This is a genomic window from Roseospira navarrensis, from assembly GCF_009601025.1.
GTDB classification, from domain to species: Bacteria; Pseudomonadota; Alphaproteobacteria; order Rhodospirillales; family Rhodospirillaceae; genus Rhodospira; species Rhodospira navarrensis.
The window spans coordinates 1-50,471 of record NZ_WIVE01000031.1 but is presented as its reverse complement, the minus strand read 5'-3'; the positions used below and the strand labels follow the sequence as shown (position 1 = coordinate 50,471).

The 50,471-nt window shown below is 70.7% G+C and carries 45 protein-coding genes, 1 tRNA gene and 1 pseudogene; 19 read left to right on the top strand and 28 right to left on the bottom strand.

What is annotated here, in order from left to right:
• Positions 1-285 precede the first annotated feature (285 nt).
• From GHC57_RS11000 to GHC57_RS10975, 7 genes are all read right to left on the bottom strand, one after another.
• The gene (locus GHC57_RS11000; protein ID WP_153344120.1) at positions 286-1,032 is read right to left on the bottom strand and encodes a GntR family transcriptional regulator; all 747 of its coding nucleotides are present in this window, start codon (positions 1,030-1,032) and stop codon (positions 286-288) included.
• A gap of 89 nt (positions 1,033-1,121) precedes the next feature.
• Positions 1,122-2,618, bottom strand: coding sequence for a tripartite tricarboxylate transporter permease (locus tag GHC57_RS10995; RefSeq protein ID WP_153344118.1), 1,497 nt, complete (start codon positions 2,616-2,618; stop codon positions 1,122-1,124).
• Positions 2,619-2,780: 162 nt separating this feature from the next.
• On the bottom strand, positions 2,781-3,248 hold the full coding sequence (locus tag GHC57_RS10990) for a tripartite tricarboxylate transporter TctB family protein (RefSeq protein WP_153344117.1): 468 nt from the start codon (positions 3,246-3,248) through the stop codon (positions 2,781-2,783).
• Entirely contained in the window at positions 3,245-3,670 is a 426-nt protein-coding gene (locus GHC57_RS20260; protein WP_211369176.1) for a tripartite tricarboxylate transporter substrate-binding protein, read from the bottom strand. Before GHC57_RS20260 ends, GHC57_RS10990 begins: the two co-directional genes overlap by 4 nt.
• A complete protein-coding gene (locus GHC57_RS20255) occupies positions 3,577-4,266 on the bottom strand; it encodes a tripartite tricarboxylate transporter substrate-binding protein (RefSeq protein WP_211369175.1) in 690 nt (229 codons plus the stop codon). Before GHC57_RS20255 ends, GHC57_RS20260 begins: the two co-directional genes overlap by 94 nt.
• Positions 4,267-4,360: 94 nt before the next feature.
• The gene (gene cobW, locus GHC57_RS10980) at positions 4,361-5,446 is read right to left on the bottom strand and encodes a cobalamin biosynthesis protein CobW (RefSeq protein WP_153344115.1); all 1,086 of its coding nucleotides are present in this window, start codon (positions 5,444-5,446) and stop codon (positions 4,361-4,363) included.
• 195 nt (positions 5,447-5,641) lie between these two features.
• A tRNA-Thr gene (locus GHC57_RS10975) sits at positions 5,642-5,716 on the bottom strand.
• Between the two features lie 205 nt (positions 5,717-5,921).
• Here GHC57_RS10975 and GHC57_RS10970 point away from each other — a divergent pair.
• Both GHC57_RS10970 and GHC57_RS10965 read left to right on the top strand, forming a co-directional pair.
• Positions 5,922-7,688, top strand: a complete 1,767-nt coding sequence (locus tag GHC57_RS10970; protein ID WP_153344113.1) for a PHA/PHB synthase family protein — start codon at positions 5,922-5,924, stop codon at positions 7,686-7,688.
• A 19-nt stretch (positions 7,689-7,707) separates the two neighbouring features.
• The gene (locus GHC57_RS10965) at positions 7,708-8,553 is read left to right on the top strand and encodes a 23S rRNA (adenine(2030)-N(6))-methyltransferase RlmJ (RefSeq protein ID WP_153344111.1); all 846 of its coding nucleotides are present in this window, start codon (positions 7,708-7,710) and stop codon (positions 8,551-8,553) included.
• Positions 8,554-8,565: 12 nt separating this feature from the next.
• Here the strand turns inward: GHC57_RS10965 and GHC57_RS10960 are convergent, their stop codons facing one another.
• On the bottom strand, positions 8,566-9,009 hold the full coding sequence (locus GHC57_RS10960; RefSeq protein ID WP_153344109.1) for a hypothetical protein: 444 nt from the start codon (positions 9,007-9,009) through the stop codon (positions 8,566-8,568).
• 432 nt (positions 9,010-9,441) lie between these two features.
• Between GHC57_RS10960 and GHC57_RS10955 the strand changes: the two genes are divergently transcribed.
• From GHC57_RS10955 to glk, 5 genes are all read left to right on the top strand, one after another.
• Positions 9,442-10,200, top strand: coding sequence for an HAD family hydrolase (locus GHC57_RS10955; protein ID WP_153344107.1), 759 nt, complete (start codon positions 9,442-9,444; stop codon positions 10,198-10,200).
• Positions 10,190-11,014, top strand: coding sequence for a trehalose-phosphatase (otsB, locus tag GHC57_RS10950; RefSeq protein ID WP_211369174.1), 825 nt, complete (start codon positions 10,190-10,192; stop codon positions 11,012-11,014). Before GHC57_RS10955 ends, otsB begins: the two co-directional genes overlap by 11 nt.
• Before the next feature lie 186 nt (positions 11,015-11,200).
• On the top strand, positions 11,201-13,648 hold the full coding sequence (locus GHC57_RS10945) for a glycoside hydrolase family 65 protein (protein ID WP_153344103.1): 2,448 nt from the start codon (positions 11,201-11,203) through the stop codon (positions 13,646-13,648).
• A gap of 152 nt (positions 13,649-13,800) precedes the next feature.
• Entirely contained in the window at positions 13,801-15,222 is a 1,422-nt protein-coding gene (gene otsA, locus GHC57_RS10940; protein WP_153344101.1) for an alpha,alpha-trehalose-phosphate synthase (UDP-forming), read from the top strand.
• Between the two features lie 22 nt (positions 15,223-15,244).
• The gene (gene glk / locus GHC57_RS10935) at positions 15,245-16,249 is read left to right on the top strand and encodes a glucokinase (protein ID WP_153344098.1); all 1,005 of its coding nucleotides are present in this window, start codon (positions 15,245-15,247) and stop codon (positions 16,247-16,249) included.
• Positions 16,250-16,272: 23 nt separating this feature from the next.
• Here glk and GHC57_RS10930 read toward each other — a convergent pair whose 3' ends face one another.
• Together GHC57_RS10930 and GHC57_RS10925 are read right to left on the bottom strand one after the other, a co-directional pair.
• Positions 16,273-16,500 (bottom strand): DUF1127 domain-containing protein, encoded by a 228-nt coding sequence (locus tag GHC57_RS10930; protein ID WP_153344096.1) that lies wholly within the window; start codon positions 16,498-16,500, stop codon positions 16,273-16,275.
• Entirely contained in the window at positions 16,494-17,468 is a 975-nt protein-coding gene (locus tag GHC57_RS10925) for a DMT family transporter (RefSeq protein WP_153344095.1), read from the bottom strand. Before GHC57_RS10925 ends, GHC57_RS10930 begins: the two co-directional genes overlap by 7 nt.
• A gap of 86 nt (positions 17,469-17,554) precedes the next feature.
• Here GHC57_RS10925 and GHC57_RS10920 point away from each other — a divergent pair, with 86 nt between their 5' ends.
• On the top strand, positions 17,555-18,949 hold the full coding sequence (locus GHC57_RS10920) for an aminotransferase-like domain-containing protein (protein WP_153344094.1): 1,395 nt from the start codon (positions 17,555-17,557) through the stop codon (positions 18,947-18,949).
• A 729-nt stretch (positions 18,950-19,678) separates the two neighbouring features.
• On the opposite strand, the gene GHC57_RS10915 is transcribed toward GHC57_RS10920, so the two are convergent.
• From GHC57_RS10915 to petA, 3 genes are read right to left on the bottom strand one after another with little or no spacing between them, the layout of a single operon-like run.
• Entirely contained in the window at positions 19,679-20,488 is an 810-nt protein-coding gene (locus GHC57_RS10915; protein ID WP_153344093.1) for a cytochrome c1, read from the bottom strand.
• Entirely contained in the window at positions 20,485-21,726 is a 1,242-nt protein-coding gene (locus GHC57_RS10910) for a cytochrome b (RefSeq protein WP_153344092.1), read from the bottom strand. The genes GHC57_RS10915 and GHC57_RS10910 overlap by 4 nt, the downstream gene beginning before the upstream one ends.
• Before the next feature lie 4 nt (positions 21,727-21,730).
• The gene (gene petA, locus GHC57_RS10905) at positions 21,731-22,291 is read right to left on the bottom strand and encodes a ubiquinol-cytochrome c reductase iron-sulfur subunit (protein WP_153344090.1); all 561 of its coding nucleotides are present in this window, start codon (positions 22,289-22,291) and stop codon (positions 21,731-21,733) included.
• A gap of 323 nt (positions 22,292-22,614) precedes the next feature.
• On the opposite strand from petA, the gene GHC57_RS10900 reads away from it, so the two are divergent.
• Positions 22,615-23,094 carry a tRNA (cytidine(34)-2'-O)-methyltransferase gene (locus tag GHC57_RS10900; RefSeq protein WP_153344088.1) on the top strand — a complete coding sequence of 160 codons (480 nt, stop codon included), beginning with the start codon at positions 22,615-22,617 and terminating at the stop codon, positions 23,092-23,094.
• A 45-nt stretch (positions 23,095-23,139) separates the two neighbouring features.
• Here GHC57_RS10900 and GHC57_RS10895 read toward each other — a convergent pair whose 3' ends face one another.
• Positions 23,140-23,805: a hypothetical protein gene (locus GHC57_RS10895; protein WP_153344086.1), complete on the bottom strand. Its 666-nt coding sequence runs from the start codon at positions 23,803-23,805 to the stop codon at positions 23,140-23,142.
• Positions 23,806-23,994: 189 nt separating this feature from the next.
• On the bottom strand, positions 23,995-25,014 hold the full coding sequence (locus GHC57_RS10890; RefSeq protein WP_153344084.1) for a lysylphosphatidylglycerol synthase transmembrane domain-containing protein: 1,020 nt from the start codon (positions 25,012-25,014) through the stop codon (positions 23,995-23,997).
• A gap of 328 nt (positions 25,015-25,342) precedes the next feature.
• On the opposite strand from GHC57_RS10890, the gene GHC57_RS10885 reads away from it, so the two are divergent.
• Positions 25,343-26,089 carry a thermonuclease family protein gene (locus tag GHC57_RS10885; RefSeq protein ID WP_153344082.1) on the top strand — a complete coding sequence of 249 codons (747 nt, stop codon included), beginning with the start codon at positions 25,343-25,345 and terminating at the stop codon, positions 26,087-26,089.
• On the opposite strand, the gene GHC57_RS10880 is transcribed toward GHC57_RS10885, so the two are convergent.
• Positions 26,086-26,895: an IclR family transcriptional regulator domain-containing protein gene (locus tag GHC57_RS10880; protein WP_343031162.1), complete on the bottom strand. Its 810-nt coding sequence runs from the start codon at positions 26,893-26,895 to the stop codon at positions 26,086-26,088. The two genes, GHC57_RS10885 and GHC57_RS10880, sit on opposite strands and share 4 nt — an antisense overlap.
• 496 nt (positions 26,896-27,391) lie before the next feature.
• Between GHC57_RS10880 and GHC57_RS10875 the strand changes: the two genes are divergently transcribed.
• Positions 27,392-28,369 carry an HpcH/HpaI aldolase/citrate lyase family protein gene (locus GHC57_RS10875; RefSeq protein ID WP_153344077.1) on the top strand — a complete coding sequence of 326 codons (978 nt, stop codon included), beginning with the start codon at positions 27,392-27,394 and terminating at the stop codon, positions 28,367-28,369.
• 294 nt (positions 28,370-28,663) lie between these two features.
• Here GHC57_RS10875 and GHC57_RS10870 read toward each other — a convergent pair whose 3' ends face one another.
• The 4 genes from GHC57_RS10870 to GHC57_RS10855 all read right to left on the bottom strand — a co-directional run bounded on the left by GHC57_RS10870 (position 28,664) and on the right by GHC57_RS10855 (position 32,776).
• Entirely contained in the window at positions 28,664-29,689 is a 1,026-nt protein-coding gene (locus tag GHC57_RS10870; protein ID WP_170294831.1) for a porin, read from the bottom strand.
• A gap of 357 nt (positions 29,690-30,046) precedes the next feature.
• Positions 30,047-31,237, bottom strand: coding sequence for a M20 aminoacylase family protein (locus tag GHC57_RS10865; protein ID WP_153344073.1), 1,191 nt, complete (start codon positions 31,235-31,237; stop codon positions 30,047-30,049).
• Positions 31,234-31,767, bottom strand: coding sequence for an L-2-amino-thiazoline-4-carboxylic acid hydrolase (locus GHC57_RS10860; protein ID WP_153344071.1), 534 nt, complete (start codon positions 31,765-31,767; stop codon positions 31,234-31,236). The genes GHC57_RS10865 and GHC57_RS10860 overlap by 4 nt, the downstream gene beginning before the upstream one ends.
• Positions 31,768-31,822: 55 nt before the next feature.
• Positions 31,823-32,776, bottom strand: coding sequence for an acetyl-CoA carboxylase carboxyltransferase subunit alpha (locus tag GHC57_RS10855; protein WP_153344069.1), 954 nt, complete (start codon positions 32,774-32,776; stop codon positions 31,823-31,825).
• 353 nt (positions 32,777-33,129) lie between these two features.
• Between GHC57_RS10855 and GHC57_RS10850 the strand changes: the two genes are divergently transcribed.
• A complete protein-coding gene (locus GHC57_RS10850; protein WP_170294830.1) occupies positions 33,130-36,774 on the top strand; it encodes an AsmA family protein in 3,645 nt (1,214 codons plus the stop codon).
• Between the two features lie 31 nt (positions 36,775-36,805).
• Here GHC57_RS10850 and GHC57_RS10845 read toward each other — a convergent pair whose 3' ends face one another.
• From GHC57_RS10845 to GHC57_RS10835, 3 genes are all read right to left on the bottom strand, one after another.
• Positions 36,806-37,534: a M48 family metallopeptidase gene (locus tag GHC57_RS10845; RefSeq protein WP_343031160.1), complete on the bottom strand. Its 729-nt coding sequence runs from the start codon at positions 37,532-37,534 to the stop codon at positions 36,806-36,808.
• Between the two features lie 2 nt (positions 37,535-37,536).
• On the bottom strand, positions 37,537-38,076 hold the full coding sequence (locus GHC57_RS10840; RefSeq protein WP_153344065.1) for a YcgN family cysteine cluster protein: 540 nt from the start codon (positions 38,074-38,076) through the stop codon (positions 37,537-37,539).
• Between the two features lie 214 nt (positions 38,077-38,290).
• Positions 38,291-39,739 carry a cobyrinic acid a,c-diamide synthase CobB gene (locus GHC57_RS10835; protein ID WP_343031159.1) on the bottom strand — a complete coding sequence of 483 codons (1,449 nt, stop codon included), beginning with the start codon at positions 39,737-39,739 and terminating at the stop codon, positions 38,291-38,293.
• Positions 39,740-40,211: 472 nt separating this feature from the next.
• Between GHC57_RS10835 and GHC57_RS10830 the strand changes: the two genes are divergently transcribed.
• Positions 40,212-40,916, top strand: coding sequence for a Crp/Fnr family transcriptional regulator (locus GHC57_RS10830; protein ID WP_343031158.1), 705 nt, complete (start codon positions 40,212-40,214; stop codon positions 40,914-40,916).
• A 727-nt stretch (positions 40,917-41,643) separates the two neighbouring features.
• Here GHC57_RS10830 and hemJ read toward each other — a convergent pair.
• The 3 genes from hemJ to hemE are packed head-to-tail and all read right to left on the bottom strand — an operon-like array spanning position 41,644 to position 44,385.
• Entirely contained in the window at positions 41,644-42,102 is a 459-nt protein-coding gene (gene hemJ, locus GHC57_RS10825; protein ID WP_246152262.1) for a protoporphyrinogen oxidase HemJ, read from the bottom strand.
• Positions 42,103-42,144: 42 nt separating this feature from the next.
• Positions 42,145-43,254, bottom strand: coding sequence for a ferrochelatase (gene hemH / locus GHC57_RS10820; RefSeq protein WP_153344063.1), 1,110 nt, complete (start codon positions 43,252-43,254; stop codon positions 42,145-42,147).
• 60 nt (positions 43,255-43,314) lie between these two features.
• Positions 43,315-44,385, bottom strand: a complete 1,071-nt coding sequence (hemE, locus tag GHC57_RS10815) for a uroporphyrinogen decarboxylase (protein ID WP_170294829.1) — start codon at positions 44,383-44,385, stop codon at positions 43,315-43,317.
• A gap of 580 nt (positions 44,386-44,965) precedes the next feature.
• Between hemE and GHC57_RS10810 the strand changes: the two genes are divergently transcribed.
• The 6 genes from GHC57_RS10810 to GHC57_RS10785 are packed head-to-tail and all read left to right on the top strand — an operon-like array spanning position 44,966 to position 49,489.
• Positions 44,966-45,805: a pyruvate, water dikinase regulatory protein gene (locus tag GHC57_RS10810; RefSeq protein ID WP_153344061.1), complete on the top strand. Its 840-nt coding sequence runs from the start codon at positions 44,966-44,968 to the stop codon at positions 45,803-45,805.
• A gap of 7 nt (positions 45,806-45,812) precedes the next feature.
• Positions 45,813-46,448: a Maf family protein gene (locus tag GHC57_RS10805; protein WP_153344059.1), complete on the top strand. Its 636-nt coding sequence runs from the start codon at positions 45,813-45,815 to the stop codon at positions 46,446-46,448.
• Positions 46,445-47,341 (top strand): shikimate dehydrogenase, encoded by an 897-nt coding sequence (locus GHC57_RS10800; RefSeq protein WP_153344058.1) that lies wholly within the window; start codon positions 46,445-46,447, stop codon positions 47,339-47,341. The genes GHC57_RS10805 and GHC57_RS10800 overlap by 4 nt, the downstream gene beginning before the upstream one ends.
• On the top strand, positions 47,338-48,012 hold the full coding sequence (coaE, locus tag GHC57_RS10795; RefSeq protein ID WP_425500669.1) for a dephospho-CoA kinase: 675 nt from the start codon (positions 47,338-47,340) through the stop codon (positions 48,010-48,012). The genes GHC57_RS10800 and coaE overlap by 4 nt, the downstream gene beginning before the upstream one ends.
• The gene (gene dnaQ / locus GHC57_RS10790) at positions 48,012-48,725 is read left to right on the top strand and encodes a DNA polymerase III subunit epsilon (protein ID WP_170294832.1); all 714 of its coding nucleotides are present in this window, start codon (positions 48,012-48,014) and stop codon (positions 48,723-48,725) included. Before coaE ends, dnaQ begins: the two co-directional genes overlap by 1 nt.
• On the top strand, positions 48,722-49,489 hold the full coding sequence (locus GHC57_RS10785) for a TlyA family rRNA (cytidine-2'-O)-methyltransferase (RefSeq protein WP_170294828.1): 768 nt from the start codon (positions 48,722-48,724) through the stop codon (positions 49,487-49,489). Before dnaQ ends, GHC57_RS10785 begins: the two co-directional genes overlap by 4 nt.
• 9 nt (positions 49,490-49,498) lie before the next feature.
• On the opposite strand, the gene GHC57_RS10780 is transcribed toward GHC57_RS10785, so the two are convergent.
• Complete coding sequence (locus tag GHC57_RS10780; protein ID WP_153344054.1) at positions 49,499-50,089, bottom strand: hypothetical protein; 591 nt, start codon at positions 50,087-50,089, stop codon at positions 49,499-49,501.
• 191 nt (positions 50,090-50,280) lie between these two features.
• Positions 50,281-50,471 (bottom strand): annotated as a pseudogene (locus tag GHC57_RS19555) (IS110-like element ISEc32 family transposase); the annotation flags it as partial.

The following is a 50,471-nucleotide window of genomic DNA, read 5'->3' as shown; positions in this document are numbered from 1 at the left end:
AACGTGTCCCGATCCATGCCCGCCTCCCGCGTTCGGTATCCTTCATGATACCAAATCCGGGAATGCATAGCGAACGCTATTTGAGCCAAAACAATTTGGGGGGCCGGCGCCCTCGGCGCCGCATCGCGGCGCCGTTCTACAGATGGCCGCCCTTGGGCGGCCGGGGCGGCGGAGCCGCGCGCCCCAAAGGGGCGCTGCGGCGACAAAAACAAAGACTCATCCCGACAGGTCGCCAAGGCGAGCCTCCGTCTAAGGAGTCATCGTCATCGTCCCGCCGCACGCCCCTCACCCCGACGGATCCAGCACCCGCGTCCGGTCCAGGTCCAGCAGGATCAGGGTGCGGGTGCGGTCGATGTGCTCGCCCAGCACTTCGCAGGCCGCATCCACATCGCCTTTGCGCAGGCTTTGCAGCATCATGGTGTGCTCGGTGTAGCTGGTCTCGATCCGGTCCCGGTAGGGCGAGATCAGCGAGGTCCGCACGGCGGCGATGCGCGCCTCCGCCAGATCGTAAGCCTGGCACACCAGCCCGTTGTCGCAGGTGGCGAAAAAGGCCCGGTGGAACGCGGTGTCGGCGCGATTGTAGCCGGCATGGTCATCCGCCGCCCGGGCCGAGCGCATGTCCGCGACCAGACGCTCCAATCTGTCCAACAGGTCGTCCGGGCGGTGGGCCATGGACAGCACAAGGGCTTCGCGCTCCAGCATCTTGCGATAGTCGCACAGGTCGGCCACGTCCTTCGCCGTGGGCGAGAACACGTAGCTGCCGCGCTTCGGCCGGACCGTCACCAGCCCCTGGAACTGGAGCGCGGCCAGCGCGTCGCGCACCGGCGTCCGGCTGATGCCGTAGGCCGTGGCCAGCCGCTCCTCCGAGATGTTTTCGCCCAGCTTCAACTCGCCGTCGATGATGGCGGCGCGCAGGCGCGCGATCACCTGATCGGTCAGCGAGCGCCGCCGCCGGTCCGCGCGACCGGCGGACCCGGCGGCCTCCGGCGGACGCTCCGGTGACGTGTCAGACGAGTCATGCGGTTCGGCCATGCCCGTGCATCCCCAAGCGGCGCCGCCCGCCCATGCGGCGACCAGGACTCTCCCCACAGAATGCCACGGCCCGGCCCCTCGGCTCCAGTTCAGAAAGTCATCCGCCGACGGCGCCGCGCCAGCAGGGGCGCTGTCCAGGCCAGAGCCACCACCACCGCCAGCCCCGCCGCGATGGGGCGGTCCACGAAGGCCAGCGGGTCGCCGTCCGCCTTGATGAGCGAGGTCACAAGGGCCCGCTCCAGCACCGGCCCCATGACCAGCCCGAGCACGGCGGGGGCGACGGGAAATCCGGTCTCCTCCATCACATAGGCCAGCCCGCCCAGCGCAACCATGACCGCGATGCCGAACGCCGAGGCGTCGATGGCATAGGACCCGGCCACGCAGGCGGCCAGGATCAGCGGCGCGAGCGCCAGCCGGGGCGCCCGCAGCACCTGGGCCGACAGGGCGATCGCCACAAGACCCAGGGGCACGATCAGCAGGTTGGCCAGCACGAACACCAGGAAGATGGCGGTCATGGTCTCGGGCTGGGTCAGGAACACGGTCGGCCCCGGGTTGAGCCCCTTCAGCGTCAGCACGCCGATGACGATGGCCGTGATGCTGTCGCCTGGAATGCCGAACACCATGGCGGGCACATGCGCGCCGCACAGGGCGGCGTTGTTGGCCGCGCAGGCGTCGGCCACGCCCTCTTCGCTGCCCGCGCCGTAGGACTCGGGCCGGCGCGCCGCGCGCTTTGAGACGGCGTAGGCGATCCAGGCTGCGATGTCGGCCCCGGCCCCGGGCAGGATGCCCACGCCGGTGCCCAGGACCCCGCTGCGCAGCAGGCTGGCCTTGCGCCGCCACAGCACGCCCGGCAGGCCCCGAAACAGGCGGGCGGGGTGCAGGACGGGCGCGACGGGCGGCACCGCCGGCCGGTGGACCAGGGTGCGGATCAGCTCGGGCACGGCGAACAGGCCGATCAGCGCCGGCACCAGGGGAATCCCGCCCAGCAGCGCGGGCTCGCCGAAGGTGAAGCGCGGCAGTCCGGCCGTGGTGTCCAGGCCGACACAGGCCAGCAGCAGCCCGAGTCCCAGCGCGATCAGGCTCTTCAGCACCGAGCCCCGGCCCAGCAGCACGGCCGCCGACACACCCAGCAGGGCAAGCCACAGATACTCGAACGAGGTGAATTGCAGCGACACCAGCGCGAGGCGGGGCGCGGCCAGCATGAGCGCCAAGGCCCCCAGAACGCCGCCGAGCGCCGAGGCGGTCAAAGACAGCCCCAGCGCCCGGCCCACGCGCCCCCGCCGGGCCAGCGCCGACAGGTCGTCCACATAGGCCGCCGACGCGGGCGTGCCGGGAATGCGCAGCAGGGCGGCGGGAATGTCGGATGCGAAAATGGCCATCGCCGCCGTGGTCACGATGGCGGCCATGGCCGGCACCGGCGCCATGAACACGGTCAGCGGCACCAGCAGGGCCGTGGCCATGGTGGCCGACAGGCCCGGCACCGCCCCCAGCACGAGGCCATAGGCCGCGCTGGCCAGGATCACCAGCAGCACATCGGCGGTCAGCACCAGCGCCAACGCGCCCGTCAGCGTCTCCAGCGGGATCATGGAGTCACACCACACCCCGCAACGGTCCCGCCGGCAGCGGGACCTTTTGTTTGTCTTGATCGCCGCAGCGCCCCTTCGGTGCGCGCGGCTCCGGGCCTTCGGCCCGCCGGCGCCGTCGCGCCGGTCGGGCGCCGAAACGGTCCCCCCTCTTGCCGCACGGAGTCACATCACACCCCGCAACGGTCCCGCCGGCAGCGGAACGGACAGCAGGCGAGTCATCAGCAGGTGCAGGCCGAGCACCCCCATCAGGGCCAGGGCCGACCATCCCGGATGACGCATCCCCGACAGCCACAGCAGCGCCACCGCCAGGACGCCGACCCCCAGGGGAAAGCCCACGGTCTCGAACGCCGCCGCCAGCCCCAGCACCCCACCCGTGGCGAGCAGGCCGGCCGCCAGCCGCTCCGGCCGACGCCACCCGGGGTGGACCCGGACCCGGGGCCGATCGCCGGAACGTATGCCCGAGACCGCGAGCAGCGCGCCCCCGCCCATCAGCAGGACACCGAGCACGCCCGGCGCCGTCCCGGGGCCGATGGGCTGGCCGGGCAGGGCGGGCCAGCCCAGCGCCGTGACCAGCACCCCGCCGCCCAGCGCGGCGACCAGCAGGCCGAGCAGGCTGTCGGGCAGCGTCATCGGGCCAGTCCGACCGCGCGCAGGCTCTCGGCCAGGGTGGCGTCCGACTCCCGCATGAAGGCGGCGAAGTCCGCCCCCGGCACCCAGCGCGCGTCATAGCCCCGGGCGCGCAGGAAGGACAGCGTGTCGGGATGGCGCACGGCGGCCTCGACCGCCCGCGTCAGCGAGTCCGCGACGGCGGCGGGCAGGCCCTTCGGCGCGACCACCCCGCGCCACGTGCCCAGGGTGAAGGCGTGCCCCGTGGCCTCGGCGAAGGTCGGCACGGCGGGCGCACCCGCCTGCCGAGTCTCGGCGAACACGGCCAGCGGGCGGACCAGGCCCGCGTCCATCAGCGCCGCCGCCTCGGGCAGCGAGGCCACGGCGATGTCCACGCCGCCGGCGGCCAGTTCCTGAAGGCCGGGCGCGGCGCCCTCGGACGGCACCAGGCGACCCGCGCGACCGGCAGCCCCGCCGCCCGCAGCATGCCGGCGAGCGCCAGATGGTACACGCCCCCCTGGGTCGAACCCGAGGCCTTCAGGGCCCGGTCCGGCGCGGCATCCAGGGCGTCCAGCAGGTCCGCCGCCGTGCCGTGCGCCGAGTCCGCGCGCACGAACAGGGCCGCCGGGTCGGCGTTGTACAGTCCGATGGGGGTGTAGGCGGTGTGGTCCAGATCGGTCAGACCCATGGCGTGCATGGTGCCGATCTCCAGCGTGGCGATGCCGATCGTGCGGCCGTCCGGCGCGGCGTCCGCGATGGCCGCGTGTCCGATCACCCCGGATCCGCCGGTGCGGTTGACCACCGGCACGGGCACGCCCAGGTCGGACGTCAGCCGCCGGGCGATCAGGCGCGCCGTGGCGTCGGTGCCGCCGCCCGCGCTCCACGGCACGATCAGGGTCACCGGCCCGTCCGGGCGCCACGGCGTCTCGGCCCCGGCCATCGCCCCGGCGAGCGGCAGCCCCGCCAGCCCCAGCGCCAGCAGCATCGCGACCCCGCGCCGACTCAGGCCGCGGGCGTGTCTCCCTCGGTTGCGTGTATCCATGGCGCGACCCTCCCCATTCCGCGTCCGATCCTACGGGTACCGCAGGACGGTCCGGCCCACAAGAGGAGGCGCACCAGGGCCAGGGCGAAGGCCGCTAACCCGCTTCGCGCACGGCCTCCGACGGGCCGGCCACGGCCGCCGCCAGATCGCGGGCGAGGCCGGCCGCATCCAGGCCCTTCAGACCGATCACCACAAGATGGCCGTCGCGGGGCTCGTCGGCGCGCCACGGCCGGTCGTAGCGGGCCTGCACCCGGGGCCCCACCCCCTGCACCAGCAGCCGCATGGGCCGGCCGGGCACCGCGAGCGTGCCCTTGACCCGCAGCGCCCGATGGGCGGTCACGACCGGCGCCAGCGCCTCGGCCAGGGCATCCGGTCCCGCATGGCCGCCGCCCACGGGCGGCATGGGCAGGGCAACGCTCTCGAAGTCGTCGTGGTCGTGGCCGTCGGGGCCGTCGTGATGGGTCGGGCGGCCGTCCAGGTCCGATTCCACCGCCATGCCCATCCCCAGCAGCACCGCCGGATCGACCGCGCCGTGGTGCGCGGGCACGATCGGCACGCCGGCCCGGGCCCCGGCGCGCACCGTCTCGCGCGCGGCCTCGGCGGCGGGGGCGTCCATCAGGTCGGCCTTGTTGACGATCACCATGTCCGCGCACAGCAGTTGGTCGGTGAACACCTCTTCCAGCGGGTTGTCATGGTCCAGCGCCGCGTCGGCGGCCCGCAGCGCCTGCACCGCCGCCGGATCATCCGCGAACAGACCGGCCGCGACCGCCGGGCCGTCGATCACCGCGACCACGCCGTCCACGGTGACGCGCGAGCGGATCTCGGGCCAGGTGAACGCCTTGACCAGCGGCTTGGGCAGGGCGAGGCCCGAGGTCTCGATCACGATGTGGTCCGGCGGTTCGGCGCGGTGGATCAGGGCTTCCATGGTGGGCAGGAACTCGTCCGCCACCGTGCAGCACAGGCAGCCGTTGGCCAGCTCCACGATGTCGTCGTCGCCGCAGCCCTCGATCCCGCAGGCGGTCAGGATCTCGCGGTCCATGCCCCGGTCGCCGAACTCGTTGATGACCAGCGCGATGCGCCGCCCACCGGCATGGGCCATCAGGTGGCGGATCAGCGTGGTCTTGCCGGCGCCCAGGAAGCCGGTGACGACGGTGACGGGGATGGGGCGGGACAGAGCCATGCGGCGACCTCCTTCAGGCGCGGAACCGGGGGACGGGTGGAGCGCATGTAGGCACGGCCGCAGGGGGGGCGCAAGGCGGGGGGCGCAAGCGGGGGGCGTTCATGACGGCGCGGACGCCGGCCCACGCGCCATCGGCGCGGGTCGAATCCTCGACCGCGCTGGCGGCGTCAGGCGTATGGGAGTCCGGGGAAAAAATGGTGCCGCCGGGGTGAATTGAACACCCGACCCCACCCTTACCAAGGGTGTGCTCTACCCCTGAGCTACGGCGGCCCATCAAGCAAACCCGCCCCGTCGGCCCAAAGGGTGCCGGGGCGGCGCGGACGCATTCCTAGACCCTGGCCGGGCGGTTGGCAACCCCTTTTTCCCCGGCCCATTTTCCGGGCCCTTTTTCCTGGCCCTTTGGGATCGGCTTGGGTATGCAACGGTCCCCGGGCGCGCGCCCGGGGACCATTCAGGGGGAAGGCGGACCAACGGCATGACGCAGGAGATCTCGACCGACCAGTGGGCCCGCTACGGCGCTCTGGTGCAGCGCGCCCAGCGGCTGTTCGCGCGCGCCCAGGAGCGGGCGGCGGCCAAGGCGACGGGCGGCGAGTTCTCCATTGTCGATCTGAAGTCGGTCAACACGGCCTTCATGAAGGCGTGGGCCGACCTGGCGCAGCGCCCGGCCGATCTGGTGGCGTTCCAGCAGAACGCCTGGCTGAAGGTGTCGCAGGCGTGGTGGACGGCCTGGACCGCGCCCCCGCCCGAGAAAGACCCGGCCGCCCGCGACCGCCGCTTCCGGGATCCGGGCTGGACCGCCGATCCGTTCAGCCGGGCCCTGCGCGATGCTCATCTGGCGCTGGAGGACGCCACCCAGGCCATGCTGGAGACCCTGCCCAAGGGCACGAAGGAACAACTGCGGGTGCATTTCTATACCCGCCAGATCCTCAGCGCCCTGTCGCCCAGCAACATGCTCGCCCTGAACCCGGCGGCCCGCGCGCGCTTCCTGGAGACCGGCGGGGAAAGCCTGCTGGACGGCCTGGAGAACCTGCTGGACGACCTGGACCGGGGCGACGGCCGCCTGGACATCGCCACCAACGACCCGACGGCCTTCGTGGTTGGGCGCGATCTGGCGACCACGCCGGGCAAGGTGGTGTTCCAGAACACCATGATGCAGTTGATCCAGTACCAGCCCCGGACGGAAACCCAGCACGCCCGGCCGCTGCTGTTCGTGCCGCCGTGGATCAACAAGTACTACATCTTCGACATGCGGGCGAAGAACAGCCTGGTGCGCTACGCCCTGGACCACGGCCACACGGTGTTCGTCATCAGCTGGGTCAACCCGGGCTCGGAGCACGCGGACAAGGGCTTCGACGCCTACATGACCGACGGCCCGCTGGCCGCGCTGGAGGCCATCGAGCAGGCCACGGGGGCGCGGACCACCAACATCCTGGGCTTCTGCATCGGCGGCATTCTGGTGACGGCCACGCTGGCCTATCTGGCGGCGCGCGGCGAGGCCGACCGCATCGGCACGGCGACCACGCTGGCGACCATGGTGGACTTCACCGACGTGGGCGAGATCGGCGTGTTCATCGACAACGACCGGGTCAAGGTGCTGCGCGAGCACATGAAGGAGACCGGCTATCTGGAGAACCACCACCTGCAGGACATGTTCTCGATGATCCGCGAGAACGATCTGGTGTGGTCGTTCCATGTGATGAACTACCTGATGGGCAGGAAACCGCCGGCCTTCGACCTGCTGTTCTGGAACAGCGACTCGACGCGGCTGCCGGCGGCCATGCTGACCTGGTACCTGGAGAAGATCTACATCGAGAACGGCCTGCGCCAGCCGGGCTATCTGTCGCTGAACGGCACACCCATCGACCTGCACCGCATCGAGACGCCGTTTTTCGTGCTGGCGACCAAGGAAGACCACATCGCGCCCTGGCGCTCGGTCTATCCCACCACCGGCCTGCTGAGCGGCGAGGTGCTGTTCGTGCTGGGCGGCTCCGGACATATCGCCGGGGCCATCAATCCGCCGGCCGACCCGCCCAAGTACGGCTACTGGACCCGCGCGGACCATCCGGATACGCCGGAGGCCTGGCTTTCGGAGGCGACGTACACCGAGGGCTCGTGGTGGCCGCTGTGGGCCGACTGGCTGGCGGCGCACAACACGGACGCGCGCGTGCCCGCCCGCACGCCCGGCGACGGCGCGTTGTCGGTGATCGAGGACGCCCCCGGGGCCTATGTGATGATGCGATAGGCGGGGACGGTCCTTCGGCATGAACTACCGCCACGCCTTCCACGTCGCCAACGTGGGCGATGTCCTCAAGCACATGGTGCTGATCCAGGTGCTGGCGCACCTGCGCGCCAAGGCCAAGCCCTTCGCCGTGATCGACACCCACGCCGGCGCCGGAGCCTATGATCTGGCCGGACCGGCGTCCAGCCGCACCGGCGAATGGCGCGGCGGGCTGGGCCGCCTGCTGGGCGCGCCGGGCGCGCCGGACGCGGTGCGGGCCTATCTGGATCAGGTGGGCGCGGTGCAGGGGGAGTTCGGGCCGACCATGTATCCGGGCTCGCCGCTGCTGGCGGCGCGCCTGCTGCGGCCGGGCGACCGGCTGGTGGCGGTGGAGCGCCATCCCGAGGAGCATGCCGCGCTCGACGACCTGCTGGGGCGCGCCCCCGGCGTGACGGTGCGGGACGGCGACGGCTATGCGGCCCTGACCGCCCTGCTGCCGCCGCCCGAGCGGCGCGGGCTGATCCTGATGGACCCGCCGTTCGAGGACCGGGCGGAATATCAGGCCATGGCCGCCGCCCTGACGCGCGCCCACCGGCGCTTCGCCACCGGGGTGTTCCTGCTGTGGTACCCGATCAAGGACCCGGGCGCGGTGGCCATGCTGCACCAGATGCTGGAGGACAGCGGCATCCCGCGCGTGCTCGCGGTCGACCTGACGGTGCGACCCACGACACGGCTCGCCGGGATGGCCGGCTGCGGCCTGATCCTGGTCAACCCGCCCTGGCGTCTGGACGAGACCCTGCGCGACGCCCTGCCCTGGCTGGCCGCGCGGCTGGAGGTCGAGCCCGGCGCCGGTCGCTGGCAGGTGGACTGGCTGCGCGGAGAGGACTGAAACCGGCCGGGCTCAGCCCGCGCCGGCGGGCGTGACGTCCACCATCGGGCCGAGGCGCGGGGCCGCCTCCGCCTCGCCGGCGCCGGGCAGCGCCGGTGTCTGGCCCCGGGTCATGAAGGTCAGGCCGATGGCCAGCCCCAGCGGTCCGTCGGGATCACCCACCATCACATGGACCGGCCCCTCGTCGCGGGCCAGGGAGTCCCGCACCTGGGCGGCGACCTGTCCGGCGTCCTCGACCACCTGCGCGAGGCGGCCGCTCAGGGCGAACGGCGCCATGGCCGGCATCATGGCGAGCCCCATCATGGACGGGGCCATGCCGCCGAACGGCGTGGACCGTTCCCCGGCCTCCCCATCGTCGGGCGCCGGGCGCGGAAACAGACCGGCCATCGCCGCGAAGGGAAACAGGAACGGAACCGGCGGGACCGGCCCGAAAGGAAAGAAGGGAAACATGGCCATGGGCCTCCCACTGCGCGGGCAGGTGTCTGAGGGCCAGGGGCTCCATCAGCGGGCCGGCGTGTCGTTCATCCGGATGAGGTCCCCTCGAACGGACCCCGAAAACTCCCCCTAAGGTGCGCCCCGCGCCCCATGAATGCAAGGGCGGAATGGTCCGAAAGGGGGCCCCGGCGCGCGCGCACCGGCCCGCATGACACAGACCCGTCACGGCTTTTCGAGCCGTGAGGGGGTGACCTTGCGCCATCATTGCCGCTATGATGGCATATCTTCGTGGGTCGGCCCGGTCGCGGCCGATCCCCCCGCACACGACCGCGCGGACCGGACACGGGGTCACGCGCGGCCGTAATGTACGGTGTGTTCACTGTACGGTGTCCTCATGGGGCGCGGCCCGTCAGGACGGGCAACGCGCCCCCGATCCAGCAGGAAAGGGGCGTGATGACCCACCCCACCGCGCGGCCCTGGGACGGCAAGGGCTTCAAGGCGATCATCTGTGACCTGGACGGCGTCGTGACCGACACGGCCGCCGTGCACGCCGCCGCCTGGAAGTCGCTGTTCGACGGGGTGCTGAGGGCGCGCGCCGCGCGGGAGGGCACCCCCTTCGTGCCCTTCACCGAGCAGGACTACCTCCAGCACGTGGACGGCCGGCCGCGGTACGACGGCGTGCGGACCTTCCTGGCCTCGCGCGGCATCACGCTGCCCGAGGGCACCCCGGACGACGGTCCGGATGAGCAGACCGTCTGCGGTCTGGGCAACCGGAAGAACCTGGAATTCAACGCGATCATCGAGCGTGACGGCGCCACCCGCTTCGACGGCGCGGTGGAGCTGATCCGCCGCCTGCGCGCCGAGGGCCTGCGGGCGGTGGTGGTCTCGTCGTCGAAGAACTGCGGGCCGGTGCTGGCCAGCGCCGGCCTGTCCGATCTGTTCGAGGCCCAGGTGGACGGCATCTATGCCACCGAAAAGGGGCTGCCCGGCAAACCCGCCCCCGACACCTTCATCGAGGGCGCTCGTCTGGTCGGGATCGCACCGGCCGCCTGCATCATGGTCGAGGACGCCATCTCCGGCGTCCAGGCCGGCCGGGACGGCGGCTTCGGCCTGGTGATCGGGATCGATCGCGGCGCCGGCACCGACGACCTGCGTGACAACGGCGCCCATGTGGTGGTCAAGGATTTGGGAGATTTTCTTGGTGACGACTGAACCTCGCCTGCGCCCCGTGCGCGACCTGCCGCACGCCCTGGAGGCCTTCGACACCCTGGAGGCGGCTCTCAACGGACGCGAACCGGCGATCTTCCTGGACTACGACGGCACGCTGACGCCCATCGTCAGCCGGCCCGAGGACGCCATTCTGTCCGCCGAGGGGCGCGCCGTCGTGGACACCCTGGCCCGCAAGCGCCCCGTCGCCGTGGTCAGCGGCCGCGACCGGCCGGACGTGGAAACGCTGGTCGGCATCGACACGCTGACCTTCGCCGGCAGCCACGGATTCGACATCCGCACCCCGACCGACGGCGTGCTGGCGCTGGAGGGCGTGGGCGACTACACGGCCCTGATGGACGAGGTCGAATCCCGGCTCAAGGTCGGCCTGGACCCCATCCCCGGGGCGCTGGTGGAACGCAAGAAGTTTTCGGTCGCCGCCCACTACCGGCTGGTGTCCGACGAGGAATACCCGGTGTTCCGCAGCGTCCTGGACCGGCTGATGGGCGCCGTGTCGGGCCTGAAGGAAAAGCCCGGCAAGAAGGTGTTCGAGATCCAGCCGGCCATCGACTGGGACAAGGGCAAGGCGGTCGCCACCCTTCTGGGCACTTTGGGGCTGGACGATCCCGGACACGCCCCCATGTTCTTCGGCGACGACGTGACCGACGAGGATGCCTTCAAGGCTCTGCAGGGCATGAACGGCATCGGCGTCCTGACCGCCCCGGCCAGCGACAGCGACCAGGGCCGCGTTTCCGCCGCCGACTTCCGGGTGGATGACCCGGATCAGGTGCTGGACCTGCTGCGCCGCCTGACGCCGTGAGGGATCGCGCGGCGTTCCGGCGGCCGGCGCGCCGCCATCCGCCTTCCGACCGCTGACCCCCTGCGCGCACACGACCGCCCGAGTTTCCGGCCCCGCCGACGCGACGCCCGCGCCCTGACAGACCTCGCCGCGCCGCCGTCCTTTGCGGGGATCCCCGCGCCAGACGTGAAGAAAGGACCGACCGCCATGTCCAAATGGTCCCTGGTCTACGAAGAGTTCGACCCCAAGAACCAGGGCCTCCGCGAGGCCCTGTGCGCCACCGGCAACGGGTATTTCGTCACCCGGGGCGCCTTCAGTTGGGTGATGGCCGACGAGACCCACTATCCCGCGACCTATCTGGCCGGCGGCTACAACCGCGCCCAGACCGAGGTCGCCGGCCGCACCATCGAGAACGAGGATCTGGTCAACCTGCCCAACTGGTCGGCCATGACCTTCCGCATCGACGGGGGGGACTGGTTCAACATCCAGGCCATGACCATCCTGTCGTTCCGCCAGGAACTGAAGATGAAGGAAGGCCTGCTGGAAGTGGAGGTCCGCTTCCGGGACAAGCAGGACCGCGAGAGCACCCTGAAGACCCAGCGGCTGGCCAGCATGGCCGACATGCATCTGGCCGGCATCCAGATGATGCTGACCGCGCACAACTGGTCCGGCGCGGTCGAGATCCAGTCCGGACTGGACGGCCGGGTCATCAACGCGGGTGTGAAGCGCTACCGCGATCTCAACAGCTCGCACCTCAACCCGGTCGCCGCCGAGACGTTCCAGAACCCGGACACCGGCGAGCACATGGCCCAGATCCTGACGGAGACCAAGCAGTCCCGTCTGCGTGTGGCCCAGGCGGCGCGCACCCGCGTGGTCTCCAACCCCCACGCCTTCGAGGCCAAGGTCAGCGCCGACAGCGAGGAAGGCTACGTCCGCCAGCTCGTCAAGGCGCAGGTGGAGCACGGCGAGACCCTGGTGGTCGAGAAGCTGGCCAGCCTGTTCACCTCCCGCGACACGGCCATTTCCGAACCGGGCGTGGCCGCCCGCAACGCCGTGACCCACGCGCCGTCGTTCAACCGCCTCGCCCACGATCACGAACGCGTCTGGCGCATCCTGTGGGACCGCTGCGACATCGAACTGGACGACGGACGCAACACGCAGATGATCCTGCGGGTGCACATCTTCCACCTGCTGCAGACGCTGTCGCCCAACACCATCGACCTGGACGTGGGCGTGCCGGCCCGCGGCTGGCACGGCGAGGCCTACCGCGGTCACGTGTTCTGGGACGAACTGTTCATCCTGCCGTTCCTGAACTTCCGCCTGCCGCAGATCTCGCGCTCGTGCCTGCGCTACCGTCATCTCCGGCTGCCCGAGGCGCGCCGCGCCGCCTTCGAGGACGGCAAGAAGGGCGCCATGTTCCCCTGGCAGTCGGGCAGCGACGGCCGCGAGGAAAGCCAGAAGGTCCACCTCAACCCGCGCTCGGGCCGCTGGGTGCCGGACAACAGCTCGATCCAGCGTCACGTCTCGCTGGCCATCGCCTACAACGTCTGGCGCCACTACGAGATCAGCGGCGCCGATCACTTCCTGGAGCTGCGCGGGGCCGAACTGATCCTGGAGATCACGCGGTTCTTCGCCTCTCTGGCGCACCTGAACACCCACACGGGCCGCTATGAGATCCACCGGGTCATGGGTCCGGACGAGTACCACGAGGCCTATCCGGACAGCGACGAACCGGGCCTGCACAACAACGCCTACACCAACATCATGGTATCCTGGTTGTGCGGCGTCGCCCTGCGCGCCCTGGCGACCCTGGACGCCACCCACCGCGACGAACTGCTGGACAAGCTGGCGCTGGACGAGCGCGAGTTGACGCTGTGGGACGAAATGAGCCGCAAGATGACCGTCTGCTTCCACGACGGCGGCATCATCAGCCAGTTCGAGGGCTACGAGAACCTCATGGAGTTCGACTGGGACGGCTACCGGCAGAAGTACGGCGACATCCAGCGCCTGGACCGGATTCTTGAAGCCGAAGGGGACAGCGCCGACCGCTACAAGCTCTCCAAGCAGGCCGACGTCCTGATGCTGTTCTACCTGTTCTCGCGCGAGGAACTGTCCCAGCAGTTCCAGCGCCTGGGCTACGAGCCCCTGACCGAGGAGCAGTGGCAGCACAACATCGACTACTATCTGGCCCGCACCTCGCACGGCTCGACGCTGTCGTACATGGTGCACGCCGCCGTCATGGCCCGCAGCCACCCGGAGAAGGCGTGGCAGTTGTTTACCCAGGCCCTGCACAGCGACATCGACGACATCCAGGGCGGCACCACGCCGGAAGGCATCCACCTGGGCGCCATGGCGGGCACGGTGGACCTGGTGCAGCGCTGCTTCACCGGCCTGGACGTGCGGGACGGCACCCTGCACTTCGATCCGGTGTTCACCGACCGCATGGGCACGGTGACGCTCAAGCTGCGCTATCAGGGCCGCTGGCTGCAGGTGGTGCTGGGCCAGGACGAGATGACCGTCACGGCGCAAAAGGGCTGGACCAGGCCGCTGCCGCTGAACGTGCGCGGACAGGCCCGCGAGTTGCAGCCCGGCGAGTCCCTGACCTTCAACCTGGGCCACAGCGAGGCCGAAAAGCACGCCCCGGCGGCGGACTGACCCGGCCCCCGGATGCGGTCCCGGCGGGGACGGGTGGCGTTCGGATGCTGAATGCCTTAAGATCGAATTAACGCGAAAGGCGGCGCATCGCGGGCGCGGTGCGCCGTCCGTCATGACGAGAGGGGCCGCGCGGCCCCGGAGGAGAAGAACCCATGTCGCGTCTCGTGGTCGTGTCCAACCGGGTGGCCGTTCCGGATGCGCAGTCCGCCACGACCGGCGGTCTGGCGGTGGCCCTGCGCGATGCGCTGCAGACCAACGGCGGCATCTGGTTCGGCTGGAGCGGCAAGACCGCCGCGCACACCGCCGAACAGCCCACCATGACCGAGATCGGCCCGGTGACCTATGCGACCCTGGACCTGGGCCGCAAGGACTACAACGAGTACTATAACGGCTTCGCCAACCGCACCCTGTGGCCACTGTTCCACTATCGGCTCGATCTGGCCGAGTTCAGCCACCAGAACTACACCGGCTATCTGCGCGTCAACAGTCTGTTCGCCGACAAGCTGCGCCCCCTGATCGAGGACGACGATCAGGTCTGGGTCCACGACTATCACCTGATCCCGATGGGGCGCGAACTGAGGGCGCGCGGCGTCGGGCAGGCCATGGGCTTCTTCCTGCACACGCCCTTCCCCGCCATGGAGGTGCTGCTGGCCCTGCCCAGTCATGCCCTGCTGGTGGAATCCCTGTGCGCCTATGACGTGGTGGGGTTCCAGACCGAGAACGACCTGCGCGCCTTCCGGGACTATGTGATCCACGAGGCCAAGGGCGAAATGCTGGACGACCAGACGGTGCGCGCCTTCGGCCGGCTGGTGCATACCGAGGTCTTCCCCATCGGCATCGAGCGCGGCCAGATGGAGGCGGCGGCCGAAGCGGCGGTCGAGCAGGGCGCGGCCCGGCGCCTGGAACGCACCCTGAACAACCGCAACCTGATGATCGGCGTGGACCGCCTGGATTACTCCAAGGGCATCCCGGAGCGCTTCCGCTCGTTCGAGCGGTTCATGGAACAGTACCCGGCGCACCGGGGCCAGGTGTCCATGATGCAGATCGCGCCGCTGTCGCGCTCCGAGGTGCCGGAGTACAAGGCCATCCGCGATCAGTTGGAGGGGCTGGCCGGCTACATCAACGGCCGGTACGGCGACTTCGACTGGATGCCGCTGCACTACCTGACCAAGAACTTCCAGCGCGAGACCCTGGCCGGCTTCTTCCGCCTGTCGCGGGTCGGCGTGGTCACGCCGCTGCGCGACGGCATGAACCTGGTCGCCAAGGAGTACGTGGCCAGCCAGGACCCGAACTATCCGGGCGTGCTGGTGCTGTCGCGGTTCGCGGGCGCGGCGCGGGAGCTCGACGCCGCCCTGCTGGTCAACCCCTACGACCATGACGGCGTCGCCGCCGCGCTCAACAAGGGCTTGGTCATGTCGTTGGAAGAGCGCCGCGAGCGCTGGCAGAGCATGATGGAGAAGGTGCGCGAGAACTCGCTTGAGGCCTGGCGCGAACGCTTCCTGAAGGTGCTGCGCTCCGTGCCGACGCCGATGCCGGTCAAGGGCGCGCGGGCCGCCTCGGCGGGCGGCGCCTGAGGCGACGGCGGACCCGGCCCCCATGACCCTCCCCCCGTCGCGTCCCGGCCTGATCGCCGACATCGGCGGCACCAACGCCCGCTTCGCCCTGGTGGACGACGCGGGGCGGGTGCTGGCGTCCGAGCGGCTGGCCACGCGGGACTTCCCCGGTCCGGTGGAGGCCGCCCGCGCGGTGCTCGGCCGCCATGCCGGCGCCGCCGGCGGCAGCCCGGACCGGGCGGCGTGGTGCGTGGCGTCTCCGATTTCGGGGGACACCGTCAGCCTGACCAACCATCCCTGGACGTTCTCCATCGCCCAGGCCCGCGCGGCGCTGGGTCTGGAGACCCTGACGGTCGTCAACGACTTCGTCGCCAACGCCATGGCCATTCCGGAACTGACCCCGGCGGACTGGATCGGTGTCGGCCCGGACGTCCCGGGGCGGCCCGACCGCGTGATTGCCGCATTGGGGCCGGGCACGGGGCTGGGCGTGGCGCTGCTCATGCCCGACGGGCGGGGCGGCTGGCGGCCGCAGGCCACCGAGGGGGGGCACGTGACCCTGGCCGCCGCCGACGCCGACGAGGCCCGCGTGATCGCCGAGGCCTGGAAGACCTGGGACCACGTCTCGGCCGAACGGTTCATCTGCGGGCCGGGCCTGGTCACCCTGTACCGGATGCTGTGCGCCCTGGAGGGACGGGCCCCCGTCCACGACCATCCGCGCCGGATCAGCGCGGGGGCCGAGGGCGACGCCGATCCCCTGGCCCGGCGCACCCTGGACATGGCCTATGCGATGCTCGGCACCGTGGCGGGCAATCTGGCGCTCACGTCGGGCGCCCTGGGCGGCGTGTACATCCTGGGCGGGATCGTCCCCGCCACCCTGGACCTGTTCCGCGCCTCGCCCTTCCGCGCCCGGTTCGAGGCCAAGGGCCGCTTCCGGGACTACCTGACCGGCGTGCCCACCCGGGTGGTCACCCACCCCAACCCGGCCTTTCTGGGGCTGGTGCGGCTGCTGCGCACCCCACCGCCGGAGACCACCGCCCGGGGGGCGTGATTCCAGCGGCGGAGGCGTTCGGCTCACTCGCCGCTGGTATGAAGCCGGAACACCGGGCGGTCGCGCCGGGTGTCCCTGCGGGTCACCCCGATGTCCTCCAGGAGCCGGTCGCTGAGGCCGGCCAGGTCTTTGTGGGTTCGGGGGCGTCGTTCTTTCGACCCGGTCCGCTGCCGGGACCGTCCCGGCGCGGCCGTGTCCATCGCCGGCACGCGGGCCGCCTCCAGCAGGGCGCGCCCCAGAACGCTCAGCATCGCCCCCGCCTCCGGGCTGCGCGCAGACCCGCGCCGATCAGACCGTAAAGGCTGGCGGCCACGATCAGGAACGCCACGATCTCGTGCGCCGCGACGGACTCGCCCAGCACGACCACGGCCAGGACCATGGTGACCGCCGGCCACGGCGTGGTGATCGAGCTGGCCAGCGACACATCGATGGAGCGCACGGCGTGGAACCAGACGATCAGCTCCAGGGTATAGACCGCCCCCATCAGCAGCGCCCAGGCCTGGACGTCCCAGCGACACAGACCCGCGACCAGCGCGCCGGGGTCCACGGCGAGGGCCACGGCCACCAGCACGGCGGTCGAGACCGTGACCCGGAAAAACGTCACCTGGACCGGCGTGATCGGGGTGCGGCCCAGTTCCTCCTTGATGATGACGTGCGCCACGCTCCACAGGAACGGCACGCCCAGCGCGACCAGGAACCACGGCGAAAAACCGCCGATCCGCCACGTGCCGCCCGTGCCCAGATAATACAGGCCGACCATCAACACCCCCGTCAGCGCCAGTTCCAGCGGCGTCTTGGTGCGCTTCAGGAACAGCGCCTCCCACAGCATGGCGAACAGCGGGTAGGCCTGGATGGCGATGGCCGCGCTGACCGCGCCCGCCTTCTCGACGCCCAGCACATAGAGATAGGTCGAGGCCCCGAACATGGTCCCGGTCAGCAGGCCGACCCCGATCAGGCGGCGCCGCTCGCGCCGGTCCAGCCCGGCCGCGAAAATGCCCCGGTCCGGTCCCCGCAGTTCGCGCAGAAACAGGGGCAGCGCCACCACCGCCTGCCAGACCGTCAGGAACACGGCGAAGCCCAGCGCCCCGAAGTCGGCCGGACGGCTGGCGGCGATCACGGGCATGACGCCCAGCACGACCAGGCACACCAGCGCCAGACCGACGCCGGTGGCGGGGTCCCGGCCAACGGCCTGTGAGGGGTTCGCGGTTTTCTCGGTCATGACACGGCCTCCCGCCGGTGATAGCATTGAGCATGCACCGACCATTGATCCCATTATTGCGCTGATTCAAGGAGAACATTGATCTGATGGCAATGTGGGTGCCGGATCTGACCGGCCACCGAGGCCCGGCCTACCTGGCCATTGTGGATGCGCTGGCGGCGGAGATCGCGTCGGGCGCGCTGTCCCCGGGCACGCGCCTGCCGCCGCACCGCGCGCTGGCCTACGCCCTCGGCCTGTCGCCCAACACCACCAGCCGCGCCTATGCCGAGGCGGTGGCGCGGGCTTTGGTGCGGGGCGAGGTGGGGCGCGGCACCTTCGTGCGCGCCCCCGGGGCATCGGACGCGTCGGACACGGACGCCGATCTGCGCCGCACGATGGCGGGTCCGATTGATCTGTCGCGCAATCTGCCCAATCGCGGCGCGGCGGGCGCGCAATTGGCCCGGACCTTGGGGGCGCTCGGCCGGGGCGCGGATCTGGACGCCCTGCTGGACTATCAGGACGCGGCCGATCCGGACCGCGCCGCCGCCGTGGCCCTGGCGTGGCTGGCGCGCGTCGGCGTGCCCGCCACCGCGGACGAAGTCACAGTCACCGTGGGCGCCCAGCACGCGTTGATGGCCAGCCTGCTGGCGCTCACCCGGCCCGGCGACCTGATCCTGACCGAGGCCCTGACCTACGCCCCCCTCAAGGCCATGGCGGCGCGTCTGGGCCTGACCGTGCGCGGCGTGCCGCTGGACGCGGACGGGCCGTGTCCGGAGGCTCTGGAGGCGCTCTGCGCCGGGTGCGCGCCCCGCCTGCTGTACCTGACGCCCACCCTGCAGACACCGACCGCCGCCATCCTGCCGGAGTCGCGCCGCCGCGCCCTGCTCGCGGTCGCCGCCCGCCACGACCTGGTCCTGATCGAGGACGATGTGTTCGGCCCGCTGGTGCCCGACGCGCCGCCGCCGCTGGCCCGGCTGGCCCCGGACCGGGTGGTGTATCTCTCCAGCACCTCGAAGGCGCTCGCGCCCGGCCTGCGGGTGGGAGTCGCCCGCGCCCCGGCCACGCTGGCGGCCGCCCTGCGCGGGGCGGTGGCCCTGTCGTGCTGGATGCCGCCGCCGCTGACGGCGGAGATCGCCGGCCGCTGGATCGCCGACGGCACGGCGGATCGCCTGACCGAGGCGCAACGGGCCGTCGCGCGCCATCGGCAGGCGCGGGCCGCGCAGGTGTTCGCGGGGCTGGACGCGCGCGCCCACCCCTGCGGGCTGCATCTCTGGCTGCCGCTGCCGGAGGGCTGGACGGCGGATGCGCTGCGGGCGGCGGCGGCCAGCCGGGGCGTGGGCGTCACCGAGGCGGCGGCCTTCGCGGTCGATCCCGCCCAGGCCCCGGAGGCGGTGCGGCTGTGCCTCAGCCACGAGCCGGACGAGGCCCGTCTGACGCGGGGCCTGACCATCGTCCGCCAGATCCTCGACGGCCCGCCCGGCGGCGGCCCGCTGGTGCTGTAGGCGGGGCGGCGGCCGGACTCCCGATCCATGGACCGGGCTATGGGAATCACATGTTTTCAGGGCGAGCGCTGGATGATCCGGCCGCGCCGGATCATTCACCACCAAGACACGAAGACCCCCAGGAGCGCGGCGCAATGATCATGGGGCGCGCCCTCCATCATCGTGCGGGAGGGGACCTGCGGGTCCGTCAAGGCGCCAGGGCTCCGAATCCAGATGACAGGGGGTGTCATGGTTCGTGCCCCATCACGAGATCCTTCGCGCCCTTCGGGCGCTCAGGATGACAATCTCTATTAAGGGGGGTGGGTTCGACCCCATCAGTGGCACAGAACGGTCATCCGGGTTCGGAGCCCTGGTCAAGGCGGCGACCCCTTTGTGTCCTGGTGTCTTGGTGTCTTGGTGTCTTGGTGTCTTGGTGGTCCATCCTCTTGCCGAAGACGGCCGCTCTCGTTCGAAAACGTGTGAACGTGATGGTTCCATGGGGAGCGTGTCCGGCCGGCCCCTGGTGGACCGAGACTCCACCCCCAGTCATGGGGGAGGTCGGGCGGGGGTTCAGGTGTGACCCGCAACGCCGGAGAGGAGGGACCTGGACCGCGCAGCATGGCCCCCTCGCCGCCGTGAACCGTCCGCGCCCCGGAATTCCGCGATGAACCAAGAAAAAGGGCCGCCCACTCAAGATGGGCGGCCCAAGGTCCGGATCGGCGTCCGGTGAGGTTGCGTCCGATCAGCCGATCAGTGCGCGTCCTTCCAGATCTCGCGCTTGTAGGCGTACAGCAGCGCCGTCAGCACCAGCAGGAAGACCAGCACGTAGCGGCCCAGCGCCTTGCGGTCTTCCAGCTCGGGCTCGGCGGCCCACTGCAGGAAGGCCGTCACGTCATGCGCCATCTGCTCGGCGCTCGGCTCCGTGCCGTCAGGGTACTCCAGAATACCCTCGAACAACTGCTGCGGCATCGAGATGGCATAGCCCGGGAAGTACGCATTGAACGACTTGCCGGCCGGCAGTTCGAAGTTGGGATCGTGTTCCAGAACCCACTCCGGCACCTCGTCGCGGTAGCCGAGCATCAGGCTGTAGATGTAGTCCGCGCCGCCGTCACGGGCCCGGGCCATCACCGACAGGTTCGGCGGCACCACACCGCCGTTGGCCAGCTTGGCGATGGCGTCGTTCTCGTACGGCTTGGCGAACTCGTCCATCGGGGTGGCGGGACGCATGAACATCTCGCCCCACTCGTCCGGACCGTCCTCGACCTCGAAGCTGGCGGCGATCTCCTTCACCTCGTCCTCGGTGAAGCCGATCTGCTCCAGATTCCGATAGTGCATGTAGTCCAGCACGTGACAGGACTTGCAGACCTGGGCGTAGACCTCCCAGCCGCGGCGAAGCTGCTGTTCGTCATAGCCGCCGAAGACGCCCTCGAAGCTCCAGTACGGACGCTTCAGGCCGGGGCCCTCGCCACCGCCCGCCGCCTGGGCGCCGACGGCGCCCAGACCAAGGGTGAGGCCGGCGGCCACCGCGGCCGCCGTCGCGATACGGGTCAGGGTACTCATGCTGCGGCCTCCTTCTCATGACCGGCGGTCACGGCCGCACTGATGCTCTCGGGCACGGGCAACGGTTTCTCGAACCAGCCCAGCAGGGGCAGGATGACCACGAAGTGGAAGAAGTAGTACCCGGTGGCCCACATGCCGAGGGTGACGTAGATGCCTTCGGCCGGCATGGCGCCCAGGTAGGTCAGCAGGACGAAGTCGGCGACCAGCAGCCAGAAGAACCACTTGAAGATCGGACGGAACCGGCCGCTGCGGGTCTTGGACGTGTCCAGAAGCGGCAGGATGAACCAGATCGCAATCGCCAGGAACATCAGCACCACGCCGCCCAGCTTGTCGGGCACGGCCCGCAGGATGGCGTAGAACGGCAGGAAGTACCACTCGGGCACGATGTGCTCGGGCGTGACCATCGGGTCGGCCTGCACATAGTTGATCGCGTGGTTGAAGTAGTTCGGATAGAAGAACACGAAGAAGCACAGGACGATCAGGGCAACGCCCAGACCAAAGGCGTCCTTCATCGTGTAGTACGGGTGGAACGGCAGGGTGTCGGCCGGCTTCTTCACTTCCACGCCCGTCGGGTTGTTCGACTTGGTCGTGTGCAGCGCCCACAGGTGCAGGAAGACCAGCGCGAAGATCACGAACGGCAGCAGGTAGTGCAGGGCGAAGAAGCGCTTCAGCGTGTCGTTATCGACCGAGAAACCGCCCCACAGCCAGATCGCCAGATCGTTGCCGACCACCGGAATGGCGGTCACGAGGCTGGTAATCACCGTCGCGGCCCAGAAGCTCATCTGGCCCCACGGCAGCACGTAGCCCAGGAAGGCCGTGCCGACCATGACCAGATAGATCAGGACGCCGATGCCCCACAGCAGTTCGCGCGGCGCCTTGTACGAGCCGTAGTACATGCCGCGGAAAATGTGGATGTAGACGACCAGGAAGAACAGGCTGACGGCGTTCATGTGAATGAACCGGATCAGCCAGCCGAAGTTCACCTCGCGCATGATGCGCTCGATGGAGGCGAACGCCATGTCCTCGTGCGGGGTGTAGAACATGGCCAGGAAGATCCCGGTCAGGATCAGGATCACCAGCGCGATGCCGGCGAGGGACCCGAAGTTCCACCAGTAGTTCAGGTTGCGGGGGGTCGGGTAGACGATCAACTCCTTGTGCATCATGGAGAAGATCGGCAGCCGGCGGTCCACCCACTTGATGGTCCGGTTGCTCCAGACGGGACTCGGTGTGCTGCTCATGAACCTATGCCTCCTGACCGATCTGGATGGTGGTGTCATCCAGGAAGGCGTATTCCGGGACAGGCAGGTTCAGCGGCGCCGGACCCTTCCGGATGCGGCCGGCGGTGTCGTAATGCGACCCGTGGCAGACGCAGAACCAGCCGTTGTAGTCCCCCTTGGGATCGCTGGGCTTCTGACCCTTGGGGACACAGCCCAGATGCGTGCAGATGCCGATCATCACGAGCCATTCCGGCTTGTGGATCGCCCGCTCGTCGTCGGTGGCGGGGTCGGGCAGCGTCGCGGGGTCGACGGCCCGCGCCTGCTCGATGTCCTTCTCCGTGCGATGGCGCACGAACACCGGCTTGCCGCGCCAGACCACGGTGATGGCCTGACCGACCTCCACCGGCGACAGGTCCACCTCGACGCTGGCCAAGGCCATGACGTCCTTGGCCGGGTTCATGGAATCGATAAAGGGCCAGACCGCCAGCGCAGTTCCCACCGCACCCACGGTAGCCGTGGCGTACAGCAGGAAATCGCGACGGCTGTCGCCGTCAGCGTTCCCGCCCGGATTAACCGCTTGAGACATGGTGAAGCAACCTCTTCAATACGTTTGTAAAGCGCAAAAGGGGACGATCCACGCTCCCTCCCCCTCCGGATTGGCGTGCGCCAGACAAACTCAGTCGTGATGATCCGTTCGTGCTGGCCCGACCAGAACGAGAGCCAGGCAGCAACGACCTGGGAACGGATTAGGGTCCGCCATGTCTGCCCCACGTCGGCCCCCGCCAAGCGGGAGGACGCGGCCCATGGGCAGCGGCGGTTTTCGGGGTGTATAATCCAAATCCATAGCCATGAAAAGGATAAAAAACGTCGGCCTATTCCCATAACCCTCTCGCTATCCAGGCTTTTTTTATGCGACTGGCCCTTTTCCAACCCGACATTCCACAGAATGCGGCGGCCGCGATCCGTCTGGCGACGGGCCTCGGACTGGCGGTGGAGGTGGTCGAGCCCTGCGGATTCCTGTGGGACGACCGACGTTTACGACGCGTGGGCATGGATTACCTCGCCGTGACGCCGCCCCGGCGCCACCCGGATTGGGCGGCCTTTCGCGCGGCCCCCGGCGTGGCCGGGCGCCGGGTGGTCCTTCTGACCACGCGGGCGACTGTCTCCTATACGGCGGCGGCCTACCGACCGGATGATATCCTGCTGCTGGGACGGGAGAGCGCCGGCGTGCCGGACGACATCCACGCGGCGGCCGACCTGCGGGTGGGCATCCCCATGGCCGCGGGGGCGCGCTCGCTGAACGTGGTCACGGCGGCGGCGATGGTGGCGGGCGAGGCGCTGCGCCAGACGGACGGCTGGCCGGCGGTCCCCGACCCCGATCGGCGCTGACCCGGCCGGGACGGACCGGCGCCCGGACTCACAAATCCCCCGGACTCAAAGATCCATCGTGCCGTCCGGGTTCGGTTCGCCCCACGCGGGCGGCGGCGGCGGCGCGGCCTCGTCGTCCTCCAGGAAACCGCCGAAGAAGTCCTGAAGCCGCTCGGCCTCGCGCTCGATGAAGGGCCGCGCGGTCTCCACGCCGGCGCCCGCCTCGCAGGTGGCGCGGTCGATGGCGCACTTGCTCTCGCAGCCGGCGCGGCCGTAGGCGTCGTCATCATGGCGGATCTCGCAGCGCATCTCGCAGGAGTCGTGGCGCGCCGCGCAGGACGCCTCGGCCATGGCGCCCCCGTCCGATCCCCCGTCCGAGCCGTCCTCGTCGTCCGGGCTCCGGAAGCCGTCCATGAAGCGGTCCATCCGGTCCGCCTTCTCGGACAGCCAGGGCTCGACACCGGACAGGCTGTCGCGGGTGTCGCAGGCCGCCCGCTCGATGGCGCAGCGGGCCTGACAGGCGGCGGCGGCCGCGCTGCCCGGCTCGGTGGAGTCGGCGCAGGACGCGCCGCAGTCGCGCGCCACGGCGGCGCAGTAGGCCGCGCCGGGGGCGTCGTCGGCGCCGGACTCCGGGTCGGAGTCGGCCCACACCGGCATCGCCAGACCGAGTCCCACTATGAGAACCAGGACGGGCAGCAGGGCCTTCGGGGGCAAGGGAGTCAGGGCACGCATGATCGCGGTCTCCTCTTCTGTCAGACCAACGGCATCCGAGGATGCCCGTTGAAGCCCGTGGCCGGCCCGCTCCCCCACCCGGCCACCCACGACAGTATCCCCAAGGAAAAGGATGGGGGGTGGCCGGGTGGGGGAGCGGGCCGGTGCGGCTCGGCGGGTGAGTCACACTCACCCGCCGCTGGTATGAACCTACCGCGAGACTGTGACGTCGGCGCGGCGAAACCCGACCGGCCGACCGCCCACCAGGGCCAGCAGCCCGAACGCCAGCGACCCGGCCAGCCCCGCGACGTGGAACACGATGCCGGTGGCCAGCGCCTCGGCCTGGCTCAGGCCGGCCGGGACCAGGGCCAGCATCCAGGCCGCCTCGAACGTGCCCACGTTGGCGAAGGTGCTCACCGGCAGCACCGAGGCCAGCGCCGTGGCGCAGCCGCCCGCCACGCCGCCCGCCAGCCCCACCACGGCCGGGGTGGCGTTGGCGCACAGCCACGCCATCAGGAAGATCTGGGCCCAGATCACCGCCGTCCAGGCCATCTGGATCAGCACGCGGCCCGGCGTCTGGCTGGCCATGGCCTCCATCAGCGCCTGCCACAGGCGGCCCAGGCGGCCGCCACCGAACGGCGTCAGTCCGGCCAGCCGCCGCGCCACGGGCGGCGCCACCGCGAAGCCGCCCAGCAGCGCCAGCACCACCGCGCCGGCGATCGGCGCCGCCTCGGGCACGGCCGCCCGCGCCCCCGGCAGCAGCGCCAGCGCCACCAGCCCCGCCGACAGCACCACCAGCAGATCGATCATCCGCAGCAGGATCAGCAGCGCCGAGCCCGCCGTCATGGGCGCGCCGGCCATGCGGTGGAGCAGCGGCACCAGCGACAGCTCGCCCAGCCGCATGGGCGCCAGCGAGGCCAGCACGGAATGAAACGCCGCCACCCGCACCAGGGTCCACAGCGAGGCCTCTGGAATCGGCGCGCCGCCCCGCGCCATCAGCCGCAGGGCGACCCGGAAGCGCTGCGCCCGACTGACCGTGATGAAGGGATAGACCGCCATCGCCAGCAGCACCATCACGGGATCGGTGGTCGCCAGGGCCTCTACGAAATCCCCGGTCGCCCCTTGCGCCAGCAGCCAGCCGGCAAGCCCGGCCACGACCACGGCGGCCAGACCGACCCGCCAGGCGATGGCGCGCCAGGGACGGGGCTCACGCGCCGACTCGGTGGACATGGGCGGGGCACCTCCGGACTGTGGGCTGACGTGGCGAGCGGGTCGCGCCGCCCCGATGGACCCGGACCATGTACCGCGCGCCGGGCGGCGCGAAAACCCCCGGCGCGCACCCGAATCGCCCGGCGGGTCTATGGACGCCGCCCCATGTCGGCCCTAAAGTGACCACATGGGTGGGAGATTGGTTGCGGATCGGGAGTCGCGCCTTCCGATCGCGCCGGTACGGGACCGGACCGAAGACGACGGGAGCACGCCGATCATGGACACGGGGGCACACGGAAAAGCGGGCGGCAGACCTCGTACGGCCCGCACGCCCCCGGGCGGACCGCGGGTGCGGCGCTGGAGTCTCCGCGCCCTTGCCCTGGCCGTGGGTCTGACGGCCGCCGGCGCCGCACTGGCGGGCCTGGTCGCGGGGGCCGCCGGACTGGTCCCGCCGGCCCGGGCCGCCGGCCCGGATGCCGTGGTCATCGACGGCGACACCATCCAGCTACCCGACGGCGTCTATCATCTGCACGGCATCGACGCACCGGAACTGGGCCAGCGGTGCCGCCGCGCCGGGCGCTGGATGCCCTGCGGCAAGGATGCGGCGTTCGCGCTGCACCGCCTGCTCGGCCTGTCCCTGACACCGCCGATCTGTCGGCAAGTGGAGTCCACGGCCGCCGATGGCGGCGACAAGCGCTTCGCCAACTGCGCCCTGGACGAGAAGAAGGATCTGGCGCTGGTCCTGCTGGCGCAGGGGCTGGCGGTCACGCTCGCCGATGCCCCGGCGCGCTACCGCGAGGCGGAAGAGAGCGCCCGCGCCGGCGGCCTGGGCGTGTGGGGCACCGACTTCGTGCACCCGCACGGCTGGCGCAAGGGCGGCCGGCTGCCGGACGACCCGGTGGCCGAGGCCGCGCCGCCCTGCCCCATCAAGGCGCTGATGAACCCGGACGGCCACGGCATCTACATGGTGCCGCTCGACCCCGGGTACGCCGACATTCCGGACGACGCGGTGGTGACCCGCTATTGCAGCGACGACACGGCCGAGGCCAACGGCTGGCGCCGGTCCCCCTTCACCGTGTTGATGGGAGAGGATTAAGCCGGGGCGTCAGGGATCACCCCGCCCAGGCGCAGGGTCAGCGCCCGCGCCGCCCGGCCCACCAGCGCCCCCAACGCGGGCACGCGCGCATCGGTGATGCGCGCCGCGGGACCGGACAGCGAGACCGCCGCCATCGGCGCGCCGTGCTCGTCGCGGATCGCGGCCGCCACACAGCGCAGGCCGATGGCGTGCTCCTGATCGTCGATGGCGTAGCCGCGCGCGCGCGTCGCCTCCAGGTCCGCCAGCAGCCGGCCTTCGTCGGCCAGCGTATGCGCGGTGGCCCGCACCGGCGGTCGCTCGGCCAGCAGGCGGCGCACCGTCGCCCCGTCCGTGGCCGCCAGCAGCGCCTTGCCCACGCCCGAGCAGTGCAGCGGCACCCGCGCGCCCGGCTTGGCGAAGGCGCGCATCATCTCCCGGCATTCCACCTGCGCGAGATAGGTGGCCTGGCCGTCGTCCTCGACCGCCAGGTTCACGGTCTCGCCGCTGTCATACATGAGCTGACGCATCTCCGGCCGGGCCATGGCCACCAGATCGCGGGCGCGGAGGAACCCGTTGCCGACGCTGAACGCCTCCACCCCCACCGACCACAGCCCGGTCGCCGGATCGACGCGGGCGAAGCGCTCGTCCTGCAGCGTGGTCAACAGACGGTGCGTGGTGGAGGCCGGCAGACCGACCCCCTGGCAGACCTCCGTCAGGGTCAGGCCCTCATCGGCGGTCGCCAGCGCCTTCAGCACGGCGATGGCGCGGCGCACGGACTGCACGCCGCCGCCCTCGCTCCTCCGGCCGGTCCGGGGCGCGCCGGTCACCCGAGGCCCCCTGGAGCCTTTCCGCAGTGGCGGACTCTGTGATAGTCAGGCGCGTTTTGGCAGTGCAGCATGGGCAGTCCTTCCGTCTCTGGCGGCGGGCGCCCAGCATAGGCGGAGCGGACCCGGGTCCGATGCCGTCATTTCCATATGGTGGAAAAGCCATTCATATTGGTTTGCCTTGATCCTGACCCGTCAGGATCAAGGCGTGACGCGGCTGCGCCGCGCCGGCCCGGTCGGGCCGGCTGCATCCCACCCGTCCCAACGGGTCGGATGCAGAGTCATACCAACGGCATCTGACGATGACCGTTGTAGTCCGTAGCCGGCCCTCTCCCCCACCCGGCCACCCCAAGGATACTGTCGTGGGTAGCCGGGTGGGGGAGAGGGCCGGTGCCGCTGGGCGGGTGAGTCACACTCACCCGCCGCTGGTATCATTCAAACAGGGGACCGGAGGCCGACCGGCGGCCATTCCGGCCCGCCAAGAACTTGGAGGTCCGTCATGAGTTTCACCGTCTTCGAGCAGGCCCCCGCGCGCCTGAACCGTTCCGAACTGGCGGTGCCGGGGTCCAGCCCCCGCTTCCTGGAAAAGGCCGCGCAGAGCAGCGCCGACGTGGTCTTCCTGGACCTGGAGGACGCCGTTGCGCCGGACGAAAAGGCCAAGGCGCGCAAGAACGTCATCCAGGCCCTGAACGATCTGGACTGGAGCGGCAAGACGATCTCCATGCGGATCAACGGCCTGGACACCCATTACATGTATCGGGACCTGGTCGAGGTGCTGGAGGGCGCGCCCGACACGCTGGACCTCGTCATGATCCCCAAGGTGGGCACCGCCGCCGATGTCTACACGGTGGACTGCCTGATTTCGCAGATCGAGGCCGCGACCGGCGCCAAGAAGCGCATCGGCCTGGAGATGATTATCGAATCGGCCCTCGGCATGGCCAACATCGACGCCATCGCCGCCGCCTCCAAGCGCAACGAGAGCCTGCACTTCGGCGTCGCGGATTATGCGGCCTCGACCAAGGCCGCCACCGTCGGCATCGGCGGGCCGAACCCCAATTACGGCGTGCTGACCGACACCCTGGAGGACGGCAGCCGCGCCTATCACTGGGGCGACATGTGGCATTACGCCATCGCCCGCATGGTGGTGGCGGCGCGCGCCCACGGACTGCGCCCGGTGGACGGCCCCTTCGGCGACATCAAGGACCAGGACGGCTACACCGCCCAGGCGCGCCGGGCCATGGTGCTGGGCTGCGAGGGCAAGTGGGCCATCCACCCGACCCAGATCGACCTGGCCAACGACATCTTCTCGCCGTCCGAGGCGGAGATCGGCAAGGCCAAGGCCATCCTGCAGGCCATGGAAGACGCCAAGCGCGCCGGCCAGGGCGCGGTGACCCTGGATGGCAAGCTGATCGACATCGCCTCGATCAAGCAGGCCGAAGTCCTGGTGAACAAGGCCGCGCAGATCTCCGGCGGCTGAACCGGAGCGGCGCTGAGCAGAGGGGCGGCTTTATACCAACGGCGGGTGAGTGCGACTCACCCGCCCCGGGCGCCCTTGGGGCGCCCATTCTTCAAATCTGGCACCGCGCGCAGGTCTCCGACCCGCTGCAAAGACCTGGAAGAGCGATGCCGTTCCCCTGAGCCCGTTGCCCTGGGTGCCACCCCGGCGGATCGACCCCACCCGAACGAACCCCGCGCAAACGAAAAAGGAGGAGCCGAGGCTCCTCCCTTCCGGTCGGGGATCCCGAAGGATCCCCGCAGATGTCCATCAGCCTTAGAAGTACAGGCCGATCGCCATCAGAGCACCCGTGGTCTCACGGTCGGGACCGGCGCGCTCCTCGTTGCCGTGGAACACGGCGGCGCCCAGGTCGATGCCCGGACCCAGCGCGTAGTTGCCGGAGAACTGGAAGCTGTCCTGATCCACGTTGCCGGCGTCGTACCAGCCGCTCTGGTAGACGAAGGCCACGCCGTACGGGCCGTTCTGGTAGCTGGCGCCAGCGTTCCAGAACTCGGCGTCGTTGTCGGTGCCGTCAACCAGCCAGTGACCGTACGCACCGCCGACCTCGAAGCCCATGTAGGACACGGCCGCGCCACCACGGACCAGCTGGCGATCGTTGGTCGCACCCGGGCCGAACTGGTAGTTGTAGGTCACGTCCGCGTGGATGCCGACGCCGCTGAACTCGTTGTCGAAGGCGAGACCGACGGCCATCAGGTCCTTGTAGGCGGAACCCGTGGTGTTCCACTCTTCGAAGGCGCTGTCGTCGTTGTTGGAGCTGTCCGGGGCGTAGGTGCCGGCCGCGGAGAAGCCGAAGAACGACGGGGTGACGTACGACACGCTCAGGTCGTCGTCGGTGTAGTAGTTGTCACCGACGTTGCGGCTGAACTCCAGCCAGCCTTCGTAGTCGTCCCAGCCCACGACGCCGCCGGCGTTCGGGGAGGTGTACTGCATCTGGCCGACGTAGCCCTGACGCTGACCGATCTGCAGGGCGCCGAAGCCGCCGGAGAGCTGGATGGCCTGCTCGTCGGCGTTGCGGTCGCCGTTGTCCTCGGCCTCGAGCTGGATGATGGCACGCACGGTGATGCCGTTGTCCAGGGTGGTCGAGCCGGTGAAGTACAGCTCGGTGTCGGTGGCCATGCCGGTGTTGGACCACTCTTCACCGGCGTTGTCGTTCACGTCGCCGAAGCCGAAGAACATTTCCTGCTTGCCGCCGATGCTCAGCTCAATCGGCTGCGCATAGGCCGAGCCCGCGAAGGAGGCAGCGGCAATCAGGGCCGTCGTGCCGAAAAGGACCTTTTTCATGACTTCTCCTCTCACTCTCGCCTGACTGTTGCGGCCCAGTTTATCTGGGAGCTGGACCGAAAGGCAGAATTCCCGCCGGTCTCGCCGGGTTCGCATTCGGATAAAGCCATGCGGCAGCCGGTTTCGTCAACGCTGGTGCTGCCGAGGAAGCACGCAAATGCAAGGGGCGTGGCGGCGGCGCAACACTTCGTATCGGGTCTTGTGCACGCCGCCGCGCCTGACGGCGATTTCGGCAGCGGAATCAGAGGGCTGGCGGTGTGCGCACAGAAGCCGCCTGAGCCGGCCCCGCGGCGACGCCGAACCGCCCGCCGCCGCGCGCCGGTCCGGCGGGTCTTCCGCGGGGTCGGGGCGGGGCGATCAGCCCGCGGAGTCTCCGCCCAGCAGGCGATGCACCAGCCGCACCCAATAGGTCGCGCCCAGGGTCAGGATGTCGTCGTTGAAGTCGTACCCGGTGTTGTGGAGCATGCAGCCCGACTGGCCCGGCCCCGCGCCCAGGCGGACGTAACAGCCCGGCTTTTCCTGCAGCATGAAGGCGAAGTCCTCGCCGCCCATGGTCGGCAGGCCGTCCGGATCCACGTTGTCGTGGCCGACGATGGAGCGCATGACCTCGACCGCGAGCGCGGTCTCGTCCGGCCAGTTGACCGTCGCGGGGTAGCGCCGCTGGTAATGAAACGCGCCCTTGACCCCGTGCGCGGCGGCGATGTGGTGGACCATCTCGCCCATGCGCCGCTCGATGGTGTCCTGGACGTCCTGCGTCAGCGCGCGCGCCGTGCCGCCCAGGGTCATGGTGGACGGGATGGCGTTGAAGGCCTCGCCGCCGTGCATCATGGTCACCGAGACCACCCCGGCGTCGATGGGGCTGATGGCGCGCGAGACGATGGTCTGCAGCGAGCCCACCAGGGCCGCCGCCGCCGCCACCACGTCGGTGCCCAGATGCGGCATGGCGCCGTGCCCGCCGTGGCCGGTCAGGGTGATCTTGAACGTGTCGGTGGCGCCCATGATGGGGCCGGGCCGCACGTCGAACCTGCCCACGTCCAGGCCCGGCCAGTTGTGCAGGCCCCACACCGACTCCACGGGGAAGCGCTGGAACAGGCCGTCCTCGATCATGGCGCGGGCGCCGGCCTCGCCCTCCTCGGCGGGCTGGAAGATGAAGTGGACGGTGCCGGCGAAGTCGGGCGCCTCGGCCAGCGCCTTGGCCGCGCCCAGCAGCATGGCGGTGTGGCCGTCGTGGCCGCAGGCGTGCATCCGGCCGTCATGGCGCGAGCGGTGCTCGAAGGTGTTGGCCTCCTGCAAGGGCAGCGCATCCATGTCGGCGCGCAGGCCGATGGCGCGGGCGCCGGGCTGGCGGCCCGTCAGGGTGCCGACCACGCCGGTCACGCCCAGGCCGGTGTGGACCTCCAGGCCCCAGGCGCGGAGTCGCTCGGCCACGAACCGGCTGGTGCGTTCCTCCTGATAGGCGATTTCCGGGTGGGCGTGGATGTCGCGACGCCAGGCCTGCATCTCGGGGCGCAGGGCCTCGATGCGGTCGATCGGTCCCGTGTGGGTCATCGGGTCCCCTCCTTCGGGCTGGCGGGCGCGTCCTCTGCCTCCATGGCCTCCATGCGGTACCGGAAATCGCAGTGGGAGGCGCCCTTCATGATGGTCTGGGTGCGGGTCAGGGTCATGCGCGGATCGTAGCCGCAGATGAACTGCCCGTCGCGATTGCACGACAGGATGTCCCCGATGCCGCGCACGCCCAGGTCCTCGTACAGCTCGGCGTAGCGGCAGCGCACCACATTGAAGTCGAGCCGGTCGGGTGCGCGGTCAAGGACCTCCAGCGACAGGGCGTCGTCCTGCTGCCAAAGCTTCAGGCGCTCGGCGAAGGTTTCCAGGGTGACCGGCCCGTGCGCGCGGTCCTCGGCCGCCATGGCGGCGCCGGTGCGCTCGGCCATGCGGGTGACGGCATCGGTCAGGATGGCCCGGGCGGCCTCTTCGCCCACGTGCGCGACCATGGAGTCATGGATCTCGCGGGCGAACTCCGCCTCGATGCGGCGGCGCTCCAGGATGGACAGGGCCGGGCGGGACTGGGTCTCGGTCATGGCGGGGCCTTTCCGGATCGGAGGAACAGGCCCCGATCCGGCAGGCCCGTCCGCGTCAACTCAAGCCCTGGCGTCCGATGGCCAGGAAGCGGGCGCGCCGGCGCGCCCGGATCACGTCGCCCGACAGCGGCATCAGCTCGGCCAGATGCCGTTCGAAGGCCTCGCCCACGGCGTCCATGGCCGCCTCCGGGTCGCGGTGCGCGCCGCCCAGGGGCTCCTTGACGATCTCCTCGATCACGCCGAGCGTTTCGAGATCCTGCGCGGTCAGCCGCAGCGCCTCGGCCGCGTCCTGGGCCTTGTCGCCGCTGCGCCAGAGGATGGAGGCGCAGCCTTCGGGGGATATGACGGAATAGATGGCGTGTTCCAGCATCAGCACAACGTTGCCCGCCGCCAGGGCGATGGCGCCGCCGGAGCCGCCCTCGCCGATCACGCAGGCGATCAGCGGCACGCGCAGGTCCAGGCAGGTCTCGGTGGAGCGCGCGATGGCCTCGGCCTGGCCGCGTTCCTCCGCGCCCTTGCCGGGGAAGGCGCCGGCGGTGTCCACCAGCGTCAGCACGGGCAGCCCGAAGCGCTCGGCCATGCGCATCAGGCGCTGGGCCTTGCGGTAGCCCTCGGGGCGCGGCATGCCGAAGTTGTGCTTCACCCGGCTTTCGGTGTCGTGGCCCTTCTCCTGGCCGATCACGACCACCGCCTGACCCCGGAAGCGGCCCAGGCCGCCGACGATGGCCTCGTCCTCGGCAAACGAGCGATCGCCGGCCAGCGGCGTGAAGTCGTCGATCAGCCGCTTGATGTAGCGCAGGCAGTGCGGCCGGTCCGGGTGGCGGGCCACGTGGGTCTTCTGCCAGGGCGTCAGCCTGGCGTAGGTGGTCTGAAGCTGGCGCTCCACCTTCTGCTGGAGGCGCGCGACCTCCTCGACGATGTTCATGCCGTCGGCGTCGCCCAGATGGCGCAGCTCGGCGATCTTGCCTTCCAGCTCGGCGATGGGGCGTTCGAAATCCAGGAATCGCATGGGGGCGTCCCACGGTGCGGTCAGGGAACGGGTGGGCCGCGCCGGCGGGCCGGCCGGCGACGCGGCCGCCCCCCGAAGCGGGACCCAGCGTCTATCACGCCGCACCCGCCGCCGGAACCGGAAAATGGTCTGCTGCGGGAACAAGGCGGGCCCCGGCGACCCGGTCGGACCGATGCCCGGTTGACGCGGGGGACTGTTGCACCAAAACCACGCCTCCGGGACCCTGTGGCCACGGAGTCCCGGCTACTTTTGCCGTCTTGGGAAATCCGGGTACCATCCCGGTGTTGTCCGGACCACCCCCCGGCGCCGCGCGCACTTCGTGCGCCCGGGGACCGCGCGGGAGAGCGTTGTCGGTGAAGAGGCTGCTTCTGATCCTGGGGATCCTGCTGGTCGTGGCGCTGGGCGCCGCGCTGGTGGCCCCGTCGTTCATCGACTGGAACCCGTGGCGGGAACGGATCGCCGATCGCATCGCCGCCGCCACCGGCCGGCCCGTGGGCATCGACGGCGATCTGTCCTTCCGGATTCTGCCCGCCCCCACGCTGTCGGTGGAGGGCGTGCGCCTGGGCAACGTCCCCGGCGGCTCCACCCGCGACATGGCCCGCATCGGCGCGCTGAAGGTGGCCGTGGACCTGGCCCCGCTGCTCTCCGGCGAGATCCGGGTGCGCTCGATCCGGGTGATCGACCCGGTCGTGCTGTTCGAGCGGCTGCAGGACGGCCGCGCCAACTGGACCTTCGGCGGACCGGGCAACGGCGCGGCCATCGCCGACCCGGCCGTGCCCGGCTCCTCGGGCGCAGGCTCGGGTGAGGACGGCGCGGCGCCCGGCCTCTCCGGTGGCGGCCTGACCGTCCGCCTGGACAGCGTGCGCATCGAAAACGGTCTGGCGGTCTTCAAGAACCAGGCGAGCGGCGCCGAGTTTCGCGCCGAGGCGATCCGCATGGACCTGTCGGCGGAAAGCCTGCGCGGGCCGGTGCGGCTGTCCGGCGATGCCGAGGTGGCGGCCACCCCGGTGGCCTTCGACATCCTGGCCGGCACCGTCTCCCCGGGCCGGGACACCTCGCTGCAGGCCAATCTTCTGCTGCCCGATACCGCCGCCACCCTGGAACTGAGCGGATCGGTCGCCGGCCTCGGCGGGTCGCGGCCCACGTTCTCGGGCGAGGGTCTGGCCGCCGGCGACTCCCTGACCGCCACCCTGGCCGCGCTGGGCGGGGGCGACGCCCTGCCCCCGCGCGTGGCGGCGCTGGCGGGGCGGCCGTTCTCGGTCGAGGGCGCCCTGACCCTGGCCGTGGGGTCGGGCGGGCCGGAGGGCACGCTCTCCGACCTGCAGGTGGCCCTGGGCGAGGCGGAGGCGCGCGGCACCCTGTCGGTGGCCCTGGAGGGGACCGGCGGCGGTCCCGCGATCGACGCCCATATCCGGCTGCGGGCCCTGGATGTGGACGCGTGGCTCGCGGCGGCCCCGGACCCGGCTCCGGAAACAGCCGAACCGGATGCGGCGCCATCCCTGGAGACCACTCAGCCGCCGGAGGCCCCGACAGACGAACCCGCCTCACCGCCGGCGGGGACGGCCTTCGCCCTGCCCCCGGCCCTGAGCGCGCGCGTCAACCTGACGGCCGACGCCCTGACCTGGCGCGGCGAGGTGGTCCGCCAGATCAGCCTGGACGCGCGCCTGACCGACGGCGTGCTGACCGTGGCCGAGGCGGGCGCCGCCCTGCCCGGCGCCTCGCGGGTGGGCATGGACGGCACGCTGACGGCCCGGGACGGACGACCGACGGTCTCGGCCACCGTCTCCGCCACGGCCGGCAACCTGCGCGAGGTGCTGGCGTGGCTGCGCGTGCCGGTGCAGGACGTGCCGGACGACCGCCTGCGCGCGTTCTCCCTGTCCACCCAGGTGGAGGGCGACCCGGCCGCCCTGCGTCTGAACGACCTGGACCTGACGCTGGACACCACCAGGGCCACCGGCGCGCTGGCGCTGCGGCCCGGCGACCGGCTGGGTCTGGGGGTGAACCTGTCGGTGGACACCCTGAACCTGGATGCCTATCGCCCCGCCACGCAGCCGGCGGCGGCGGCGGAACCTGCGGAACCTGCGGAAACTGCGGAGGCTGACCCGGCGGCCGATGGCGCTCCGGCAGAGACCGCCCCCGCCCAGAGCGCCGCCCAGGCGCTGGAGGCCGCGTTCGCGCCCCTCGCCCCGCTGAACGACGTGGACGCCAACATCCGCCTGTCCTTCGGCACCCTGACCGTGGACGCCCTGCCGCTCACCGGGGTGCGGGCCGAGGGGTCGCTGGTGGATGGCCGCCTGACCCTGGCCACGTTTGAAATCGAGCGGGTCGCGGCCGCCCGCGTGACCGCCAGGGGCAGCCTGTCCGGCTTCGGCGGCACCCCCCGGGCCGACGCCCTGACCGTGACCGTGGCGGCGGACGACCCGACCCGCTCGGCGCGTCTGCTGCGCACGGAGCTGCCCCCGGCGCTGCGCGACCTGGGGGCCATCACCCAGTCCGTCACCCTGACCGGCACACCGCAGGCGGTGGACATCACCACGGCGACCCGCACGCCCGACGGCGGCCTGGACACCAACGGCCGGATCGAGGACCCGTTGGGCGCCGCGCCGACCTATGACCTCGCCATTGATCTGCGGCACCCGGAGGCGGTGCGGCTGGTCCGCCTGTTCGCCCCCGCCTACGCCCCGGCCGGGGCCCCGCTGGGGCCGGTGGCGCTGACCACCCAGGCGCGCGGCGACCTGGACACGGTCACGCTCGACGGGTTGGACCTGCGCGTGGGCGACACCCGCGTGACCGGGCAGGCGCGGGTGACCCTGAGCGGCGGACGGCCGCACGTGGCGGCGGGCCTGAGCACCACCCGGCTGCCGATTGACGCCTTCCTGCCGCCCCGACGCGAAGCCCGCCGGCCGGAGACGCCCGCGCCCGGCGCCGCGCGGGTCATCCCGGCCGCGTTCGTCGGTCGGGCCGCCGTCCCCGCCCCCTCGGCGGACGCCGCGGCGCGGCCCGTGGCGTGGTCCACGGCGCCCATCGACCTGTCCGCCCTCACCCTGCTGGATGCGGACATCGCGCTGCGCTCCACCGCCCTGGTGTACGCCGGCACGGCCCTGGACAACGCCGACATCACGGCGCGGCTCGCCGACGGCGTGTTGCGGGTGGAGCGCCTGACGGGGCAGCTCTATGGCGGCGATGCGTCCGGCACGCTCACCGTGGTGGCGGGGTCGCCGGCCTCCTACGACCTGGACCTGGAGGTCTCCGGCTTCGATGTGGGCCGCCTGCCCGGCCTGGACGGCGCGGTGGGCTCGGCCGGCACCGGACGGCTGGTGCTGGATCTGGCCGGCGCGGGCACCAGCATGGCCGATCTGGTGCGCGCGGTGACGGGCGACGGCACGCTGTCCCTGGCCGACCTGGACGTGCGCGCCGGGCAGGTGCGCGGCACCGCGCTGGCGGGTGTGCTGGAGCCGATCGGGGCGCTCAACGACCTCGCCGGGTCGGTGCTGGGCGACCTGGACCGCGCCCAGCGCCTCGCCGACCTGGATGGCCGCTTCACCATCGACGACGGGCGGCTGGCCTTCGATCCGCTGCGGCTGGTCAGCGCGCTGTATGAGGGCGAGTTCTCCGGTGTCGTGGACCTGATCGGCTGGACCGTGGACGCCTCGGGCGTGGCCGACCTGTCGGACAGCCCGCTGCAGAACGCGCTGGGCCGGGTGATCCGCCTGCCCGACACCCTGCCCATTGCCGTGCGCGGCGATCTGGATGCGCCCACCGTGACCCTGCAGACCGGGCGGCTGCGGCTCGACCGCGACACCCTGGAGGACGAGGCCGGCCGCCTGCTGCGCGGCCTGCTGCCCGAGGGAGGGGACGAACCCGGCGGAGACGAACCCGCCGAAGCCCCACCGACGGACACCCAAGCGGCACCGGCACCGGCCGAGCCACCGCCGGCCGCCCCGACGCCCGACCAGATCATTGATGACCTGCTGCGCGGCCTGATCCCGCGGGAATAGTCCTCGCACGATCGGACGACGGCCGCCGCTCTCACCCCACCCGGTGCAGCGCCGCGCCGTGGTCGCGCAGCCAGTCGCGGGCCGGGCCGCGCAGACCGGGCGCCAGCGTTTCCACATGGCGCCAGAAGGCGGGCGAGTGGTTCAACTCGCGCAGGTGGGCGACCTCGTGCGCGGTCACGTAGTCCAGCACCCAGTCCGGCGCCATCACCAACCGCCACGAAAAGCTCAGCGCGCCGGAGGCCGCGCAACTGCCCCAGCGGGAGCGGGTATCCTTGACGGTGATGCGTCCGGGGGTGACCCCCAGCGCCTCGGCATGGACCGCCACGCGGGCCGTGATGGCCGCGCGGGCCTGCCCCTTCAGCCAGTCGCGCAGCCGGCGGGGCAAGTGTTCCGCCTGACCGGAAACGCGGATCTCCCCGTCCTCCAGCCAGACCCCGCGCCGGGCGTCCGGGCAGTGGCGGACGGTATGGGGCACGCCACCCAGCGGCACGGACGCCCCATCGGTCAGCGCGATCGCCGGCGGCAGGCGCTCCAGCGCGGCGTGCAGCCAGTCGGTGCGGCTGTGCAGGAAGCGGCGCGCGGCCTTTTCGTCGCGCTTGTGCGGGATCACCAGCACGACCCGCCCGGCGGCGGCATCCACCTTCAGCGCCACGCGCCGGGCGCGCGGGTTCACCCGCACCACCAGCGGCACGGCGCGGTCGCCGACCACCACCGCGTCCGGTTTCGGATCGGGCGCCGCCCGCGCCGGCCACAGGCGCACGGCTACAGGTCCTCCCAGTCCACGACGTGATCCTCCAGGTCATCCACCGAGGTCTCGCAGACCACGCGCCCGCGCACCGAGATGCCCGCGCGGTGCACGCTCTCCGGATCGCCGGTCAGCAGCGGATGCCAGGACGGCAACGGCTGGCCCTCGTCCAGCAGGCGATAGGCGCAGGTGGAGGGCAGCCACGCCAGCCGCCCGACCGACGACGGCCCCAGCTTCACGCAGTCGGGCACGAAGTCCCAGCGGTTGGCGTAGTCCGAGCAGCGGCAGGACTGCCGGTCCAGCAGCTTGCAGGCGGCGTTGGTGAAGGCCAGCGCGCCCGTGTCCTCGTCCTGGAGCTTGTTGAGGCAGCACTTGCCGCAGCCGTCGCACAGGCTCTCCCACTCCGCCTCCGTCATCTGGCGCAGGGTCTTGCGCTCCCAGAACGGGCGCGACGGGTCGTCCGGATGCAGGGGCGCGGCCCGCCTGGAGGGGGCGGGGTCGCGCCGCTCTCCGAGCAGGCAGCGCAGGCGGCGCAGGCTGTGGGCGGGTGCGGTCATGGCGCCATTCCGCCGTATCGCGGGCCCGGGCGCAAGAGCGATCACGCGCCCGCCAGGGCAACAGGGTCCGGTGAAGGGGATCGCTCCCGCTGGTCTGGTCTTTGCGCCCGGTTGGAGACCCGCGCTCGAGATCCTTCAGCCGCGTCGCGGCTTCAGGATGACATCCTACCGTTTTGTTTCGTCATCCCGAGCGAGCGGAGCGAGACGAGGGATCTCAAGAGGCGGGCTCCGATGGTGAGGAAAGCGCCGTCTTGTAACCGTGAGCGTGTGCCCCTGACATCCCCGGGTCCTCCCTCGCGATCAGGTGCATGAACGAGCCCGCCACCGACCCCACCCGACGGCCGACCGTGCCCAGATCGCGGCCGCGCGCGTCGCGCACGGCGAACACCGCCCCGGCGGCGGGATCCTCCTGGACCGCCCGGGCGTAGTGGAACTCATGCGCCCGCACGCGGGTGCCGACGGGCCCGAACGGCGTTTCGGCGAGGGTGACGGCGGCCCGATAGCCCAGATGCAGGCGCGGTTGGGCGAAACTGGTCTCGACCGGCAGCAGACCCGCCATGGCGTGGCGCCGCCCATCGGCGTCTTCCAGGCCGCGCCCGAGCACCATGTAGCCGCCGCACTCGCCGAACACGGCCGCGCCCCGGTGGGCGGCGGCGCGCAGACCGCCCAGGAAGCGGGACGCGCCGGCGAGACGCCCGCCGTGCAGCTCCGGATAGCCGCCCGGCAGATAGACCGCATCGGCGTCGGCGGCCGGGGCCTCGTCGGCCAGAGGCGAGAACGGGACAACCTCGGCCCCCTCGGCCCGCCAGCCGTCCAGGAGGGCGGGATAGACGAAGGCGAAGGCCTCGTCCCGGGCCATGGCGATGCGCTGGCCCGGCGGCGGCAGCAGCCGCGGCGCGCGGTCGGGGACCGTCGAGGGCGACACGGCAAGCCGCGCCAGCGCCCGCAGCGCCGCCAGATCCACATGCGCGGCCGCCAGATCGGCGGCGTGCTCAAGGAACGCGTCCAGATCCGGATGCTCGCCCGCCTGCACCAGCCCCAGATGCCGCGACGGCAGCGCCAGCCGCGCGTCGCGCGGGATCACCCCCAGCACGGGCAGCCCAGGGGCCAGCGCGGCCACGGCCGCCCGCAGGGTGTCGGCGTGCAGCCCCGGCCCGGCCCGGGTGAAGATCACGCCGGCCACGGTCACGTCCGGTCGGACATCCCGGAAGCCGCGCACCACCGCCCCGGCCGAGGCCGCCATGCCCCTGGCGTCCACCACCAGCACCACGGGCCAGCCCAGGCGGGCCGCCAGCGCGGCGGTGGAGCCGTCCGCGCGCGGATCGTGGCCCGGCTGCCCCGGCGCCACGGCCCCGTCCAGCAGGCCCATGACGCCCTCGCACAGCACCAGATCGGTGTCGGCCGCCAGCCGGGCCGCCAGCGCCTCCAGCAGGGGATCCGGCATGGCCCAGCCATCCAGGTTCACGCAGGCCCGGCCGCCGGCGGCGGCGTGAAAGGCCGGGTCGATGTAGTCCGGCCCCACCTTGGCGGCCCCGACCCGCACGCCCTGGCGGGTCAGGGCCCGGATCAGAGCCAGCGTCACGGTGGTCTTGCCGGACCCGCTGGCGGGCGCGGCCAGCACGAGACCCGGGGCGGAGGCGGGAGAGGACGGGGACAGCGACACGGAACCTCGATCACAACGACGATGGGGCGACGGAGAGGGAGACAAAAACGGTCACGGACCGACTTGACGGCGTGTTCGCCCGATGTTCTCATCCTCGGAGCAGAACATAGGAGGAACAGGATCGGCCGGTCCCGACCGATCCCCCAACCGGGAGGCTCCAGTATGACTCTGACCGCCATGATCGGGGAAGGGCTCGCCCTCGCCATGCTGTTCGTCGTTCTGATCCTGTGGTCCGTGCTCGGACATGCCCTGGTCGGATAGACCCGCGCCGGCCGGCCCGCCCGACCCCATTCCGGTCGGTTCGCCTCCGGGATCGTTGGACGCCCGCTCCGCCTTGCGGTAGGGTGCGATCAGGACATGGGTGCCGGTGCGTGGGATGCGGGCCGAGCCGGCCGGTCAGGGACCGCCCGGCCCGACAAGCCTCCTCCGGCCGCATGACCGGATCTTGACGCGGGTCGGAGGGAGTTCCTCGGTGCGGGGAAAAGCCATTGAAGCCGCCTGGCGGGGTCAGGTCGAATGCCTGGCTTGCGGCATCCGGGAATCCGCGCTGTTCGCGGACCTCCAGGAAGACGACTTCGCCCACATCCACCTGCCCATCGACGAGATCGATTTCGAGACCGGCACGGCGCTGTATCATGTGGGCGATCCCGGGCAGGCGGTGTTCACCGTCCGCTTCGGGCTGGTCAAGCTGGTCAGCTATTTGGCCGACGGCGGCCAGCGCATCGTGCGTTTGCTGCGGCCGGGCGACACCGCCGGCATGGAAAGCCTGCTCGGCCTGAACTACGAGCACACGGCGATCGCGCTGCGCCCCACCGGCACCTGCCGCATTCCGCGCGAGATCGTCAACCGGCTGGCGGAGCGCACCCCGCGCATGCACGCCCAGCTCATGCAGCGCTGGCAGCGCTCGGTCCAGCAGGCCGACGCCTGGCTGACCAGCCTGTCCACCGGCAACGCCAAGGCGCGGGTGGCGCGCCTGCTGCTGCTGCTGCTGGACGGCACGGACGGCAGCGACTGCACCCTGTTCGGCCGCGAGGACATGGGCGCCATGCTGGGGGTGACCACCGAGACCACCAGCCGCATCGTGGCCGAGTTCCGCCGCACCGGGATCCTGAACGAGACCGGCCCCAACCGTTATACCTGCGACGTCGAGGCCCTGACCCGCATCGCCGGAAGTTAAGGACCCGTCGCCACGCAAGTGGCCCTGAACCGTGAGCCGGTCCAGGGCCTTTGCCATGTCTGGACTCGAAGATGCCGTTGGGGGTTAGAGCATTTTGCACGACTCCTGGGTCGCGCAAAATGCTCTAGAATATTGATATTGAAGCAAATCGTCGTCGCGATCTGGTCCAGATCGCTCGGGATTTGCTCTTCGAGGCTTTTGGTGCGCCGGACTGACACGTTGGATGATGCCGGGCGGCAGTTGTACTCCCGCCCGGAGCGTTATCATCCCCATCCCTTGGGCGAAACGGTCCGGACGGGGCTGCAAGACCCGTCCGGCACATTGGTGTCTTGGTGGTCCATCCTCTTGCCGAAGACGGCCGCTTTCCTTCGAAAAAGTGTGAACGTGATAGCTTATGAATGAGGGAGGAGTCCGGGTATCGCAACCCTACGGCCTCGCAATGCAGCGATGAACCGCCATCCTGAAGTCGCGGAGCGGCTGATGGATCTCGGGCCGGCGTGTGCGAATCCCGACCCTGAGTCACCTCGCCTCTCCAGATCCTTCGCCGCCTTCAGCGGCTCAGGATGACGCGAGAGGGGCCGCGACCGTCATACTGGCCGGCTTTTGTCCTGACTCGTCAGGGCAAAAGCCAGACGCCGTTTCGCGGCGCCGGTGCAGTCGCACCAGCCGCCCGGCCTTTCAAGTCACGTCATAGGCCGGGCGGTATCAGACCCTCTCACCATTGATCCTAGAACGGCCGGACGATCACCATCGGGATGATGATGAGCATCATCAGCGTCGGCACCTCGTTCCACACCCGATAGAACTTGTGCGAGTGCTTGTTCTGATCCGCCGCGAAATCCTTGCGCCAGCGGGCGTACAGGCCGTGGCAGGCCAGCAGGCCGACGACCATCAAGAGCTTCACGTGAAACCACCCCTGGGTCAGGAACTGTCCCCACAGCAGCAGACCCGTGACCACGGCCACGATCAGCGACGGGTTCATGATCGCCTTGAGCAGGCGCCGTTCCATCACCTTGAAGCGCTCGGAGATCGCCGTTCCGGGCTCTTCCATGGCATGATAGACGTACAGGCGGGGCAAATAGAACAGACCGGCCATCCAGGTAATGATGGCGATGACATGCAAAGCCTTGATCCAGAGGTAATAGTCCCACAGCCCGAACAGGGTCATGAAATCCAGAAAGTCCATTCGCCGCGTCCTTCTTCTGCCTCTGGCTAAGGGTATTGGTGTCTAGGAATCCGTGGTCTTGTTCGGCACGTGCGGACACTGCGCCCATTTCCCGTCGCACACCCGCGCGCCCACCTCGGAGCACAGGCGGCCCCGGGCCGGGCCGGCCTCGATCAGGCAGCCGTCGCCCTCGGCCGGACGCACCGCGCGTTCGACCAGATCGGCCAGCCCGTCGATGAAGGCACCCCGCGCCTGCACCGTCGGCACGCGCACATAGCCGGGCACGCCCTTGGACTCGGCCAGCTCGCCGTATTCGATGTCCAGTTCCACCAGCGTCTCGGAGTGCTCCGAGACGAAGGCCAGCGGCACCACCACCACCGGCACGCCGTCGTGACCCGCGCGCTCGATCTCCGAATCCGTGTCGGGTCCGATCCACTCCAGCGGGCCGACGCGGCTCTGGTAGCACACCACCCAGTCCAGGTCGGGCAACCCCATTTCCTCGACGATGGCGGCGGCCGTCAATTCCACCTGGCTCTGATAGGGATCGCCGCGCTCGATGCTCACCTTGGGCAGGCCGTGGGCCGAGAACAGCACACGCGGTCGCACCGCACCCGTGGCCTTGGCACTGGCCTCGATGAACCCGGCGCGGGTCAGCTCGGCCAGCGCGGTGACGAACCCGCGCTCGGTCGGGTAGCAGCACACGGTGTGGGTCTCGGCCTTGAGCCCGCGCCGCTTCGCCGTCTTCACCCACATGTTCAGCGATGACCCGCTGGTCGAGGCCGAGTATTGCGGGTAGAGCGGCAGCAACACCACCGTATCCGGCTTGAACGCCTTGACCTGGTCCACGGCCTCGCGGGTCAGCGGGTGCCAGTAGCGCATGGCCATGAACACGCCGACCTCGCTGCCCAGCTGCCGGGCCGTGAGGGTCTCGGTCAGGGCATCGGCCTGGGCCTGGGTCTGCGCCACGAGCGGGGAACGCCCGCCGATCTGCTCGTAAATGGCGCGCGCGATTGGCGCGCGCCGCCCCGAGATCAGACGCGCCAGCAGCCAGCGCACCGGCGCCGGAGCGCCGATGATCGCCGGATCATTGAACAGGTTGAACAGGAAGGGCTTGACCGCATCAAGGCTGTCCGGCCCACCCAGATTGAACAGTACGACCGCCAGTCGGCTCATGACCTCTCCCGCGCCATCGTGCCGGGTCTCCGGTCCGGACCCGGCCGTATGGCCGTCTGTTTACGCCTCCACCGGACGGGCGGCATTGCGAATTCGCTCCATCAGACGCGCGACATTCTCGGGCGGGGTCTGGGGTACGATGCCGTGACCGAGGTTGAAGATATGCGGATTCTTTCCGCAAAGCGTGCGCAGGATGTGATCCGTCGCGGCATCCTGGGCGTCGCCCCCGGCCACCAGATGGATGGGATCCAGGTTGCCCTGGGTCACGGCCAGCGGCTGCACGGCCTCCACCGCCCAGTCGCAGGGCACGCTGGTGTCCAGGCTGACGCCGACCACGCCGGTCTCGCGCACGAAGGTGGGATACAACACCCCGGCCCCTCTTGGGAAGCCGATCACGGGCACGCCCGGCCGCTCGCTGCGGATGCGCGCGGCGATGCGCCCGATCGGATCCACCACCCAGCGCATGAAGTCGGCCTCGGGCAGCGCCCCGGCCCAGGTGTCGAAGATCTGGATCGCCTCGGCGCCGGCATCGATCTGCGCGATCAGGTAGTCGCCGGTGGCGGTCACCAGGGTGTCGATCAGGCGGGCGAACAGGTCCGGCCGGCCATAGGCCCAGGCCTTGGTGGTGGCGAAGTCCTTCGAGCCGCCGCCCTCGATCATGTAGGTGGCGACGGTCCAGGGCGCGCCGGCGAATCCGATCAGGGCCGTGGTCTCGGGGATGGCCTTCGACAGGCCGGCGACGGTCTCCAGCACGGGCCGCATGTGATCGAGCACGCGGCCGGTGTCCAGTTTGGCCAGATCGGCCTCGTCCTTCAGGGCATCCAGAACCGGCCCCTCGCCCTGCTTGAAGGCGACGTGCTGGCCCAGGGCGTGCGGCACCACCAGGATGTCAGAGAACAGGATCGCCGCGTCAAAGTTGTAGCGGCGCAGCGGCTGCAACGTCACCTCGACCGCGAAATCCGGCGTGTAGCACAGGTCAAGGAAGCCGCCGGCGTCGGCCCGCGTGGCGCGGTACTCCGGCAGGTAGCGGCCCGCCTGCCGCATCAGCCACACCGGGGGCGGCCAGACCGCCTCTCCGCCAAGGGCACGCAGGAACGGTTTGGAGGACGGCGCGGCAGGGGTCTGGGACACGGTCTCAACTCCGGAAAGCGGGACGATCGATCGGAATGCGGGGCCCGGCCGGTCCGGTCCGGGCGTTCGCGTCGGCCCCTCCTTCTAAACAGTTAAGGAAATAAAGAAAAGGGATGGAGAGGTTGTTGGGCGGTGGAAAACCGGGGATCCCCGGCCATCCCCATCGTCATGCCCAGCCGTGGGGGCATCCGGACGCCCGGTTCGGCGTCCGGGGGAGAACCCTGGGGATAAACGGGGGAGCATATTCGCGTAACGCCCTGGTCTGAAACGGTTTTAGCGCATCCGTCGGGCTGTGCCCGAATGGCGGGGATGGCGGGCCCGTGGCGGCGGGTTGTCCCCGGGATGCCCGCTCTTCGTCGGGCGTCATCCCCATGGGGACAGGCAAGGGGTGACCCGCGCTCCAAACCGGGGTAAAAAACACGGGCGCGGACCGATCGGCCCGTTATCCCCACTTGGCCGGGAGTCGTCCACAGGGATGTCCCCGGTCCCGTTCCCGGACTCTCTCGGGTTGGCCGTCGCGGCCGGCCGGCGCGGTGGGCCTCCCGCCGCGTGGTGTCCCTGTCTTGCTCCGTCCCGCTTTATGGGGTCCGCCGTGACCGAATATCATCTGCACCTGGTTTCCGACGCGACGGGCGAGACGGTGAGCAGCGCGGTGCGCGCCTGCCTGGTGCAGTTCGACTCGATTCCGCGCGTCAAGCAGCACATGTGGTGGCTGGTGCGCACGCCCGGGCAGATCCGCCGCCTGATCGAGGGCATCGAGGCCAACCCCGGGGTGGTGCTGTTCACGCTGGTGGACCCCGAGGTGCGCGCCGTGCTGGAGGATTCCTGCCGCGAGCTGGGGGTGCCCTGCGTCTCCGTGCTCGATCCGGTGATGGAGATGCTGAAGCACTACTTCCAGGCGGAGTTCCGCACCGATCCCGGCCGGCAGCACACCCTGGACGACGCCTATTTCAAGCGCATCGACGCCATTCACTACACGCTGGCCCACGACGACGGGCAGCTTCTGGAGGGACTGGCCGAGGCCGACGTGATCGTGCTCGGGGTCTCGCGCACCTCCAAGACGCCAACCTGCATGTATCTGGCGAACAAGGGCTACAAGGCGGTCAACATCCCGCTGGTTCCGGGGATTCCGGTGCCGGAAGTGGTCATGGCCATGCCCGGCACCAAGCCGCTCATCATCGGCCTGACGCGCGAGCCGCGCAGCCTGGCCGACATCCGCCGCACCCGCCTGCGGGTGATGCACGAGCCCATCGACAGCGACTACGCCAACGAGGAGCTGGTGCGCGACGAGGTGGCGCGGGCGCGGCGGCTGTTCGCCTCGCGCGGGTGGCAGGTGATCGACGTCACCCGCAAGTCCATCGAGGAAGTCGCGGCCGGCATCATGCAGCGCATCGAGCAGGCCAAGAGCCAGCGGGGATGAGACGCGGATGAGTCCGGCCCCGATCCTGGCGGCCGCCGACGGGCCGCCCCTCATTCTGGCGTCCGGCAGCGCCACCCGGCGCGCCATGCTGGCGGCGGTCGGCGTACCGCTCGCCGGGGTTCATGCCGCACCCGTGGATGAAGCCGCCATCCGCGACCGGGCGCGCCGCGCCGGCACACCCACCGACCAGACGGCCCAGGCCCTGGCCGAGGCCAAGGCGATGGCCGTGGCGGCGGATCACCCGGGCGCCCTGGTGCTGGGCGCGGACCAGATGCTGGAAACCGAGGACGGCGCCTGGCTGGAAAAGCCCGTGGACCGGGCGGCCGCCCGGGCCCAGCTTCTGGCGCTGGCGGGACGGCCGCACCGGCTGGTCAGCGCGGCGGTGCTGGTTCGCGACGGCCGGGTGGTCGGCGCGGTCGCGGACGCGGCCACGTTGACGGTGCGGCCTCTGTCGCCGGCCTTTCTTGACGCCTATCTGGAGGCCGTGGGAGACACCGTGACAACCAGTGTCGGCGGCTATCGGATCGAGGGTCCGGGCCTGCAGCTCTTCAGCGCGGTGACCGGCGACCATTTCACGATCCTGGGCCTGCCGCTGCTGCCGCTGCTGGCCCTGCTTCGAACCGAGGGATTGTTGTGCGCATGACCCTGGCCAACGACAACGCGCCCCTGGCGGGCGTCGCCGCTCCCCCCTTCCTGACCGGGCGAACCCGGGTGGCGGGCGTGGCCGGCTGGCCGGTCGCGCATTCACGCTCGCCCCGGCTGCACGGCACCTGGCTGCGGTGGTACGGCATCGATGGGGCTTACGTGCCCCTGGCGGTGCCCCCGGATCGGGTGGCGGCGGCCTTCGCCGGTCTGCCGGCCCTGGGACTGGTCGGGGCCAATGTGACGGTGCCTCACAAGGAAGCCGCCCTGGCCGCCTGCGAGACCCTGACCGACCGGGCGCGGCGCATCGGGGCCGTCAACACGCTGGTGGTGCAACAGGACGGCACCCTGCACGGCGACAACACCGACGGCTTCGGCTTCCTGGAGAACCTGCGCCAGGGTGCGCCCGGCTGGCGGGGCTCGCGCGGACCGGCGGTGGTGCTGGGCGCGGGCGGCGCGGCGCGGGCGGTCTGCGTGGCGCTGCTGGATTCCGGCGCACCGGAGATTCGCCTTCTCAACCGCAGCATGGACCGGGCCGAGGCGCTGGCCGGGTCCCTGGACGGACGGATCGTCTGCGCGCCCCTGTCCGAAAGCAGCCGGGCCATGATGGATGCGGGTCTGCTGGTCAACACCACCTCGCTGGGCATGGCGGGGCAACCGCCGCTGGATGTGGATCTGGAGCCGCTGCCGACGGACGCGCTGGTGACCGATCTGGTGTATGCGCCCCTGGAGACTCCGTTGCTGGCCATGGCGCGCGGCCGGGGCAACCCGGTCGTGGACGGCCTCGGCATGCTGCTGCATCAGGCCCGGCCGGGGTTCGAGGCCTGGTTCGGCGTGGCCCCCGAGGTGACGGACGATCTTCGCCGGGTGGTGCTGGAGGACGGCCCGTCATGAGGATCGGCGCCGCGCGGCGGTCCCGGCGGCATCAGCGACGTCCGGCGGGGCCGCGCCTGGGCGGGCGGCGCATGGTGGTGCTGGGTCTGACCGGCTCGATCGGCATGGGCAAGAGCACCGCCTCCCGCATGATGCGGCGGCTGCATGTGCCGGTCCACGACGCGGATGCCACCGTGCACGCGCTGACCGGACCGGGCGGCGCGGCTGTGCCGGCCATCGCCGCCGCGTTCCCGGACGCCGTGCGGGATGGCCGGGTGGACCGGGCCGTGCTGGCGCGCCAGGTGTTCGGCGATGATGCGGCGTTGCGTCGGCTGGAGGGCATTCTGCACCCCCGCGTGCGAACGGCGGAACACGCCTTTCTCCGTCGACAGGCCCTGGCGGGGCGGCGGCTGGTGGTGCTGGATGTGCCGCTGCTGTTCGAGACCGGCGGCGAGCGCCGCTGTGATGCCGTGCTTCTGGTGACAGCACCCGCGTTCCTCCAGGCGCAACGGGTGCTCGGCCGACCCGGCATGACGCCGGAGCGGCTGCAACAGGTGCGGGCGAAGCAGATGGCCGAGCCGGAGAAACGCCGCCGGGCCGATGTCGTCGTGAACACCGGGCGGGGCATGGCCCCGGCCTATCGGCAGGTGCGCGCTCTGGTGCGGCGGTTGAGAGCGGAGGGCGAAGCATGATCCGCGAAGTGGTGCTCGATACGGAAACCACGGGCTTCAATCCGGACGAAGGCCACCGGGTGGTCGAGATCGGCGCCCTGGAGCTGGTCAACCACATGCCGACCGGGCAGACGTTCCACGTCTATCTGAACCCGGAACGGGACATGCCCGAGGACGCCGCCCGCGTCCACGGCCTGACCCTGGACTTTCTGGCCGACAAGCCGCTGTTCCACGAGGTGGCCGAAGAGATGCTCGCGTTCTTCGGCGATGCCCCGCTGGTGATCCACAACGCGGCCTTCGACATGAAATTCCTGAACGCGGAACTGACCCGCATGGGGCGCGATCCGCTGCCCTTTGACCGCGCCATCGACACCGTGCAGATGGCCCGGAAAAAGTATCCGGGCGCGCCCGCCTCGCTGGATGCCCTGTGCCGCCGGTTCGGGATCGAAAACGCCCACCGCACCCTTCATGGGGCGCTGCTGGACAGCGAGCTGCTGGCCGAGGTGTATCTGGAGCTGATCGGTGGGCGGGAACCGGGGCTGCGGCTGGCCGCCGATCCGGCGGACGCCGGGGGCGGAGCGGTTGGCGGGCTGTCGGGCGGCATCCCCCGGCCCTATCGCGAACCGCGCCCGCACCGCGAAACCGACGCCGAGCGCGCGGCCCACGTCGCCTTCATCGCCGGCCTCAAGGACCCGATCTGGATGCGGGACGCGGCGGGAGCGGAGGGCGCGTGACCGAGCGTCCCGCCAAACCCGGCAAGCTGCGGCTCGACCAGCTTCTGGTCGATCGCGGCCTTGTGGAGAGCCGGGCGCGCGCCCAGGCCCTCGTGATGGCGGGCCTGGTGTTCTCGGAGACGCGCCGCCTGGACAAGCCCGGCCAGAAGGTGGCCGAGGATCTGCCGCTGACCCTGAAGGGCCAGGATCATCCGTGGGTCTCGCGCGGCGGGCTGAAGCTGGTCGCCGGGCTGGACGCCTTCCGGCTCGGCCCGGCGGAGTGCGTCTGCCTGGATGTGGGCGCGTCCACCGGCGGGTTCACCGACGTGCTGCTCAGTCGGGGGGCGGCGAAGGTCTACGCCGTGGACGTGGGCTATGGCCAGTTGGCCCACACACTGCGCACCGACGCCCGCGTGGTGGTGATGGAGCGCACCAACGCCCGCCACCTGACGGCCGAAACCATCCCCGATCCCGTCGATCTGGTGGTGTGTGACGCCAGCTTCATCGGCCTGCGCACCGTGCTGCCGGCGGCCCTGGACCGTGTGCGGCCGGGCGGCGCGCTGGTGGCGCTCATCAAGCCGCAGTTCGAGGTAGGCCGGGAGCGTGTGGGCAAGGGCGGCGTGGTCCGGGACCCGGCCCTGCACGCCGAGGTCTGCGACACGATCCGCGCGTGGCTGGAGAGCCTGCCGGGCTGGGCGGTGCTGGGGATCACCCAAAGCCCGATCACCGGCCCCGAGGGCAACGTGGAATTCCTGATCGGCGCCCGGATGGATCGGGATATGTGATCTCGACGATCACCAGGTCGTCGTCGAGATCTTGATGCCGCGCGAGAAGAATCCGGCCACCCGATAGCCCACATAGAGATAAAGAATCGCCAGCGCCGCGCACAGCGTGGTGCGGATGTTCTCCAGGCTGAGGAAGGACATCCGGGACTCCCAGATGGTCTGCAACGAGGTGGCGGCGGCCAGCAGATACAGAATGACGAACAGACTGAGAAAGCCGATCTTCTCCCACCGGCCGACCTCGCGGTTCTTTGCCTCCGCCTCCAGCCAGCGTTCCCAGCCGGGGACCTGAGGAAAGCGGGTCTCGACATGGTGGGCGATGAAATAGCCGGCCCGGATGACCGCATTGCGTTCGGCCATGTAGTTGAGGGCCAGGGCCGCAATGATGAACGGCAGCGGGATCAGGATCACGATATAGTCCCGCTGGACCGAGAAGAAGTTCAGGGTCGGGACGATGATCGCCGTGCCCGAGGTCAGGCCGAAGATGCGGTGCTTGATGGCTTTGATTTCCTCGCGCAACGTCCTGTACTGTTCCAGCAGGAACTGTTTGTCCAGATCGTCGAGCGGGACCGGCGGTCCGCCCTCGCAGGGCGTGTCGGACATGGTGGAGGATCCGGGCGTGGCGGGTGAGACCAGCTTGTCATACCGCTCCCGGAATGGCAATCGACCGGGCGGTGGCGTTCAGGGCTGCGAATCCGGATGACAGGGGTGTCATGGTTCGTGCCCCATCACGAGATCCTTCGCGCCCGTAGGGCGCTCAGGATGACACTCTCTATTAAAAGTGTGTCATCAACTCAGTTTGTGGCGGGTTCGGGCTGAGGCCGGAGGACCGCGTTTGCGATGGTGACGAGCTTTCTGGCAACGGCGAGGAGTGCGCCTTTTGGTGTCTTTTTGTTTCCGATAAGCCGTTCGTAGAAGGCCTTGAGGTCGGGGTTGTATCGCACGGCGGAGAGCGCGGCCATGAAGAGCTTGGATCGCAAGGCGC

Excerpts from the sequence above, each read along its gene's own strand:
- GHC57_RS11000 (WP_153344120.1), bottom strand. The coding sequence starts at position 1,032 with ATGGCCGAACCGCATGACTCGTCTGACACGTCACCGGAGCGTCCGCCG.
- GHC57_RS10995 (WP_153344118.1), bottom strand. The coding sequence starts at position 2,618 with ATGATCCCGCTGGAGACGCTGACGGGCGCGTTGGCGCTGGTGCTGACC.
- GHC57_RS10990 (WP_153344117.1), bottom strand. The coding sequence starts at position 3,248 with ATGACGCTGCCCGACAGCCTGCTCGGCCTGCTGGTCGCCGCGCTGGGC.
- GHC57_RS20255 (WP_211369175.1), bottom strand. The coding sequence starts at position 4,266 with ATGGATACACGCAACCGAGGGAGACACGCCCGCGGCCTGAGTCGGCGC.
- cobW (WP_153344115.1), bottom strand. The coding sequence starts at position 5,446 with ATGGCTCTGTCCCGCCCCATCCCCGTCACCGTCGTCACCGGCTTCCTG.
- GHC57_RS10970 (WP_153344113.1), top strand. The coding sequence starts at position 5,922 with ATGACGCAGGAGATCTCGACCGACCAGTGGGCCCGCTACGGCGCTCTG.
- GHC57_RS10965 (WP_153344111.1), top strand. The coding sequence starts at position 7,708 with ATGAACTACCGCCACGCCTTCCACGTCGCCAACGTGGGCGATGTCCTC.
- GHC57_RS10960 (WP_153344109.1), bottom strand. The coding sequence starts at position 9,009 with ATGGCCATGTTTCCCTTCTTTCCTTTCGGGCCGGTCCCGCCGGTTCCG.
- GHC57_RS10955 (WP_153344107.1), top strand. The coding sequence starts at position 9,442 with ATGACCCACCCCACCGCGCGGCCCTGGGACGGCAAGGGCTTCAAGGCG.
- GHC57_RS10945 (WP_153344103.1), top strand. The coding sequence starts at position 11,201 with ATGTCCAAATGGTCCCTGGTCTACGAAGAGTTCGACCCCAAGAACCAG.
- otsA (WP_153344101.1), top strand. The coding sequence starts at position 13,801 with ATGTCGCGTCTCGTGGTCGTGTCCAACCGGGTGGCCGTTCCGGATGCG.
- glk (WP_153344098.1), top strand. The coding sequence starts at position 15,245 with ATGACCCTCCCCCCGTCGCGTCCCGGCCTGATCGCCGACATCGGCGGC.
- GHC57_RS10930 (WP_153344096.1), bottom strand. The coding sequence starts at position 16,500 with ATGCTGAGCGTTCTGGGGCGCGCCCTGCTGGAGGCGGCCCGCGTGCCG.
- GHC57_RS10925 (WP_153344095.1), bottom strand. The coding sequence starts at position 17,468 with ATGACCGAGAAAACCGCGAACCCCTCACAGGCCGTTGGCCGGGACCCC.
- GHC57_RS10920 (WP_153344094.1), top strand. The coding sequence starts at position 17,555 with ATGGCAATGTGGGTGCCGGATCTGACCGGCCACCGAGGCCCGGCCTAC.
- GHC57_RS10915 (WP_153344093.1), bottom strand. The coding sequence starts at position 20,488 with ATGAGTACCCTGACCCGTATCGCGACGGCGGCCGCGGTGGCCGCCGGC.
- GHC57_RS10910 (WP_153344092.1), bottom strand. The coding sequence starts at position 21,726 with ATGAGCAGCACACCGAGTCCCGTCTGGAGCAACCGGACCATCAAGTGG.
- petA (WP_153344090.1), bottom strand. The coding sequence starts at position 22,291 with ATGTCTCAAGCGGTTAATCCGGGCGGGAACGCTGACGGCGACAGCCGT.
- GHC57_RS10900 (WP_153344088.1), top strand. The coding sequence starts at position 22,615 with ATGCGACTGGCCCTTTTCCAACCCGACATTCCACAGAATGCGGCGGCC.
- GHC57_RS10895 (WP_153344086.1), bottom strand. The coding sequence starts at position 23,805 with ATGCGTGCCCTGACTCCCTTGCCCCCGAAGGCCCTGCTGCCCGTCCTG.
- GHC57_RS10890 (WP_153344084.1), bottom strand. The coding sequence starts at position 25,014 with ATGTCCACCGAGTCGGCGCGTGAGCCCCGTCCCTGGCGCGCCATCGCC.
- GHC57_RS10875 (WP_153344077.1), top strand. The coding sequence starts at position 27,392 with ATGAGTTTCACCGTCTTCGAGCAGGCCCCCGCGCGCCTGAACCGTTCC.
- GHC57_RS10870 (WP_170294831.1), bottom strand. The coding sequence starts at position 29,689 with ATGAAAAAGGTCCTTTTCGGCACGACGGCCCTGATTGCCGCTGCCTCC.
- GHC57_RS10865 (WP_153344073.1), bottom strand. The coding sequence starts at position 31,237 with ATGACCCACACGGGACCGATCGACCGCATCGAGGCCCTGCGCCCCGAG.
- GHC57_RS10860 (WP_153344071.1), bottom strand. The coding sequence starts at position 31,767 with ATGACCGAGACCCAGTCCCGCCCGGCCCTGTCCATCCTGGAGCGCCGC.
- GHC57_RS10855 (WP_153344069.1), bottom strand. The coding sequence starts at position 32,776 with ATGCGATTCCTGGATTTCGAACGCCCCATCGCCGAGCTGGAAGGCAAG.
- GHC57_RS10840 (WP_153344065.1), bottom strand. The coding sequence starts at position 38,076 with ATGACCGCACCCGCCCACAGCCTGCGCCGCCTGCGCTGCCTGCTCGGA.
- hemJ (WP_246152262.1), bottom strand. The coding sequence starts at position 42,102 with ATGGACTTTCTGGATTTCATGACCCTGTTCGGGCTGTGGGACTATTAC.
- hemH (WP_153344063.1), bottom strand. The coding sequence starts at position 43,254 with ATGAGCCGACTGGCGGTCGTACTGTTCAATCTGGGTGGGCCGGACAGC.
- GHC57_RS10810 (WP_153344061.1), top strand. The coding sequence starts at position 44,966 with ATGGGGTCCGCCGTGACCGAATATCATCTGCACCTGGTTTCCGACGCG.
- GHC57_RS10805 (WP_153344059.1), top strand. The coding sequence starts at position 45,813 with ATGAGTCCGGCCCCGATCCTGGCGGCCGCCGACGGGCCGCCCCTCATT.
- GHC57_RS10800 (WP_153344058.1), top strand. The coding sequence starts at position 46,445 with ATGACCCTGGCCAACGACAACGCGCCCCTGGCGGGCGTCGCCGCTCCC.
- coaE (WP_425500669.1), top strand. The coding sequence starts at position 47,338 with ATGAGGATCGGCGCCGCGCGGCGGTCCCGGCGGCATCAGCGACGTCCG.
- GHC57_RS10780 (WP_153344054.1), bottom strand. The coding sequence starts at position 50,089 with ATGTCCGACACGCCCTGCGAGGGCGGACCGCCGGTCCCGCTCGACGAT.